This is a genomic window from Moorena bouillonii PNG, assembly GCF_001942495.1.
GTDB classification, from domain to species: Bacteria; Cyanobacteriota; Cyanobacteriia; order Cyanobacteriales; family Coleofasciculaceae; genus Moorena; species Moorena bouillonii.
Window position 1 is genome coordinate 7,487,821 of record NZ_MKZS01000001.1, and the last position, 57,671, is coordinate 7,545,491.

43 protein-coding genes and 2 pseudogenes (1 of these 45 running past the window's edge) are annotated in these 57,671 nt (G+C 43.0%); 19 read left to right on the forward strand and 26 right to left on the reverse strand.

The features are described from left to right. The 6 genes from BJP37_RS30530 to BJP37_RS30555 form a co-directional block, all read right to left on the reverse strand. A partial coding sequence (locus BJP37_RS30530) for a transposase (RefSeq protein WP_143728039.1) occupies positions 1 to 379 on the reverse strand: 379 nt, incomplete at its 3' end. A gap of 380 nt (positions 380 to 759) precedes the next feature. Next, entirely contained in the window at positions 760 to 2,463 is a 1,704-nt protein-coding gene (locus BJP37_RS30535) for an iron uptake porin (protein ID WP_075904560.1), read from the reverse strand. Positions 2,464 to 2,934: 471 nt separating this feature from the next. Then, positions 2,935 to 4,629, reverse strand: coding sequence for an iron uptake porin (locus tag BJP37_RS30540; protein ID WP_075904562.1), 1,695 nt, complete (start codon positions 4,627 to 4,629; stop codon positions 2,935 to 2,937). A 451-nt stretch (positions 4,630 to 5,080) separates the two neighbouring features. Continuing rightward, on the reverse strand, positions 5,081 to 5,743 hold the full coding sequence (phoU, locus tag BJP37_RS30545) for a phosphate signaling complex protein PhoU (protein WP_198954347.1): 663 nt from the start codon (positions 5,741 to 5,743) through the stop codon (positions 5,081 to 5,083). Between the two features lie 564 nt (positions 5,744 to 6,307). After that, the gene (locus BJP37_RS30550) at positions 6,308 to 7,615 is read right to left on the reverse strand and encodes a sensor histidine kinase (protein WP_075904567.1); all 1,308 of its coding nucleotides are present in this window, start codon (positions 7,613 to 7,615) and stop codon (positions 6,308 to 6,310) included. Positions 7,616 to 7,758: 143 nt separating this feature from the next. Then, a complete protein-coding gene (locus BJP37_RS30555; protein WP_075904569.1) occupies positions 7,759 to 8,505 on the reverse strand; it encodes a response regulator transcription factor in 747 nt (248 codons plus the stop codon). 287 nt (positions 8,506 to 8,792) lie between these two features. On the opposite strand from BJP37_RS30555, the gene BJP37_RS30565 reads away from it, so the two are divergent. Continuing rightward, positions 8,793 to 9,539 carry a creatininase family protein gene (locus BJP37_RS30565; RefSeq protein WP_075904574.1) on the forward strand — a complete coding sequence of 249 codons (747 nt, stop codon included), beginning with the start codon at positions 8,793 to 8,795 and terminating at the stop codon, positions 9,537 to 9,539. Here the strand turns inward: BJP37_RS30565 and BJP37_RS44450 are convergent. The 3 genes from BJP37_RS44450 to radA all read right to left on the reverse strand — a co-directional run bounded on the left by BJP37_RS44450 (position 9,512) and on the right by radA (position 13,366). Then, positions 9,512 to 10,066 (reverse strand): zinc ribbon domain-containing protein, encoded by a 555-nt coding sequence (locus BJP37_RS44450; protein ID WP_330359476.1) that lies wholly within the window; start codon positions 10,064 to 10,066, stop codon positions 9,512 to 9,514. The two genes, BJP37_RS30565 and BJP37_RS44450, sit on opposite strands and share 28 nt — an antisense overlap. Before the next feature lie 887 nt (positions 10,067 to 10,953). After that, positions 10,954 to 11,598: an IS607 family transposase gene (locus BJP37_RS30580; RefSeq protein ID WP_229415500.1), complete on the reverse strand. Its 645-nt coding sequence runs from the start codon at positions 11,596 to 11,598 to the stop codon at positions 10,954 to 10,956. Between the two features lie 169 nt (positions 11,599 to 11,767). Continuing rightward, positions 11,768 to 13,366, reverse strand: coding sequence for a DNA repair protein RadA (gene radA, locus BJP37_RS30585; protein WP_075904576.1), 1,599 nt, complete (start codon positions 13,364 to 13,366; stop codon positions 11,768 to 11,770). A gap of 204 nt (positions 13,367 to 13,570) precedes the next feature. Between radA and rpaB the strand changes: the two genes are divergently transcribed. From rpaB to BJP37_RS30600, 3 genes are read left to right on the forward strand one after another with little or no spacing between them, the layout of a single operon-like run. Then, complete coding sequence (gene rpaB / locus BJP37_RS30590) at positions 13,571 to 14,299, forward strand: response regulator transcription factor RpaB (RefSeq protein ID WP_070395767.1); 729 nt, start codon at positions 13,571 to 13,573, stop codon at positions 14,297 to 14,299. A gap of 60 nt (positions 14,300 to 14,359) precedes the next feature. Beyond that, the gene (locus BJP37_RS30595; RefSeq protein ID WP_075904579.1) at positions 14,360 to 15,004 is read left to right on the forward strand and encodes a cofactor assembly of complex C subunit B; all 645 of its coding nucleotides are present in this window, start codon (positions 14,360 to 14,362) and stop codon (positions 15,002 to 15,004) included. A 28-nt stretch (positions 15,005 to 15,032) separates the two neighbouring features. Continuing rightward, a complete protein-coding gene (locus BJP37_RS30600) occupies positions 15,033 to 15,572 on the forward strand; it encodes a DUF456 domain-containing protein (protein WP_075904581.1) in 540 nt (179 codons plus the stop codon). A gap of 67 nt (positions 15,573 to 15,639) precedes the next feature. On the opposite strand, the gene BJP37_RS30605 is transcribed toward BJP37_RS30600, so the two are convergent. Together BJP37_RS30605 and glyA are read right to left on the reverse strand one after the other, a co-directional pair. Next, positions 15,640 to 16,890 (reverse strand): competence/damage-inducible protein A, encoded by a 1,251-nt coding sequence (locus BJP37_RS30605; protein ID WP_075904584.1) that lies wholly within the window; start codon positions 16,888 to 16,890, stop codon positions 15,640 to 15,642. Between the two features lie 626 nt (positions 16,891 to 17,516). Continuing rightward, complete coding sequence (gene glyA, locus BJP37_RS30610) at positions 17,517 to 18,800, reverse strand: serine hydroxymethyltransferase (RefSeq protein ID WP_075904586.1); 1,284 nt, start codon at positions 18,798 to 18,800, stop codon at positions 17,517 to 17,519. Positions 18,801 to 19,564: 764 nt separating this feature from the next. Between glyA and BJP37_RS30615 the strand changes: the two genes are divergently transcribed. Then, positions 19,565 to 19,762, forward strand: coding sequence for a hypothetical protein (locus BJP37_RS30615; protein ID WP_075904588.1), 198 nt, complete (start codon positions 19,565 to 19,567; stop codon positions 19,760 to 19,762). Positions 19,763 to 19,903: 141 nt separating this feature from the next. Beyond that, positions 19,904 to 20,380 carry a Tic20 family protein gene (locus BJP37_RS30620; RefSeq protein WP_075904591.1) on the forward strand — a complete coding sequence of 159 codons (477 nt, stop codon included), beginning with the start codon at positions 19,904 to 19,906 and terminating at the stop codon, positions 20,378 to 20,380. Here the strand turns inward: BJP37_RS30620 and BJP37_RS30625 are convergent. Continuing rightward, positions 20,377 to 21,177: a fumarylacetoacetate hydrolase family protein gene (locus BJP37_RS30625; protein WP_075904593.1), complete on the reverse strand. Its 801-nt coding sequence runs from the start codon at positions 21,175 to 21,177 to the stop codon at positions 20,377 to 20,379. The genes BJP37_RS30620 and BJP37_RS30625 overlap by 4 nt on opposite strands. Before the next feature lie 560 nt (positions 21,178 to 21,737). Here BJP37_RS30625 and rpsF point away from each other — a divergent pair. After that, complete coding sequence (gene rpsF / locus BJP37_RS30630) at positions 21,738 to 22,046, forward strand: 30S ribosomal protein S6 (protein ID WP_214607797.1); 309 nt, start codon at positions 21,738 to 21,740, stop codon at positions 22,044 to 22,046. A 139-nt stretch (positions 22,047 to 22,185) separates the two neighbouring features. Here rpsF and BJP37_RS30635 read toward each other — a convergent pair whose 3' ends face one another. Beyond that, positions 22,186 to 24,855: a carboxypeptidase-like regulatory domain-containing protein gene (locus tag BJP37_RS30635; protein ID WP_075904598.1), complete on the reverse strand. Its 2,670-nt coding sequence runs from the start codon at positions 24,853 to 24,855 to the stop codon at positions 22,186 to 22,188. A gap of 345 nt (positions 24,856 to 25,200) precedes the next feature. On the opposite strand from BJP37_RS30635, the gene BJP37_RS30640 reads away from it, so the two are divergent. Then, positions 25,201 to 25,737: a hypothetical protein gene (locus tag BJP37_RS30640; RefSeq protein ID WP_075904600.1), complete on the forward strand. Its 537-nt coding sequence runs from the start codon at positions 25,201 to 25,203 to the stop codon at positions 25,735 to 25,737. 453 nt (positions 25,738 to 26,190) lie between these two features. Continuing rightward, a complete protein-coding gene (locus tag BJP37_RS30645) occupies positions 26,191 to 26,733 on the forward strand; it encodes a hypothetical protein (RefSeq protein WP_075904603.1) in 543 nt (180 codons plus the stop codon). On the opposite strand, the gene BJP37_RS30650 is transcribed toward BJP37_RS30645, so the two are convergent. From BJP37_RS30650 to BJP37_RS40325, 4 genes are all read right to left on the reverse strand, one after another. Next, a complete protein-coding gene (locus BJP37_RS30650; RefSeq protein WP_075904605.1) occupies positions 26,730 to 29,057 on the reverse strand; it encodes a GTPase in 2,328 nt (775 codons plus the stop codon). The two genes, BJP37_RS30645 and BJP37_RS30650, sit on opposite strands and share 4 nt — an antisense overlap. A gap of 94 nt (positions 29,058 to 29,151) precedes the next feature. Continuing rightward, positions 29,152 to 31,074: a hypothetical protein gene (locus BJP37_RS30655; protein ID WP_075904607.1), complete on the reverse strand. Its 1,923-nt coding sequence runs from the start codon at positions 31,072 to 31,074 to the stop codon at positions 29,152 to 29,154. 94 nt (positions 31,075 to 31,168) lie between these two features. Then, positions 31,169 to 31,381 carry a hypothetical protein gene (locus BJP37_RS30660; RefSeq protein ID WP_143727873.1) on the reverse strand — a complete coding sequence of 71 codons (213 nt, stop codon included), beginning with the start codon at positions 31,379 to 31,381 and terminating at the stop codon, positions 31,169 to 31,171. An 8-nt stretch (positions 31,382 to 31,389) separates the two neighbouring features. Continuing rightward, positions 31,390 to 31,554, reverse strand: a complete 165-nt coding sequence (locus BJP37_RS40325) for a hypothetical protein (protein ID WP_158069832.1) — start codon at positions 31,552 to 31,554, stop codon at positions 31,390 to 31,392. 234 nt (positions 31,555 to 31,788) lie between these two features. Between BJP37_RS40325 and BJP37_RS41725 the strand changes: the two genes are divergently transcribed. Then, complete coding sequence (locus tag BJP37_RS41725; RefSeq protein ID WP_081431384.1) at positions 31,789 to 31,911, forward strand: HNH endonuclease; 123 nt, start codon at positions 31,789 to 31,791, stop codon at positions 31,909 to 31,911. Between the two features lie 57 nt (positions 31,912 to 31,968). Here the strand turns inward: BJP37_RS41725 and BJP37_RS30670 are convergent. Together BJP37_RS30670 and BJP37_RS30675 are read right to left on the reverse strand one after the other, a co-directional pair. Continuing rightward, a pseudogene (locus BJP37_RS30670) lies at positions 31,969 to 33,237 on the reverse strand (RNA-guided endonuclease InsQ/TnpB family protein). Positions 33,238 to 33,608: 371 nt separating this feature from the next. Further along, positions 33,609 to 34,433 carry a fimbrial biogenesis chaperone gene (locus BJP37_RS30675; protein ID WP_075904611.1) on the reverse strand — a complete coding sequence of 275 codons (825 nt, stop codon included), beginning with the start codon at positions 34,431 to 34,433 and terminating at the stop codon, positions 33,609 to 33,611. A 704-nt stretch (positions 34,434 to 35,137) separates the two neighbouring features. Here BJP37_RS30675 and BJP37_RS30680 point away from each other — a divergent pair. Continuing rightward, positions 35,138 to 37,189, forward strand: coding sequence for a tetratricopeptide repeat protein (locus BJP37_RS30680; protein ID WP_075904614.1), 2,052 nt, complete (start codon positions 35,138 to 35,140; stop codon positions 37,187 to 37,189). A 149-nt stretch (positions 37,190 to 37,338) separates the two neighbouring features. On the opposite strand, the gene BJP37_RS35060 is transcribed toward BJP37_RS30680, so the two are convergent. Continuing rightward, a complete protein-coding gene (locus tag BJP37_RS35060) occupies positions 37,339 to 39,711 on the reverse strand; it encodes a DNA polymerase III subunit gamma/tau (protein WP_081431385.1) in 2,373 nt (790 codons plus the stop codon). Between the two features lie 257 nt (positions 39,712 to 39,968). Here BJP37_RS35060 and BJP37_RS30690 point away from each other — a divergent pair, with 257 nt between their 5' ends. Next, positions 39,969 to 40,271 (forward strand): hypothetical protein, encoded by a 303-nt coding sequence (locus BJP37_RS30690; RefSeq protein ID WP_008188499.1) that lies wholly within the window; start codon positions 39,969 to 39,971, stop codon positions 40,269 to 40,271. Positions 40,272 to 40,364: 93 nt separating this feature from the next. On the opposite strand, the gene BJP37_RS42035 is transcribed toward BJP37_RS30690, so the two are convergent. Then, a complete protein-coding gene (locus BJP37_RS42035; RefSeq protein ID WP_075904616.1) occupies positions 40,365 to 40,571 on the reverse strand; it encodes a hypothetical protein in 207 nt (68 codons plus the stop codon). A gap of 193 nt (positions 40,572 to 40,764) precedes the next feature. On the opposite strand from BJP37_RS42035, the gene BJP37_RS30700 reads away from it, so the two are divergent. From BJP37_RS30700 to aroF, 5 genes are all read left to right on the forward strand, one after another. Beyond that, a complete protein-coding gene (locus BJP37_RS30700; protein WP_075906625.1) occupies positions 40,765 to 42,003 on the forward strand; it encodes a GNAT family N-acetyltransferase in 1,239 nt (412 codons plus the stop codon). A gap of 109 nt (positions 42,004 to 42,112) precedes the next feature. Next, a complete protein-coding gene (gene ruvX / locus BJP37_RS30705) occupies positions 42,113 to 42,541 on the forward strand; it encodes a Holliday junction resolvase RuvX (RefSeq protein ID WP_075904618.1) in 429 nt (142 codons plus the stop codon). 60 nt (positions 42,542 to 42,601) lie between these two features. Continuing rightward, a complete protein-coding gene (gene rpsO, locus BJP37_RS30710; RefSeq protein ID WP_070395791.1) occupies positions 42,602 to 42,871 on the forward strand; it encodes a 30S ribosomal protein S15 in 270 nt (89 codons plus the stop codon). A 35-nt stretch (positions 42,872 to 42,906) separates the two neighbouring features. Further along, positions 42,907 to 43,416: a PAM68 family protein gene (locus tag BJP37_RS30715; protein WP_075904620.1), complete on the forward strand. Its 510-nt coding sequence runs from the start codon at positions 42,907 to 42,909 to the stop codon at positions 43,414 to 43,416. A gap of 527 nt (positions 43,417 to 43,943) precedes the next feature. Beyond that, positions 43,944 to 45,008, forward strand: coding sequence for a 3-deoxy-7-phosphoheptulonate synthase (gene aroF, locus BJP37_RS30720; RefSeq protein ID WP_075904622.1), 1,065 nt, complete (start codon positions 43,944 to 43,946; stop codon positions 45,006 to 45,008). Between the two features lie 79 nt (positions 45,009 to 45,087). Here the strand turns inward: aroF and BJP37_RS30725 are convergent, their stop codons facing one another. Both BJP37_RS30725 and BJP37_RS30730 read right to left on the reverse strand, forming a co-directional pair. Continuing rightward, complete coding sequence (locus BJP37_RS30725) at positions 45,088 to 45,900, reverse strand: carbon-nitrogen hydrolase family protein (RefSeq protein WP_075904624.1); 813 nt, start codon at positions 45,898 to 45,900, stop codon at positions 45,088 to 45,090. Positions 45,901 to 46,007: 107 nt separating this feature from the next. Next, the gene (locus BJP37_RS30730; RefSeq protein WP_075904626.1) at positions 46,008 to 46,436 is read right to left on the reverse strand and encodes a universal stress protein; all 429 of its coding nucleotides are present in this window, start codon (positions 46,434 to 46,436) and stop codon (positions 46,008 to 46,010) included. Between the two features lie 765 nt (positions 46,437 to 47,201). On the opposite strand from BJP37_RS30730, the pseudogene BJP37_RS30735 reads away from it, so the two are divergent. Then, a pseudogene (locus BJP37_RS30735) lies at positions 47,202 to 48,519 on the forward strand (RNA-guided endonuclease InsQ/TnpB family protein). 215 nt (positions 48,520 to 48,734) lie between these two features. Here the strand turns inward: BJP37_RS30735 and BJP37_RS30745 are convergent. From BJP37_RS30745 to BJP37_RS30755, 3 genes are all read right to left on the reverse strand, one after another. Further along, positions 48,735 to 49,652, reverse strand: a complete 918-nt coding sequence (locus BJP37_RS30745) for a DMT family transporter (protein WP_081431387.1) — start codon at positions 49,650 to 49,652, stop codon at positions 48,735 to 48,737. A 237-nt stretch (positions 49,653 to 49,889) separates the two neighbouring features. Beyond that, complete coding sequence (locus tag BJP37_RS30750; protein ID WP_143727874.1) at positions 49,890 to 51,503, reverse strand: hypothetical protein; 1,614 nt, start codon at positions 51,501 to 51,503, stop codon at positions 49,890 to 49,892. 89 nt (positions 51,504 to 51,592) lie between these two features. Continuing rightward, the gene (locus tag BJP37_RS30755) at positions 51,593 to 53,137 is read right to left on the reverse strand and encodes an asparagine synthetase B family protein (RefSeq protein ID WP_075904632.1); all 1,545 of its coding nucleotides are present in this window, start codon (positions 53,135 to 53,137) and stop codon (positions 51,593 to 51,595) included. A gap of 2,254 nt (positions 53,138 to 55,391) precedes the next feature. Between BJP37_RS30755 and urtA the strand changes: the two genes are divergently transcribed. Continuing rightward, positions 55,392 to 57,671, forward strand: partial view of an urea ABC transporter substrate-binding protein gene (urtA, locus tag BJP37_RS35065; protein ID WP_081431388.1) — the 5' portion only. It continues 1,980 nt past the right edge of the window; 2,280 of the gene's 4,260 nt are visible here — the first part of the coding sequence; it begins with the start codon at positions 55,392 to 55,394; its stop codon lies off the right edge, out of view.

A 57,671-nucleotide genomic window follows, 5' to 3' on the forward strand; every position in this document is an offset into this window, starting at 1 on the left:
AGCGCGAAAACCACTCTACCGGAACTTTTTCCTGAAGCCATTGCGGTACTGCTACAGCCAGACTATTGAGTGCTGCTCGTAAGGTCTCACCAACCACTTCTAGACGATGCATCACCCGAATTGCTGCTAACACATGAGTTGAGTCGCTGCGTTGCACCCCGCCCCCACTCAGCCATCCCCGCTCTTGACATCGTTCCAAAAGTCGATCTAACAGCAACTCTTCGGCTTTGGCTTTCACTAATCGACCTCGAAACTCACTCAATACTGAACTATCGATACCAGGGTCTGCTAAAGGCAAACTTAACGCATATTTCCAATCGATTCGTCCTCGCACTGCTTGGGCTGCTTGAGCATCCGTTAAGTCCTCTATGTACTGCATGACTGTAATCAGCGCTAACCTCCAAGCATCCCGATGCCGGTTGCCCTTGCTTTGATGGAAACAAGGCTCTCAACTGCTCATCCTGATATAGAATTCCCAATTCATCCCTGATACTCATTACTATACTCCCTTTGGGAAAAGCTGAGCGAGCAATGGTTGCTGTCTGTGGTGGTATCGGTGCTATTTTCTCAATTCTAAAGCACATTGGGGCAACTCCTCAGTTTGACAACTAATACAATTGTTTCAACTTATAGTTCCACACCAACGACAAACAAAGGATATTTTCCACATCTGCTCACTATTTTGTAAACAAATATTAAGTTCGCCAGCGGTATCAGAATTGGGGGATTTAGGGGGCATTTGCGTAAGTCCTGTTTTACCTAGAATCTAAAGGTGGTACGGATCGCTCCAACCCAAATCGTATCATTGTCATCATCGTGATTAGGATTAAAAATCACGTAGGCTCCTGGAGTAATCGTGATGTTCTGGGTGATGGGGAATTTGTACTGTGCTTCAATCAGGTAAGAAGTATCATCTTCTGCATCAGTACCATCAATTTCCGTAGCCTTAGGTGGCACACCTCCAGCAAAACTCAGCACAGCTCCCTCTTTGCCAAAATCCACGAAAGACAGGTTAGCTGACCAAGTGAAGATGTCAGCATTGTCACCTTCAGACACCGCACCATTATCATCTTCTGCGATCGCATCAACATAACCAAACCAACCGCCTAGGTGAATTTGTGAGCTCAGGCGAAGACTAGCTTGTGCTCCAAAGCGATTAGCAGAGGTAGCCGTCTCCCCAAAGGGTTGCTTGGCCAAGTCACTACCAGTGCTACCGGAAAGATTCACATCCTCTCCTGGCTGGTAGCTACGGACGTAGGTCAAAGATATCTCCAAGTTATCAATGGGGGAAATCCCCAATTGAGCGCCAGCGCTATAGGCACCATTGAACAATCCATCTCCCTCAGCAGGACTAGGCGCATCGCCATCATCAGCTAGATAAAGTAGTGATAGATTCAAGGCATCACTAAATTCATAGGTTAAACCGGCACCAGCCCCCTCTGGTCCGCGAAGGGTTACGGGGTTACGGCGGACAAACCGCGATAAGCCACCAGTGCCACTGCTTTCCAGGAAGGGGTTGTTGGGGTCAAAAGGGTCATCTATAGCAAGTCCAGATGTTCCCACATAAGCCGTGGTTTTTGTACCAATGGGGAAACGGTAGAACACGTCAGGAATTTCAACATCGTTGCCACTATCCGCATCATGACCCAAGCGAGCCATGTCGGTACCGGTCACATCACTGAGTTGAGTAAAGTTTCCTGCCTCCAAACGAATTCTCAACCGGTCTTTCCCGGTGAAGCTGGTATTTAAGTTCAAACGTACCCGGTTGCTTAAGGTAATGTTTTCATCAATGTCATCCCCACTACCATCAGCTTGTTCTTCCCCAAAGGCACCAGCGAAGGTAAAGATCACCTCCCCTTTGAGTTTGGTGGTAGTAGAGAACTGATGGTCTTCTAGGAAAGCTACTCGACCTTCTAAGTTATCCACCCGTGCCCCTAGGGTAGCCAGTTCCGCTTCAAATTCCTGAATCAGCCGTTGCAGGGTTTCCAAGTCTTCCCGGGTAATAAAATCAGCGGTGCTCGCCGCAATTAATCGCTCAATTTGGTTCAAGCAAGCATTCAAACCAGCCGCAAATTCATAACGAGTAGTTGCCCGGTTTCCACGGAATGTGCGGTTAGGATAACCAGCAATACAACCATACCGTTCTACCAGAGAGCGCAGAGCTTCATAGGCCCAGTCACCAGGAGATACATCCCGCAGTTGGGAAACACTGGTCACCTGGTCTATCGAATCTACATCAGTACTGTTGTTGTTGTAGAGATTGATTTGTTTCAAAATTTCCGAGTTAGACTCACCCTTAGACTCACCCTTAGCCTGGGCAACCGATAGCTGTTGTAGAGCCGGAAGGGTTTCAGTAGAAGATGCGTCAAGCTTGGGAGCACCATAGGCGTTGTTAGCCACCAGTAATGAAGCCCCTAGCAAAGCGGGACTATATTTGATCGTATTCCAAAAACTTGTTGACATGATTTCTCAATCAACCTCAACCCTAATAGATTATACTCTTGGACTCGAATTAGTCCGCAACCCTTAATCATAACCACTAAAATTAGTTATGTCTAGGACAACTCTGGATTAGTATATCATTGTTTGTGATTATTCGAGAAAGATACTCATCCTCGATTCTAGTCACTTAAGATACCAGTCTCGATAACCAACACAGGACTTACGCATTTGCCCCCTAAATCCCCCAATTCTGGGGGACTTTGACATCATTACCCCCCAGAATTGGGGGGCTAGGGGGGCGAAATCAAGTTAACCGCGTAAGTCCTGCAACAGAGCAATGAATTTCTATGGGAAGTGCGATTATACCGGTTGAAGTTGAAGGGGAGGTAAGGCTTTATCTTACAAAAGTCAGCTATCTGCTGATAACTGACAGCAGATAGCTGATAGCAAAACCTAGAATTTTTAACTAGAATTTTTAACTAGAATGTTTCCCTAGAACCTAAAAGTTGTACGGATGGCTCCAACCCAAATCGTATCATTGTCATCATCGTGATTAGGATTGAAAATCACGTAGGCTCCTGGAGTAATCAGGATGTTCTTGGTAATGGGGAATTTGTACTGTGCCTCAATCAGGTAGGAAGTATCCTCATCTTCGTCACCCCCATCAACTTCGGTAGCCTTAGGTGGCATACCCCCGGCAATACTGAACACAGCTCCCTCTTTGCCAACATCGACGAAAGACAGGTTGGCTGCCCAAGTGACAATGTCAGCATTGTCACCCTCTTCCACCGTACCATTATCATCTTCCGCTTCAGCATCAATATAACCAAACCAACCGCCGAGATGAATTTGTTCAGTCAAGCGAAAACTAGCTTGTGCTCCTAAGCGATTAGCCGAGGTAGGCACGCCGTTGCCGAAGGGGCGCTTAGCTAAGGGACTACCAGTGCTACCGGAAAGATTGATATCCCCTTCTCGCTGGTAGCTACGGACGTAGATCAAAGATAGATCCAAGTTATCAATCGGTGAAATAGCCAGTTCAGCACCAGCACTATAAGAACCATTGAACAATCCTAAGCCCTCACCGGGATTAGGCGCATCACCATCATCAGCTAGATAAAGTACTGATAGTTTCAAGGCATCACTAAATTTATAGCTGAAACCGGCACCAGCTCCCTCTGCTCCGCGAAGGGTTAGGGGGTTACGGCGGTTAAACCGGGATAAGGCACCACTGCCACTGCTTGCCAGGAAGGGGTTGGTCGGGTTGAAAATGTTATCCAAGTCCAGGCCAGTGGTTCCCACATAACCCCTGAATTTCTTACCAATGGGGAAACGGTAGTACAAGTCATTAATGCCAACATCGTTTCCACCACCAGCATCATGACCCAAGCGAGCCATGTCCGTACCAGTCACACCAGCGAGACTAGTAAAGTTTCCTGCCTGCAAACGAGTTCTCAACCGGTCTTTACCGGTGAAGCTGGTATCGAAGTTCAGACGTACCCGGTTACTTAAGGTAATGTTTTCATCAATGTCATCCCCACTACCATCAGCTTGTTCTTCCCCAAAGGCACCAGCGAAGGTAAACAGAACCTCCCCTTTTAGTTTGGTGGTGGTGGAGAACTGATGGTCTTCTAGGAAAGCCACCCGACCTTCTAGGTTATCCACCCGTGCCCCTAGGGTAGCCAATTCGGATTCAAATTCTTGAATCAGCCGTTGCAGGGTTTCCAGGTCTTCCCGGGTAATAAAGTCAGCGGTGCTAGCTGCAATTAACCGCTCAATCTGGTTCAAGCAAGCATTCAAACCAGCCGCAAATTCATAACGAGTAGTTGCCCGGTTTCCACGGAATGTGCGGTTAGGATAACCAGCAATACAGCCATACCGTTCTACCAGAGAGCGCAAAGCTTCATAGGCCCAGTCACCAGGAGATACGTCCCGCAGTTGGGAAACACTGGTGACCTGGTCGATCGAATCTACATCCCTGCCCTCGTTGTTGTAGATATTGATTTGTTTTAAAATTTCCGAGTTAGACTCACCAGTAGCCTGGGCAACCGTTAGCTCTTGTGGAGCCACTTGAGCTTCAGTAGAAGATTCCTCAAGGCTGGGAGCACCATAGGCGCTGTTAGCCACCAGCAGTGAAGCCCCTAGCAAAGCGGGACTATATTTGATCGTATTCCAAAAACTTGTTGACATGATTTCTCAATCAACCTCACACCTAGTAGACAACACTCTTGGACTCAACTGAGTCCGCCACTTTTTCCTACAACCACTAAAATTCGTTAGTTATAGGACTACTCTGGATTAGCATATCATTTTTTGTGTGATCAGGGGAGCTAGCTTTTCGAGAAAAATACTCGATTGTAGTGACGTAGGATACCAATGTTTTTAAGCAACAGAGCAATAGCTGTCTGTGCGCTCTAGATTTTACCGGTTGAGGTTGAAGAGGAGGTAAGGCTTTGGTAATACTCAGGTTAAGAAGGACGCTTTTATGTTTACGGCTAGCATATTATCTGGCTAGAATATGGTATAGCAATCCTAATTGCAACGTCAACAAGCCAGCGGTTCAGATTCTTACCCATCTTTGCCCTGTTGGCTTGTTCTGGTATTTAAAAACTCAGATCGGATTGCTATGTAATTCGTGAACTTAACGGCTAGGAATAACTCCTGAACGGTGACCAGTGACAATATAAGAGACTCGTTGACCGATATTGGTAGCATGGTCAGCCATTCGTTCTAAATGGCGAATCACTAGTCCTAGTAAAAGAATTGGTTCAACAACACCCTTGATATCCCGCTGACTGGCCAAGGTTTGATACACTTGGTCATAGGCATCGTCTACGGTGTCGTCCAGCTTTTTGACCGTTTGCCCAGCAATGGCATCTAAATCCGCTAGGGCTTTCAAACTTGTTGCCAGCATAGCTTGGGCATGATGAGACATCAGTTCAACCTCTGGCATACAGGCATGGGGTGGATAAGGAAACAGCTTTATTGATAGTTCTGCCAGGTCTTCAGCATAATCACCAATGCGCTCTAAATCTCGTACTAGTTGCATAAAGGCACTCAGAAGCCGTAAATCTTGGGCAACGGGAGATTGCAGAGCCATTAGCGTCACACATTCCATCTCAATTTGGTGATAGTAGCCATCAATGCGCTTATCAAGAGAGGCAAGATGTTGGGCAGTCTCGAGATTGCGCTCAAAGAGGGCTTGATGGCTCAGTCGAAAAGATTGCTCTACCAGAGCCCCCATACGCAAAACATCTTGTGCCAAACGCTTCAGGGAGCGCTGGAAGTGAGAACGCTCAGACATGTTGCTCACAGAACTAGTATGAGAAAATAAACTCACCATAAAATCAGATTGGTAAGGGAAGACTGGAAGCTCCTGTCCTTTACATTTATGCATGGGGAGCAAAGCTTTCCGGTAACATAAATAACTGGCCAACAGCACATCAAGATTAGATGCGATCGCGTAGCGTGGCCTACGGCCAATCGCCCTTAGCCATCCTTCCGGTGAACAAATTAACAGGCAGTAGTTCAATGAAAGTTTTAGGGGTTACAGGTTAGCTGGTTACAGGTTAGCTGGTTACAGGTTAGCTGGTTATAGGTTAGCTGGTTATAGGTTAGCTAGTTACAGGTTAGCTGGTTACAGGTTAGCTGGTTATTAAACCTTGGCCTATGGGCCACGCTACGGAACCTACCCTACGGGAACGCCAAGGGCCAACAACCTTGGCCTATTGGCCACGCTACGGTAACAACCAAACAACTTTTAACCTTTAACCTTAAACCTTTAACTTTCAACCTTTAACCTTTAACCAAACAACCTACCAGGGCGAGCAGGATAAGACACTATAACACTTAGTAATAGCAAATTGAATCAACCTTTGGTAGTATCTGGAAGTGCAATTTCTATACAGGCACCACCTGTTTCCCAGTGATTGGTGGCTAGGATAGAGCCACCGTGAGCTTCAATAATTTGCTGCACAATGGATAGTCCTAGACCACTGCCACCACGAACAGGTAAGGGGTTTCCATTACTATAATTAGTCTGCTCTCTAGCCCTTGACTGATCTCCCCGGTAAAGTCGCTCAAAGACACGGGGTAAATCTGACTCGGCAAAACCATCTCCTGCGTCGATCACCTTAATTTGAATCCAAGTATCGCAAACAGCCGCCTTCTGGGAAGAGATAGCATTAACCTCAACTCGAATGGCAGCCTGAGATGGACTGTGTTTAATACTGTTGTCAAATAAATTCAGAAACACCTGAGTCAGGCGAGAGGGATCCGCTTGCAGATACACTTGATTGGGTCCATGATAGGCAAGGGTTAAGTCTTTCTGTTGAGCTAGGAGTTCTAGGGTTTGCCAGACCCTAAAAATTAAACTCTTTAGTTCTATGGATTGACAGTTAAGATGTAGAGTCGGGTCTTGCTTGAGTTTACTAATTTCCAGCCAATCTTCCACAAGCTGAATCAGGCGTTTGACTTCTGCCAGCATTTTCTGTACCCAGCGGCTTTCCTGAGGCTCCAGACGGCTCTGTAACGTTTCCGCCACTAAACTAATGGAGGTTAAGGGGGTTCTTAGTTCGTGGGCTAAATCCCCAAACCACTGGTTGCGAGACTCAGCCAGTTCTACCAAAGGTTGTTGATTTTCCAGAAACACACCAACTTGTTTCTGGGGTAAGGGCCAACTGGAAGCTCTTAGATAAAGCGATCGCATTTCACCCATGGCCTCCCCATTTAAGCAACTGGGGTGAAATACCCATTCACAGATCCCAGCTTGCTGCTGCTGACGGGTAGTTTGAATCAGCTGATCTAATTCGTAGGAACGCACCCACTCCAGGAATAACCGGATTTCTCCTGACTCCCAGTCATGAATATGTAATAACTGACGTGCTTGCTGGTTGCACCAGAGTAACTGGTTTTCTTCATCCACCAGAAAATAACCTAAGGGTGCTACCTGAAGTAATTCTTGCCAGGTTTGCAGTTCGTGCTCCATCACTTCTCGTTGGTGATTGGCTCTTGCGATCGCTTGCCGCAAACGAGAAACTGCCGACAATGAGTTGCTGGTAGCATCCGCCTGTAGTGTTCCCAACATTTGCTGTAGCCGTCGTTTGAGTTGGTGCTGCTGCCACAGCCACAGCCCAATTCCCAAAGCCAGACCTAGTAAAAATGCTAGGAGGATCATAATTAAAAAAATATGAAGTATTAAGGACTTCGTACTTTATACTACTTTATCCTTTATCTCTCCTTCATATTCCATTCATTATTTATCCTTGATTCTTGATATTTTCTCTATCCTTTCTCTATCCTTTCTCTATCCTTGATTATTTATCCAAACCGATAACCAAAACCGCGTACAGTGATCAGGTATTCTGGTTTACTAGGGTCTTCCTCTAATTTTTCCCGTAACCAGCGAATATGAACATCGACGGTTTTAGTATCTCCCACAAAATCCATTCCCCATACTTGATCAATTAATTGCTCCCGAGACCAAACTCGGCGGGGATTATTAATAAATAACTCCAAAAGTCGAAACTCCTTGGGAGATAAATTAACGTCTTCTCCCCGAACCGTCACCCGACACTCTTGGGGGTACAGCTTGATCTCTCGGAATTGCTGCACTGGTGTTGGAGTCATACCATTCAAGTGTTGGCGACGAATTAAGGCTCGGCAACGAGCAATCAACTCCCGCATACTGAACGGTTTAGTGAGGTAGTCGTCTGCACCAACTTCCAAACCTAAAACCCGATCTGTTTCACTAGCTTTGGCACTGAGAATCATGATCGGAATGGGATTTCCTCGATAACGTAGCAACCGACACAGATCTAAACCATTAACCTGAGGTAACATTAGGTCTAATATGAGCAAATCCACAGAGTAACCAGTTTGATCGCTATCCTGAAGCATACTCAAAGCTGTAGCGCCGTCCGAAGCAGTTAAAACCTCGTAACCTTCTTCTTCCAGGGCTAGGACGATCATTTCTCGGATTAGTTCTTCGTCTTCCACCACTAAGACATGTTTAGCCTTGGTCAGTTCTGAACCGGAAGGACTGTGGGGTATGTCGAGAGCAAGCATAAAGTAAGAAAAGTTGGTAACTGAGGTTACAAGTCAAGATATACAAGCAGTGCCACGCATCTGTCAATCAGAATATTGACTTAATCATCAATTAACCGGATTTTTACCAAAATCTTATCTGGCTGCGGATAGATTATGGAGCCATTTTGCCTAATTAAGAGAAAATCCCCCTTAATAAGGGGGGTTAGGGGGGATCCATAGGCATTAAAGCCAAACAAAACCTCTGCACCTAATTGAAATGAGCAGTTGGGCAGATGACACAAGAACTAACACTCTAAAAATTAACCATGCTGTTACATTTGAGTACTTGGACAGAAATTGAAGCTTACCTAAAGCAATCACAAGGGATTATTCTGCCCATTGGTTCAACCGAACAACATGGACCAACTGGGTTGATTGGCACCGACGCAATATGTGCAGAAGCGATCGCAAAAGGTGTGTCTGAGGCAACCCTAGCCCTAGTTGCTCCCACCATTAATGTCGGGATGGCGCTACACCACACGGCTTTTCCCGGTAGCATCAGTTTGAAACCGAGTACATTAATTCAGGTGATCAAAGACTACCTAACTTGCTTGACTAGAGCTGGGTTTACCAAGTTTTTCTTTATCAATGGTCATGGGGGTAATATCGCTACCCTTAAAGCAGCGTTTTCTGAAAGTTACGCCCACTTGAGCGATTTACAGATTCCTAATAGTGAAGCGGTTCAGTGTCGGGTAGCTAATTGGTTTATGTGCCGTTCTGTCTATCAGTTAGCTAAAGAATTGTATGGGGATCAAGAAGGTTCCCATGCTACTCCTTCTGAGGTAGCACTTACCCAATATGTCTATCCCGAAGCAATTAAACAAGCACCCCTATCAGAAACCGTTGCGTCTGGACACAAAATTTATGGAGCCGCAGATTTTCGTCGCCGTTATCCCGATGGTCGTATGGGGTCTAATCCAGCCCTAGCAACACCGCAACATGGTAAGCAGTTTTATGAGTTGGCAGTCAAGGAGTTGAGTGGTAGTTATTTGGAGTTTATGGCCGCAGAGTGAATCGGGAATCGGGAATCGGGAATCGGGAATCGGGAATCGGGAACATTATCAAAGAGATAGGATATGATATACCGATAATTCCTCCCCACCCGTCGCAGGGATGGGGATTCCCAGGCACAGCCGTGGGCGACTGTTATCGACCTGGGCGTGACTTTCCCGCGCACCGAACGCGCCCCGCGTGGCCTATGGCCAGGGTAGCTGAGTAGGGTCTTTTGCCCTGTTTTTTTGAGACCCTTACTTTTTATATTAACACTATTTGAGACGGAATATTCATCCCCGACCTTTGAGGACGGGGTATTCTTTTCCCTCTCAAACTCTCCCACTCTGATAATGCGACTTCCGCCTATATTTAGCAATTCACCTGTCCAACTAACAGTCTTACTAGTATAGGCTTCACAGACATCCACCACCGTCTTCCCGGTCTCTTGAGCTTTGTGCTTCAAGAATTCCTTAAAGCGATAGTGGGCGAATGTCAGCATATTGCGGACAGTCTTAGATCTGATTTTTCTATTACCTTTTTTCGACATCTGAGAAGTCTCGAAGGTGGGAAGTAAGATTAAAAATTGTCAACTAAGAACCTAGCTGTCTTATGATGAAGCTCGTTGATTAGGTTTTGAATCTTGATTACCATCCTCCGAGCGGCCTTTATCATCCGACGTTTTTGACCACCACAAGCTTGGCTTATTTTAGATAGCAAATTATCTAGATGTTGGCACAATCGTTGAATACGATAAAAGTCTCCATTCCCAATCTTTCCTACAGATGTCTCACTAAAAAAGGTAATAAAAGTTCTGACCCCAGGGTAAGCAAGCGACTACTCTACCTTGGTTTTCGGTTTTATTTTTAGTCTCTTGATAGGGGACGACCAAATAGTAATCCCCATTCCTGCTGCTCAGTCTACTGTCGCAAATATTGTCAGGAATGGTCTCGGAATAAGCTATCTTGCCCAGTTTAGTCTGATATACCCCCATAGGTGAAACTGCCGATTTAGGGATATAACAAGACTGGGTAGGATTTTTCCTCGATCTAAACCTTACCCTTTGAATTTGCGAAGTCTTTTTGTACTTCTTTTTGGCCTCCGGAGACGAAACCTTAGGATAGTGGAGCCTTAATCAATAAGTTTTAACCCTTATCTGCATAGCCTGCCAACTATAAAGGCTCCACTATCCTTGCGGTAACTTCTGACCCTGACAGCGGTGCAAGCATCCTTAATCGCTATCGATTTTATCTGATAAGGTACTGCTTTACACCACTCGGGGAGGTCGTTTAATATGTCAGTTTTGATAGCTTTCCAGTTGGCTTTTACTTCACCATCCTGGAGGATTTTGACGGTCTTGTTGAAAACGTAACGGGACACTCCAAACCATTTACGGATAACCGAACGCGCCCCGCGTGGCCTACGGCCAATCCCTGCTCATGGTTTAGGAACAGACGAATCTTCTTTGATTTTTTTACCGTATTTTCTGAGTCCGTGAACCCTACAGGAGAAGAGGTGAATGATGGAAAGAAGATCTGCGGTAAGTTCTGATTCCGGGCAGCTTTCAGGCTGGTCGAGAACCAGGATTTTTCCACCGTTGAGACCGACCAAGTACTCAATGAGTTCAAACCCGAATCGGGTAAGTCTGTCTCTACAGGTAACAACAACCGTGAGCTTATCTCCAGACACGACTCGTTCCAATATGGCTCTAAGTCCTTTCCTGTTGTAGTTAAGCCCCGAGCCGATGTCTTTGATGATTTCTGCTTCTGGGAAGAGGGAGTGAAGGTAGGCGACTTGGCGGGCAAGATCATCTCGCTGTTTTGTACTGCTAACTCGGCAGTAGCAGATTGTAGAGTGGAGTGATCTCTCAGACTTTGGAGCTTTTCCAAAACGGAGAAGATCTCTTGAGTCAAAGAGTCTAGTTCCCCCTGGTGTCCTTTCACATCTGATAGTTCCGTCATCGGCATATTTTCTTAATGTATTTTTGGAGAGTCCCGTAAGTTCGACCGCCTTACGGAGTGGTATTAATGCCATCCTCTTAATGTACCATATTTTTGTAGCTAGTGGTAGATTAATAGACATTTTTGTTAACTGTCACATGCCCTTTCCTAAAAATCTCCCCATCTTCCCACACCTCCCACACTTCCCACACTTCCCATCTCCCCATCTCCCCATCTCCCCATCTCCCTATCTCCCCATCTCCCCACCCTCCTGGTTATGATCGGTATTCAACGGAACTTGATCTTAGATATTAGATCTGATCCTCGATATCTTCAGGGAAGTCCTGGCGTAATCCCCCAGGCAAGGCAGCAATAATGGCATCTAGTACTCTGGATACTTGAATAATTTCAATACCAAGATCAGATAAGGTTTGACCTTTGGGTATGATGGCTCGCTTGAACCCTAACTTGGCAGCTTCTTTGAGTCGGAGTTCCATCTGAGAGACTAGTCGCACTTGCCCCCCTAAGCTGATTTCACCAATCATAACGGTGCGAGGATCTACAACGCGATCGCGAAAACTGGCTACTACGGCAATAGCCATTCCTAAATCAGCTGCTGGTTCTTCTACTCCTAGCCCTCCTGCTGTTGCTACATAAGCATCTAATTTGGATAGGGGAATCCCGACTCGCTTTTCCAACACTGCCAGAATTTGTTGTAAGCGGTTGTAATCAACTCCAGTGGTTGAGCGACGGGGTGCACCATAACTAGCAGGACTTACTAGGGCTTGCAATTCTACGAGAATCGGACGAGTACCTTCACAAGCCACTACAGTAGCAGTACCAGGACTCATTTCATCTCGGTTACCCAAAAACAGATCAGAAGGGTTCAAGACTTCCTGCAAACCGTTGCTGACCATTTCAAAAATACCGATTTCATGAGTAGCCCCAAAGCGGTTTTTCACAGAACGCAGTAGTCGATGGGAAGCAAAGCGATCGCCTTCAAAGTACAATACAGTATCGACTAAGTGTTCCAGTACCCTTGGTCCTGCGATCGCGCCTTCTTTGGTCACATGACCCACAATTAATAGAGTAATGTTTGACCGCTTTGCTACCTGCATCAGGGCAGAGGTACATTCCCGCACTTGAGCAACAGAACCAGGAGCAGAGGTCAAGGCCGGAAAATAAAGAGTTTGAATACTATCAATCACTGCTACCTGAGGTTTGAGGGACTCTAACTCTCGCAGAATTTCCTCTAAATCGGTTTCTGGTAGGACATAAAGATCAGCGTCTTGAGACTCAGAGTCTTGAGAGTCAGAGTCTTGAGCGGCTATGGGGGTTTTAGAAGACTTAGACTTAGAAGACTTAGACTTAGAAGACTTAGACTTAGAAGACTTAGGCTCCTTGTTCACCCTACCGTTATTAGAGTCGGGATCAGAGGTTTCTGCTGATACCACACCCAGGCGAGATGCTCGCAGTTTTACCTGCTGTCCTGATTCTTCTGCACAAACGTATAGAATGCGATGCAACTTGGCAAGTTGATTGGCAACTTGCAGCATTAAGGTTGATTTGCCAATTCCTGGATCGCCACCAATTAATACTAAAGACCCAGGCACAACACCACCTCCGAGGACTCGGTCGAGTTCTCCATAGCCTGAGGGGAAGCGGATCTGGACAGTATCAACAATTTCTGAGAAGGTAAGGGATGATCTCGGTTGAGCCGGTCCAGCGTTAGGGTCGTGGTTATCGGAATACGTATTGGATTGCCAACCCCCGCGACTGATTTTGATCGGGGATGGGGGAGCTACCTCATCCAAGGAATTGTAAGTACCACAGGCAGGACATTTGCCGAACCATTGGGAGGACTCAGCACCACAGGCATTACACACATAGAGCGTTTTAGGCTTCGGCATCCTACTTTAAAAGTCTTAAAAACTCTTAAAAAAACTCAATAATTAAATTAACATTAATGAAAGTCAAGAAAGACTTCACCACCAAGGAAAATATTATTTTCAACGATAAAACCAACTTTGTAAAGCGTTAGATTAAAGAGATAAACTACTGATAAATTAATAAATCATTAATTTTACTTCACCATTTCAGGAGTATAACGTCAATTGGAAACTCATAAAGAAAAAATTCTTGTTGTCGATGACGAGGCCAGTATCCGTCGCATATTAGAAACTCGGTTGTCCATGATTGGCTACGAGGTAGTCACAGCCGCCGATGGAGAAGAAGCCCTAAACACATTTCGTGATCAAGAGCCTGACCTAGTGGTGTTAGATGTGATGATGCCAAAGCTAGACGGTTATGGTGTCTGTCAAGAATTACGCAAGGAATCAGACATTCCCATTATTATGCTAACTGCTTTAGGGGATGTTGCTGACCGGATTACCGGTCTAGAGTTAGGAGCAGATGACTATGTGGTCAAGCCCTTTTCTCCAAAAGAATTAGAAGCCCGTATTCGTTCAGTACTGCGGCGGTTTGATAAAGTGGGAGCTGCCGGTATTCCTAGTTCTGGCGTGATTCATGTCGGGAGTATCAAAATTGACACCAACAAGCGGCAGGTCTACAAAGGGGATGAGCGGATTCGGTTGACTGGAATGGAGTTCAGTCTTCTGGAATTATTAGTTAGACGTTCCGGAGAACCATTCTCCCGTTCTGAAATTTTGCAGGAAGTGTGGGGCTATACCCCCGAACGCCATGTGGATACCCGTGTAGTAGATGTCCACATCTCCCGGTTACGAGCCAAGTTAGAGGATGACCCGAGTAATCCTGAGCTAATTCTCACCGCACGAGGTACAGGTTATTTGTTCCAACGGATAATTGAACCAGATGAAAAATAGTACACCTTGATGTTTCCTTTGAGCTGCGTAAGTCCTGAACTAACAACCAACAGGTGAATGATGGCTAAACCCGACCAAAATGATGTACTGCGGCTGCTGCCATTTGCGGTTGGAGGATTGGCAGGGGGCCTGTTGCTGATCAACCGTTTATTAACCTCCCAGCTTACCAATTCTCAAGCTCGTTCTGATGCTGTCGGGGTAATTGTTTGTGCTGTATTGATTTTGACAGGTTTACTGTGGCAGCAGGTACAGCCCAAACCTCCTGATGCCGTTAAACTGATTGGCGAAGAGGGTTTCGACCTCGCGACCGAGCTGCCAGATCAGGTAAAAACTGAATTAGCCTGGGCATCCCATCTATTACTGACTAATACAGTAACGCGATCGCTTGTAGTGGTATACCAAGGCAAAGTCTTGCTGCGGCGAGGGATATTGGGCAAAAATCCCCAAGTCGAGCCTGGAGCAATTCTCAAGCGGGTCCTGGAAACTCAAAAAGCCGTCTATCTCGTTAACCTGAAGCTCTATCCAGGGCGACTTGAATTTGACTACTTGCCTAATAACACACAAGGTGTCATATGTCAACCGATTGGCAACCAAGGAGCGCTAATTTTGGCAGCCAATGCTCCCCGAAGTTACACTAAACAAGATGAAAATTGGATTGAGGGGATTGCTGATAAACTCGCCAATACTCTCTCTGGTCATTTCTAAGATGTGGGTACCGCTTCGAATTTAAATAATGTGGTTAATCATTTTGTACTGGTTCCTGATTCTGCTGATGCTAGTAGGCATTATTGGTTCGGTTGTTCCTGGCATTCCCGGTGCCATGTTGATTTTAGCTGCCACCCTAATTTGGGGTATTGCTGAGGGCTTTAGTAGCGTCACCTGGGCATTGGGCGTAGCAATCTTTGTGTTGCTACTCGGTATGGGGGTCGATTTTTTAGCCGCTTACTGGGGAGCAAAAAAAGCTGGTGCGAGTAATTGGGGACAAATTGGTTCCATAATCGGCTTGTTCATGGGGGTGTTTGGTCTTTTACCCGCCTTGCCCTTCGGCGGACCGTTACTAGGGATTTTGCTTGGACCGTTGTTAGGGGCGTTTTTAGGTGAGTTTCTCTATCAACGGAAGTTAAAGTTACAGCCTAGAATTAAGCAATCGTTTAAAGCTGGCTTGGGGATTGTGGTCGGTTCATTGGTAGGAAATTTGATTCAGGGAATGCTTGCGATCGCTACTGTGGTGGTGTTTATTTTCACCACCTGGCCCCCAAGTGCAGGGATTTAGCTTGAAATTAGATTGAAAAGGGTGATCGGGTGCACTACTGCCTGCTAACTAACCCTAACTAACAAGTTCACCGATTTAGCAATTTGCACCGTAGGCGATCAAGGGCATAGCAGGCGCTGATGTGACGTAGGTCAGACCGACTCCGATGTTGACCCAAGGTGTACTTGTAGCATTCTAAAATGCCATCTGGTCCGGCTAGACCAATGTAAACTAGACCCACAGGCTTGGTATCGGTATTGCCTCCAGGTCCAGCTATGCCTGTAATACTCAGTGACCAGGTTGAAGAAAGAAGCGATCGCACTCCCGTTGCCATTTGCTCTGCTACAACCTTACTTACCGCCCCCATCGCCTTCAAATCTGAGGAATTCACTCCCAGTACACCAGTTTTCACAGCGTTATCATAAGCAATGATACCCCCGAGAAAATAATTAGAACTCCCCGGGACACTGGTTATCATACTCCCAATACCGCCACCAGTGCAGGATTCCGCTACGCTCAACGTTTCTGAGCCAGCCGTTAATAGTTGACCCACTACTGAGGCTAGGGTATCGGTGTCAGTACCGAAATAGTTAATTCCCCCAATCTCCTGTAATTTTTGCGCTACTGGTTCAATTAACTGTTGCGCTTCAGTTTCTGAACCCGCACGGGCCGAAACTCTTAACCTCACTTGTCCCTTACTAGCATAGGGAGCAACCGTGGGGTTGGTAAGGTCAAAAAAGGGAGCAACTTTCTCAGCCAAAGCCGATTCTCCAATCCCCCAAAACCGCAACATCCGGCTATAAACGATTTCTTTACCCCAACCTTGGCTTTTGAGATAGGGAACAGCCGTGTCTCGCCACATCTGGTGCATTTCCCTAGGAACACCAGGAAACGTGAGAATGGTTAAATCAGCACGGGGTTTCCAGATGATACCAGGAGCTGTTCCATTCAAGTTGGGTAATACTTGTGCCCCTTCTGGAATTAGGGCTTGCTTGCGGTTATTGGTAGTTAATTGACGTCCCCGCCGGGCAAACTTCTGAGTGATGTCCTCAATAACATCCGGTTCTTCAATCAGAGTAGCGCCAAAAAATTTAGCGATCGCTTCCGTGGTCAAGTCATCGGGCGTCGGACCAAGACCACCAGTAAATACTAGGATAGTGGAGCGCTCACTACCAATTTCCAAGACTTGCTGTAAACGCCCGATATTATCTCCCACTACTGTTTGATAGTAGTGAGGAATCCCCAATGCCGCTAGCTCCTGGGCTAAAAACTGAGAATTGCTGTTGAGAATATCCCCCAGCAGCAGTTCAGTACCTACACAAATAATTTCTGCACTCATTTATTATGCCTCAGGGGCAAGATCTCATTTATTTTTTTCGGCTATTCTATTATTGTCCCACACTTATAGTACTTTTTAAACTGTTGCGTTTTCAGATTTTATTTTGAAATGCTATATATAGTGTTTCTCAATCAATAATGAATGGCTCTACATAACTGGCTGCTATGTCAAATTTTTCTAATCCTTATTGTTCGATAGTTTGATATTCTTTATAAGATTTTTTTTAAACTACCAAACTCTCCAATCCTACTTATTTTTAATTAAGCAATACTTTTCACTCTTTTTATGAAAGCTAAGCTCGGTATTACATGATTTTTACAAAATAAAATAAATACCTGTTTTTATTACTCTTACTTATCTTCTAAGCTAAATCAGGCTTTCTAATCTTAGAAACTTTTTTTAACCAATATTTTTTTAGTTATTTTAAATTTTAAATAATCCAATCAATTGATAGGTACTTTCTGATTAATTTTAACTAACAGTTTGGCATAGTAAGTCCACAATAGCCTTTGTACTTTAACACATACTGAGGAACAGGACTTACCTAGTAAGTCTACAGTAGGGTCGATTATTAGGTCACCCTACTGTAGGTGTTATGCTGAGGCTTAACTGTCAAACATCAAGCCTTAGACCAAAGTTGGTACAAGACTGGCCAGATGGGGATACAGAGGAAAGCGATCGCATAATTGTCCCACACGCTGACGACATTCAGTTGCCACTTGCTCATCCTCTGGATTCAGTAAGCGATCGGCAATAATATTACCAATCTCAGTAAATTCTGCCACTCCCATGCCTCGGGTAGTCATGGCTGGGGAACCTAGGCGCAAGCCACTGGTGACAAAGGGCGACTCTGGGTCAAACGGAACAGTGTTTTTGTTAGCCGTAATCTTGACACCGCTCACCAGTTGGTCAGCTCGCTTACCTGTCATACCAATAGAGCGCAAATCTACCAGTAATACATGGTTATCTGTACCACCAGAAACAATCTTTAACTCCCGGTTTTGCAGTGCCCTTGCCAAAGCCTTAGCATTTTCAATCACGTGGGCAGAATAGGTTTTGAATGCTGGGGTCAAGGCTTCCCCAAACGCAACAGCTTTACCAGCAATCACATGTTCCAACGGACCTCCCTGAGTTCCGGGAAACACTGCCTTATCGAACTTTTTACCCAAATCCGATTGATTAGTCAGAATCAAGCCACCTCGTGGACCACGCAGGGTCTTGTGAGTGGTAGTAGTGACCACATGGCAGTGAGGAACAGGATTAGGGTGATGACCAGTGGCAACTAAACCAGCAATATGAGCTATATCCGCCATCAGGTAGGCACCCACTTCATCAGCAATGGCCCGGAATTTTTCAAAGTCAATGATTCGGGGATAGGCGGAATAGCCACAAATAATCAGTTTGGGACGCTCTTTCAGAGCAAGTTCCCGAATCTGACCATAGTCCAATTGCTCAGTTTCCTGGCTGACACCGTACTGACACACCTCAAACCATTTACCGGAAACATTCACTGGTGACCCATGGGTGAGGTGTCCGCCATGGGACAAATCCATCCCCATAATCTTGTCACCAGGTTTTAGTAAGGTTAGAAATACCGCAAAGTTTGCTTGAGCGCCAGAATGGGGCTGAACATTGGCATGAGCAGCACCAAAGAGTTCTTTAGCACGGTCAATCGCTACTTGTTCGACTTTGTCAATGAACTCACAGCCGCCATAGTAGCGCTTTCCGGGCAATCCCTCAGCATATTTGTTAGTTAGCACTGAGCCTTGTGCTGCCATCACCGCTGGGGAGGTGAAGTTCTCACTAGCAATAAGTTCGAGATGCTCCCGTTGACGTTGGAGTTCTTCTCCCAGATAGGTGGCTATCGTGGGATCGGTTTCGGCGAGAAAATCTAAGTTAGTTTGAGTCACTTTCTTTACTTCTAGGATCGATCACGTTTGCTAATTGACACAAAAACCTTAAAGGTGTATATGCTTACAAAAAATCCTCTGAGGCAATCAAGCCCTGTCTAGGCAGGAGCGGGAATCAAAAACTGAGGTAGCGCTTTGATGCACGGGTTTATCCCATCAGCGACTACCGGTAGCTAAATAGCAGCTTTAGTCGCCCTGAAGATTTCTTCACAGGTGGTTTGTTTGGACACGACCCTTAAACAGGACTTACCCAGTAACTCTACCTACTACAGGGTGGGTTATTAACGCACCCTATTACTTATCCCTACTACTTATCCCTACTACTTATTCCTACTACATATGGGAGTTGGATGCCCAGTTTTTTACCAGTTTTTCATAAGTCCTGTCAAACAATTCATCGGTAACGATGAGCTTAAAGCTTGATTCTGAAACGATTCCGACTCAGATTAGACAAATTTTTAGCAAAACTTAAAGTTTTGATTATATTAAAATTTATAGTATAATTTATATAGTAAAACAATACCTAGCATCCAGACTATCGAATAAGATAGGAATAGCATTGAGAAACAGTTCTAATCAACAGCACTAATAAACAAAACTTAAGCACTAAGCTGATTAGTTAATATTTTCAGGATGAGTATGGGTGGTATAGTGAGCAAATAAACGCCAATAAACACTGTTTACTATCCTTCAGTCTGCTGTTGAGAAGAAATTAAAGTATCATGATTCGGCATCAGCCCTGATAGCGTAATGGGATTAGTGCTATGTTAGTCATTTTAACGGATAACCAAGTAATTTCCCCCGACCTTGTCTGTCAATGTTGTTTACTGGCTGACCCAAGTGGTCAACCTCGCTGGCATCAAGGAAAATTGCTTTGTGCCCATGTGCTCAAGAAGCTAAGTGAGAAGCAAGCTCAACAGTATGAGTGTGAAATGGGATTCCGTCTGGTAAATATGGATTGACTTTTCTAGTAGGCGAACGCGCCCCGCGTGACATGCAGGTCAATTGCATTTCAGGTCGCTCAGGGGTAAAGTGTTGTGCTGCGCTATGCTGAATAGTAGTTAGTGTACCCCTTATCTGAACATCTTCAAGGAGAAAGCACCATGACTTGGCGCGGGTCAACAGATGTTAAAGACCGGATTTTTGCAGCCCTTGCATATCTACTCCCTCTAATTGTGGTTTTGCCCTTTGGTCAATTTCTGCTAAGACAGTTTCCCATTCTCGGCATTATTTACCTGCCACTACAACCGTTAATTTTCATTTACAGGAGTTTCCCGTTGGCGGGGTTAATTATTTTCTTTGTTTTATTCTTAGCCGTAGTCAGAAACCCACAAATCAGCCATTTCGTTCGCTTTAACACCATGCAAGCGATTCTTTTAGACATTCTTTTAGTTTTGGGTTTTCTATTGTTGCCAATTTTAGTCCAAGCACTAGGGGTTAACTTGCTAACAGAAACCTTATATAATATAGTATTTTTAGGCGTCCTTGCCGCCTGCGGCTATTCTATGATTCAATCATTGATGGGTCGTTATGCAGAAATACCAAGCCTTAGTCAAGCCGTTTACAGCCAAGTCCCCTAGTCTTCCTTAGTCTTAGCCTGTGAAGGGCGTGAGATAACCGTGTTTTCCAAGTGACCAATTCCCTCAATTTCCACCCGGACGCGATCGCCAATTTCCATTGGTCCTACTCCTTTGGGTGTCCCCGTAAGGATCACATCCCCTGGTACTAGGGTCATCACCTGGGAAATGTAAGATACCAGAACATCTGGCGGAAATACCATTTGACTAATTAAAGCTGATTGTACTGGCTCAGGGTTGTCATTCAGAAAGGTCTGCAATTTTGCCCCAGCACTCAACTCCCGGACTATCCAGGGTCCGAGGGGACAAAAGCTATTAAATCCCTTAGCCCTGGTCCACTGGGCATCCCGCTTTTGTAAATCCCGAGCCGTTACATCATTAGCGATCGTATAACCCCAAATTTTGGATTGAGCTTCGTCTGGTGTGCAGTCTAAGCAATAGTCACCGATTACCACTGCTAACTCTCCCTCATAGTCTACTCGCTGAGACTGAGGCGGATACTGGATAGCTTGAGAGTCAGGAATTATAGTGGTAGGGGGTTTAAGAAACAGTAAGGGTTCCTCAGGAACTGATGTTCCCAATTCCGCTGCGTGTTCAGTATAGTTTTTGCCTACAGCCACGATTTTAGTTGGTGCACACGGAGCCAGCAATTGATAGCTTTCTGGTTCCAACTCTAAATCTATGGGTTGTCCCTGTAACCAAGGTGGTGCATCCAGCACCTGAATAGTGCGGGTCACCTGTAACAAACCGTAGTAGGTCTGTCCTTTAGAAGATTTAACTCGAACGTAACGCTGTGTCATAACAATAGATGTTCCTTGATAATATTACGAAAATTCTCTACTTTATCTAAAGTAGTATTGAGTTGGTAGTACGTCAGTACTGAGTACCGATAACAGATTGTCCTTAACAGTAGAATAGATAATAAGCTGCATTTAGACATAGCATCTTCTGGTAGTCTCTGGTTGTGTCTAGTGGTATTCCCCTTTGACGAATGTACTATCTTTGAGCACAATTTAATTGAAATTTAATTGAAATTGGTTGCACAAGGGGTTATAATGTGAAATCGGTAATCCTTGTCAAGGATTGAGATAAAGGATTCAGATAAAAGTATTCAGATAAGTCTGACCACTCCAAACACTTACCGATCCGGTAAGTGTCCGCTTAAGTAGCGATAGATCAATTCCTTGCTTCTTTAACTATCCAGTAGCAAGCAAGTCAATTACCCAACCTTGACTATGACCTAAGGTGTGGTTCAAGGAAAGCTGATTGTTAGTGCTGATTGTTAGTGCTGTCTATCGGATAAAAAGAAGCCAAATTGTCCATAAGGAGATTAATACCAGTGCAAAACACTTACGAAATGATGTACATCCTCCGTCCTGATTTGGGCGAGGAACAAGTAGATCAAGCTATCGGCAAATACCGAGACCTATTGCAGGAACTCGGTGGAGAGCAAATCGAGATTCAGCATCGTGGCAAGCGTCGTTTAGCCTATCCCATAGATAGGTACCGGGAAGGGATTTATATCCAAATGAACTATAATGCACCAGGTACCCATGTCGCCAAGATTGAGCGAGCAATGCGTCTAAGTCAAGATGTGATTCGCTACCTCACCATCAGAGAGGAATCATCCCCAGCCCCTACACCAGAACCAGCAGAAGTTGAAGCGTGAACTCTTCGTATTCCAGGGGGTAATCGGTAATAGGTAATGGGTAATGGGTAACAGGTAATAGGTAATGGGTAATGGGTAGTTGAGGATTACCTATTACCTATAAACTCTTTTATGGATAAAAAACACTAACGAATAAAGACTAAGGACGAAGGAGTATCGATAAATTCAGTTCTTGGAAAGGTTCGGAATCTGGCTTAATCTCAATTTGATTCGGTTGAGCCGATTCACCATTAATCAGTAAATTATACTTACCCTGCTGCAAGCCTTCTAAATAAAAGACCCCAGCACCGTTGGTAATCGAAAAAATCGATTTTCCTGAATCAACTGGTACTGCTTCTACCTTCGCCCCCTGCACCGCTTCTCCCGCAGCATCAGTTACTACACCTGCAAAGGTGTAGGATAGTACCATTGGCACAGTAACCGGAGTATAGCTACCCGGCACCACCTCCACTGCATAAGCGGATTCCTCGGGTTTCCAGTCGATGGGATATCCGGCAGGGTCAAGGTCGAGGCGATAGGTGTCAGGGTCGAGTTTGACAAAAATCCCATTGTTGCGAATATCTGGTCGAAACGAGGTTATCGATTTATTATTCAGCAGTAACAGTAAATCAGGCTCTTCGACGTAAATCTCTTCCCCTTTATCTCGCTTACCATTGCCATTGTTGTCAAAGAATGGCTGAATTAACAATCCTCCTCGGCTGCGTAAGCGGTCAAAGCGGGTGTCGGCACCGCTAATCCCTGATTGGACATTGATATTGGGAGAAAGCTCAATCCTGAAAGTGCTGCCATCAGAGCTAGTAGATATTTCTTGGTAACGTAACCGCAATACTAATCCGGGAATCACGGCACTGGAAGCTGAGGCAATCAATCCATTACCCCGAGAACCGAAGCCATAGCCGAAATCCAAGTCCCAGAGATATCGACCATCACTAGACTGTTGTGGAGAACGATAGCGCCAAGCTAAGCGAGCCAGGTGATCATCACGGTTATTGGAATCCCGGGTTTCGTAACCCAGTAGCAGAGAATGTCCTCTAGAGGCACTGCTATTGGACAAATAATAGATTAGTTCGGAATTGGTGGTGATTTCATTGCCTCGATGGGACAGTCTCAGACTTCCCAGGTTAGACCTCAAACTCCAGCGCAAGTTATTATTGGTGTCGATGTCAGCACTGGCAAAGAGTGAGAAATTTTGGCTAGTGTGGGAAATGCTCATACCAGCAGCTAAGGCTTCCTCCCGAGTGTTACCACTGGCTCTTAAGGTTAAACCACGAAAGGCTTGCCAGTTGACCCGAAACCGCTGAGCTAGACTATCACTGTTGAAGTTAAAGCTTAGCTTAGGGGAGGGTTGGAAGGTAATACTGGCATCATAGTCTATCCCCTCATCCTCTGTACCCAAAAGAGCAGACACTTTTACCTTTAAGGGAAAGCCAGCAGGTTGATAGAATAGTTCCCCTAACCCCAATACTGACTCGTCGTAAACCACCCCCATCCCCAAAGTCAGGTCTTCTGTGACTCCTAAGCGATAGGCAATTCCTCCCCGTACGTCTGTAAACTCACCAAATAAATTCCCATTCTGGCTCGATTCCCGACTCAAGCCAGTGGAAACAACTAAAGCAGAGGCTCCCTTGGTCAATTGACCGGGTAGAGTAGAGAATTTGGCCTCTCGAATTTCCGGGTCCGCAGTAAGCTGTCCATCAGGATATAGAAAGACGCGATAAGTATTGCTACCGCCTCGTCCAGTTATGACATTTTCAAAGCGGTAAACCCCAGAGGAGTCCACTAGGATTTCATCCACTACCACATCATTAAAACCTTGGGTCAACTGGACTAAGGTACCCGGTTCAGCTTCCCCAGTAATGCTGCGTCCAATGTCATTAGCTTGCAACCGTTGGCTAGGACTAAATCCACCCCTTGATAAGGGTGGGGTAAATCCCCACCGCTGGATAGTGGTCGCACCCCAATATTGACCTGTCCCTTGACTTTGCCAAAAGGTGGGCTGGGAACCTAGGACAAAATCCGCTGCATCGGTTTGCCGAAAATACTGGGCTTCCTGTAACCGAAACGTCCCAGTATTGGTTAAATCCGGTTGGCTAGTCCTCAGAAACCAGCTACCTCCTAATAAGGTGCCGACGCTGGTAAATTCTCCACTATAGTTTGTGGAATTAGAAAAGGAACTGCTACCACCCCCTCTGCCACTAATATTCACCCGTTGTCTGATCGCGGATATGCTAAAGGCAGGGGCATCAATCTCAGATAATCCTTCCAGTACAACTGGGATTTCTGGAGTGCGCCGACCTTTGCGCCGCACATTTAACCAGGGGGGATTAAACGTAATGGCGTATTCAATCATGTCAAACTCCGTCGGGACTCCTAGAAGAGTTTGGATGGTTTTGACAGGAATGACTACTCCTAATTCTGGGTCAGTTGGTAATTCTTCTGGATTGATGCGGGTAACTAAACCAGGCGATCGCACTTCTAATAGACCGTCTTCTAAGGGTTTGACATCTAATTTCAAGCCCTGAATCACATCATCTAAGGGAATCAGCCATGTTTCAAAATTAATTGCCTGGGAACCATCTTCAAATCCCCGCACTAAGGTACTAGGAATCACATTCTGTTTTCCCAGATTGACGCCTACAGGAAGAATAATCAATTGATCACTATCGTTTCGCCTTGGGCTAGAGGTAGTGGCGGCGACTTCCGGTTTTGATACCTCAGGTGCTAGGGTTTGGGCAAAAACGGAAGTTATGGTAATCAAAGAACACAATAGAGTTGTTACAGCTAGATAAGCTAGTGAAATAATTTTCATCCAACACCTATGAGCTGACTAAATGCTGACTAATTTTTTTAAGGGAAACTACATACAGACTTCCCAACTTGGTCAGCTGAAGTAACAGTAACAACTAAGGGGTTTGATACTTCAGTGTTGCTGCACTAGCAGTACTGAAGTAGTCAGTCTACCTGTCGATTGGGTTCTTTTCGCACTTTATTACTAGAAAAACGATCACCCCATCACCCCATCACCGGTAATTTCATCCACCGTAATCAAGTTCACTGAATTTTAAACTTCGGTATCTTTCCGGATGTATCCAGTTAGCAAATTAGGAAACAATAGAAGTATAAACAAACAGTTGATTTCCACCAGATAAAGGACATGAAAAACCAATTCGGTAAATTCTTAGTTATTTCCGCCTTGACTGCTGTAGGTGTTGCTGCTGGTGCTACCAGTGCTTTGGCTCAGGTACCTCCTGCTTCTGCTACGATAGAGCAGGATTTTGAATTTGAGGGCACAGTAGAGGGCACCTGTTCTTTTGTAGATGTTCAAGCTGGTACTTTAACAAACCCTGTAGACGAAGTATTAACTGTTGTTAACCCAGGTGATTATGCTACAGGTTTAATGCTTTGTAATAGTCCAGCAACTATCTCTCTTGGAGACTTGATGGCGACGAATGAGGTATCTGAAAGACTTTTAGAAACCGCAGAGACCTACACCTATGGCGTTTCTTTTACTGAGATTGATGGTCCAACAACTGATGAAATCGAACGTACTATGGGAGAACCTGCAGCAGAAACACTAAATTTACCTCCTAGCGAATTCGAGGTTGAAGCTGACATGGAAATCGTGGGACTTTTACCCCTTGAAGGTGGTGATTACGCCTTTAAGTTTACCGTGACAGCTACAGCTAACTAAGGTCAAATTTTGGCTGGAAGCCAGCGACGTATCCCGCTGGAAGATTGATGTAAATGCAATTAACCTCTATATCTTTTTGTTGTCTCCGTGGGAATCGGCTTGACCTGATTTTTCCTACGGAGATTTTACCAATAAATGGTTGATTTATAGTAATCTAACATTTTTTTTAGGGAGTAGGGAGTAGGCAAGAGGCAACAGGCAATAGGCAACAGGCAACAGGCAATAGGCAATAGGCAATAGGCAATAGGCAAGAGGTAAAAAATATTGTCTACCTCATGACTTATGATAACTGGTAGATAAGCATTCAGCTATATGTGAGCCATCAGGCACTAATAACTAGTAATTAATAAAAAGTAATATTTCTATAAATTTTCTATATCTTTGGGAATAATCAGGATGGTAATAGGGGAATAATACGGATATAAAACCGTAACGTTATCCCAGGAAATTACCATGTCAAAAAAACTGATAAAATCCCTAGTCATTACTACGATAACTGCCTTGGGCATAGCCGTTAGTGCTATAGGTGCTGGTGCCCAGTTAGCCACATCCGACCAGGAGTTTATGTTTTTTGGAACCGTGGAGGGAGTCGGTTCATTTGTTAACGTAGAAATCGGCAGCCTAGAAATTTCTGCCAATCGATTGACCTCTACGGTTGAGCAACCCGCTAGAAGTAACCTAATATTTAATTCTAACGTCACCGTCAGTATTGGGGAATTGATTCCCTTAAATGAGCGGTCTCGGAAACTTTTAGAGCAAGCAATTCAGGTAGAGTATGGCATCTTAGGTCGTCCGATGAGTGGCAGTCCAGATGCGGAAATTATTGAGATACTTTCAAAAAATGGTCAAGTAGTTGATAATCGAGACCAATCCACAGTAGAAACTAATGAGTCTGTTAACTACGATCTTGTGGCTTCTCTATCCATTGAATCTTTGACACCACTGGTGGCTGGTGAATATCTCTATAAGTTTAAGATTACTGTTTCTCCTAATTAGTTTGTCATCACAGCTTGTTTGATTTTGTTATCAAAAGCAGGTTCAAATAATAAACTATAATTACAAGACAATAAGTTATATATTTGAGCTTCTGTTGGATTTTCCGGAAAACTTCCCAAGTTTTCTACTTTTTGGAGTAAATCACTATAAAAAAAATCATAGTCTTGATCGATATCAAAAAATATCATTGTTGTCAATGCTAATAAAACAGTAATTCCATGTTTACCAAAATAATGGTAATGACTAAATCTATATTCAAATTGTCCCGTTTCATCAAAATAATGTTCTGTCGTTTTTTGTAAAACTTGGGTTACTCTTTTATTGATATTGACCTTGAAAATACAATAATTTAGCTCTTGATTAAAAGTAAAAATTTGGTTTTCAAAGACAGCCATTTCATCAAGACAACGGTTAATTAATTTCTGCAACTCATCAATCGCATCTTCTATTGTAGTAAATTTTTCAAGATAGTCTTTGGAGAGAGGATTTCTAATTTCTTGAATATGAAGGTTAATTTCTTCAATTCTTTGCTCAATTTGGTCATCAATAGCACTTAATTCGTCGTTAAAATATTTAATCAATTCAAACCAAAACTTACTGTCATCCTGAGCATTTTTCTTTAAAAGATTATATTCTTTTAATTTGTTTAAAAGTAATTTTTTTTGGCGTCCATATTCTTCTTTTTTAGCATCACGCTGGTCAATTTTAGTTTGAATTGTAGCTTTTTCTTCTTTAAGACATTCAACATTTTTTTGATATTCTGTCTCTAGAGATTCAATATAACTATCTTCTGATTTAATAGAACTTCTTTCTTGCTCAAGATAATCACTTTCTCTATCAAGAGACCGTTTAGATTCATAAGTTAATCTAGACGAACTACGGTTAATCCTGTCAATATTAGCATTATACTTATCAAGTCTATCTTTCCAACGATCAAAACGAGAGTTGAAATTATGACGACGTGATGAAATGTCAAGGTAACGAGAATTATTAGCATCAATACGGGGATTATACTCATCAATAAGTTCCTCAATTTCTTGATTAAGGGATTCAAGTAAAGTATTTAATTTATCTAGTTTTTGAATTATTGCTAAGATACTATCCCAGTCTTCATCTAATTTTTGCTTAACAGATTCTTTTTCTATTTCCCATTCTTCAAATTCTTGATTTCTGAGGTCATAGGCTTGTTTTTGTATATCAAAAACAGAAGTCTTAATTAATTGATTAAAATACTCAATTCTTTCTGTAAAGATATATTCTTTGGTTCTAATTAAATACTCAAACTTATCTTCCAGTGACTCAGACCTTTTTTCAAAAATTGGATTATCAAAAACATCGCTTACTATATTATTAACCTGTTCAGCAATAGAATTATCGTCTTGGTCTGACTGAATGGGAAGACTGGCAAGAAAATCAAAGAGACTATAAGATAGTAGATGTAAAGGTTGATCGCAAGTATCACTTCCTGTTGCTCTTTGACAAGCAGCATGAGCATATAATCGTATTAATTCTTGTTTAACTTGATTAACATATTCATCAGGAGTTTTTTGCTGTTGATATTGAATTAATTCTTTAAAAAGTTTACCTTTATTTCCTTTTAACATTATGTAAGACTGATGTAGTAAGTCTGAAATACCTTCTCCTGTAAAACAATTAACTCCAATAATAACAGGCTGAGAATGTTGTCCTAAAACTTTATGATGAACTTTTGAAATTTGGGTAGCTGTGTCTTGAATATTTGCGTCTTTTGCAAAATAGCTCATCCCTGTTTGCTTGTTAACAAACATATTAAAAACGTAAATAACATTTTGGTGAACTTTTAGTAAATCTCTTAAATATTGGCGGTCGCCTCTCGTAAATAGTTTTTCTGGTGCTATGAGATAATAAATTAAATCTGGCTGAAATTGTAGATTTACAAATTCTGATATACTAAGATTTTCTTCTTGAGGAGCAGAACAATTTTCTTGATATCTTGCTAAAGTAAGGTCTTCTACAATGGGACAATCCTCAATTTGATTAATTCCTAAAGCAACTCGATTATAATTTTCTAATAGTTCATCACTACAAACACCAGGAGTATCAAAACATTTTAAACCAATAGGAAAATCAATTAGATTAATTTCCTTAGTACAATCTTGATGACCTGTAGACAAGAAGTAATCACTACCAAGCAAACGATTACTTAATGTCGTTTTACCTGCTCCTGTTCTACCTGTAAAAAATAAGTTAATATTATCAATATTTCTAGGATAATTGCCGAGCTTTTCAATGATAAACTTGGCACGAATTTTAGCAATGGATGGAGGCTTAAGTTGGAAATACATAGTTTTTTGTTCCTAACATGTGCTTAAAGAATAGTTTTTAAATCTAGAGCAGGGAATAGTTATGATTTCCCCACTCTGTTACAAGGTTCTAGAGTTAGAATAAAATCCTTTCTAAAATTTTGCTAATTTCTTCTTCATTCTCGCTAACAGCAAAGGAGTTAATCGCTTCCTTATATGGCAATAATATTGCTTGAGTTTCTCGACGACCTACTTCTACTATTTCCTGAAAATCAGTTTGCAAATTTTGCTTTCCATTAGCACTTTCAATGCCTAAGCCAATAGCTAACAAGTTTTCAACAACAGGATAACCACCTTGTAAATATTTTTTGCCTATCTCTTGTTCTTGTTGTATTACTTCTGGCACTTTTTCTAAAACTTTTTTCTTAACTTCTTTCATGCCCATAAATTTATTCTCAGTAGTTGTGATAGTTTTAACTACGGGTTTAATCACATCCTCACTAACAGTAACTTGTTTTTTCTTTTTCTTTCCACCCATTCCAGAAGCACCAAATATACTAGCACCAAGAACAGGTAGAAATGCTAATCCGCCGGTTGCTAAACCAGCTCCTATTGCCGCCATTGTACCACTCGCCATTTCACCAAAGGCAGCAGCACTTGCACCTGCTAATTGACCAAGATCAACCCCACCAGCCATACCAGCAAGATCAGCCCCACCAGCCATACCACCAGGAGAACCTTCTCCATCAACAGGTTTTTTTATTGATTCTTGAGATTGTTCATATTCTATAACTTGCTTTTCAACTTCTACGTCTTGAAAATCAGGTACATACTCACTTTTTTCGACTTCCTGGTCGTTATAAACAATCCGATCTACTAAGATTGTTTGCGCTTCTTCTCGTGAAATTTTGGCCTCTTGAGCTAACTGAACAATTGTATCATTCAATTCTTTTGCAGCTTCCAAGGTAGCATCTTCCTCCTGAAAAACTCGAATACCATAATCAGCAACTGCCATATAGGCTTCATTGAGTAAGTCTTGATTACCTTGTTTTTCATCTACTTTACGAGTAGCTAAACGACTTGCAATCTGAATTAATGCTTTGCGATAACGGCAACTACGTTCTTGTATAGCAAATTCCTTCAGTTGATCGGGTAAAACTTGTTTAAAGTTACCAATTTTATTATCTGGTAACATTGTAAGCATTAGTTTGGTAATTTGATTAATGCCTGTCCCTTGTTTACAGTCAATTTCAACAATAGGAACAGATTCATCAGGGTAAAATTCTTTAAAAATTTTAGTTATTTGTTGCCTTGCATCTTCTACACTTGCTTCAGTGGTTATTCTTGTTCCATCATCTGTAAAATGAATATTAAGGGCAAAAATTACTTTATTTTTATCAGTTTGTTTTTTCTGTTTTCTCAGTAAAGCTTTTAAATATTTACGATCTGGTTTCACAAATTGAGTATGAGGAGCAACCACATAAAGAATAATATCAGGTTTACAATTTTCCTGATTTTCGGGGGATTGCCATTGCTCTACTTCTATATCTTCTTTTAAAACTTTTTTAGTAGTAGGATAATCTGAGCAATTCCATAACTCAAATTTATCAACAGGTATTAATTCCTCATCTTCATCATCAATCTGGGGAAGCATCAAAGCAGCTCGATTAATATTTTCGTATGTGTCGCTACAACCTCCAGCACCAGGAAGATCAAAATACCATAAGTTACTACGCATTTTAAAGAAAACTACCATCCAAGTGCAATCTGTTTTACCTGAACTTTCAAAAACCTCATCATTATTAACATCATTAATAGTATTTGCTAATTTTTTATCAGGATCTATCAAAGTAACTGCTAGTGTAGTTTTACCTGCACCTGTACGTCCAGTAGCATAAAAATTAACAGGTTTTGGAAATAACTCTTTTTCAGATTGTTTTTTTAACCATTCTTCATCTACACGACCACTTAAATCTACTTCTCTGAAATCAAATAGTCGTAAAACCTCAGGACGATCTTGAAAGATAAATTGTAGAGTTTGCAATGCTTTGTTAGACATGATAGACGTCTCCTTATTTGGTTTTGATTATTTTTTATGGTAAACAAACCAATCAATATGGTTGAAATTTAGATGTTTTGATGGTTTGAATGATTTATTGAAGCTTAATAGCTTCTTCTTGGCAATTAGCTAGTTGATAGACATTTAGCAAGTTGGTTAAAAATTTAATATCATCTTTTTGGGCGACCTCCATTACTAAGTTAAAATCAGGTAAAAAGTTGTTAACTTTATTATTACCCCAATCAACTAATGCTTGTTCAGCTTGTTGATTAGCTTCTTTGACTAAAGCACACTCCCCTAACATCATCGCCTGAGCTAACCGATAAAGACGCTCTTTTTTACCTGTTTCTCTAATGCTTGATTTTGCTCCGCCAACAACCCTATTATTGCTTGCTGCTGTTGCACAAACAAGCGCAGAAATTCATCCTCTGGGAGGTCGGTTGTGTCGTCGAGAGTAGCCAGCACAGTTATTTCAGTCATATCTGAGTTATAACAGATTCACATACTTTTGGCAAAGGGACTGCCAACATATATCCTAAACAGGGGGTGCAGGGGTAATTGAGAAGTTACATTTACTGGAGTATCAGAATGGGAAAACATCCTGAAATGACCAGCTCAATTGGCAAGGCTGTTGAAAAGGCAAAAAGAGAAGTGCTCCCACTTTGATCTTACCTTCGGCGTAGCCGATACTTCGCGAACAGAAATGGAGATTTATTGCATACAAATTATATCATACCGCGCTCACAAGGTGGAAGTAATTGGGATAAAAATCTAGAATTACTTCATCTACACTGCCACGATGGAAAAAAAACAGAGAGTAAACAAAGCGAGAGTTAGCCGCCCAATTAATTGGGTGGGGGTGGAGCGTTCCGGGATTTATCAAGGGCTTTCGTGTTAAAATGGACTAGCGATTGACACTCCCCGCCCGCTTATGAGCGGGGATTCTTCACTCAACGACTCAACTTGCTCAATCAGGCCGGAACCAGAAAGAGTAGAGGCTAAATCTCCTGAAGCGTTTCGGGGAACCCGACGCTACGCGAACGGGTTTATAACCCAAGTTCCAACGTGCCCCGTTGTACTTATGGCTCTATTTCGGATATTGATGGCGGCGTTATGATCCCTGTCTAGCTCACAACCACATTTACAGGTATGAGTTCTAGTAGATAGGGACTTTTTGACGACTTCACCACAATTAGAGCAGTTTTGGCTAGTGTAGGCAGGATTAACAGCAACAGTTATCCGACCGAATTTAGCTCCAAAATGCTCCAACCATTTCCTGAATTGATACCAACCAGCGTCATTGATAGATTTAGCAAGGCAATGATTTTTTACTAGGTTTTTAACTCTTAAATCTTCGTAGGCGACCAAATCGTTAGATCGGATTACGCAACGTGCAAGTCTCTTTGCATGTTCTTCACGCTGCCTACTTATTTTAAGGTGTTGCCTGCCTAATCTATTAACCGCTTTTCTACGGTTGGATGAGCCTTTATTTTTCCGGGAGACCCGGCGTTGATAAAACTTTAATCGTTTTTCATTTTTCCTGTAAAACCTAGGGTTAGGTTCAGAATGACCATCAGAATCTGTATAAAACTCCTTAAGTCCTACATCCAGGCCAATGGTTTTACCTGTTGAGTCTATCTCCTCTTTTGCGTTAACTGCAACGCAGAATTGAACATAGTACCCGTCAGCTCGTTTAACTATCCGAACCCGGTTGATTTGTTTTTTGTCAAAACGCCACAAGTCCCAGGTACCTTTAAGTTTGAGCTTTCCGATTCCTTTCTTGTCCGTGAACGTTATCGATTTTTTGTCAGGGGATAATTTCCACCCTGATTTCTTGTACTCGACAGAACGAGCACGTTTCTGAAACTTAGGAAAACCTTTTTTGCCTGGGACTTTTTTCTTGCAGTTATCGTAGAATCGGACGATCGATGACCATGCCCTCTCAGACGCAGCCTGACGGGCAGTAGAGTTAAGTTCATTAGCAAAAGGGAACTCCTTAGCAAGGATTTTGGAATATCTACTAAGGTCGCTTTTCCCTGTTCCCTTGTTATCTAACCACAAACGGATGCAGCTATTCCGAATAAATTGGACTGCCCGGATCGCTTCGTCTATCGCTGAATATTGGGACTCTTTGCCTTTGGCTTTAAACTCTAAAATAATCACCGAATTCGACCTCCTTCGGCGTTAGCCTTTGGCGTGGCCTACGGCCAAGCTGACGCTACGCAAACGATACATTTTTATACTAGCAACTTTATATAAAGCTGTCAAGTTAGAGCCAAAAAAAAAGCCGTCCTAGAAGGACGGGGCTTTAAACCCAATATTTTTGGTAAGAACAAGGTTGGTTGCGTTGATTTTTTGCGCTTTACGGTGAGATACCAGCCAGTAAGAGACGGGGTTAATTCTACCTACTCCTCAAGGAACAGGCAAGCAATGCAGCAAAAAGGAGATGCACCCGAACACAGACCAGGGAACAGGCAAGATGCCTGTTCCACAAAACTCTTAAAATCATTCCATTATTAAGCAACGCCCTCAGGTTAATTACTCTGAGCAGTGGTGCTGGTGGGAACAGTCAGATTAATACTAAAAGGCACACTTTGTCGATTCTCTTCTTCGCCCCAAAGCAAGGTTCCAGTCAATTGGTATTGTCCAGCTGTCAGTTGCTTGGCATCACTAGGATATCCTATAGAAATTTTCCGTTCTCCCCCAGCAATAACTGTCCATTCGTTTTGTTTGCCAGTGGTGACCGTCGTGCTTCCCTGTTTCAGGGTCCACTCCACCTTGGGACGTGCAGAGGCATTGCCACTGTTGCTAACCTGTAACAGAATCTGCTTACTCTTGTGATCAAAGCTTGCTTCCTCTACGGTCAACTTGGGAGAAATATCTCCATGACGTACATAGACAGTTACACCAACGCGAGGTACGATGCCCATACTGACACCACCACGGTTATTCTGGGAATGTGCCAGATTTTCGGTAAAAATCACTGCCCGATATTCCCCTTTATCCATACTAGGAGGAAAGCGGGAAATCATTCGGATGCGGCGAGTTACTCCTGGTTCTACTACCAACTCACGAGGGGAAAATTGTAGATAAGGGGTTAAATCATTAGAGCTAGATTCCAATGCTTCAAACCCATTTTCATCGTAGGTGAAAGGTGTCGCATAGACACGGGCTCGAAACGCCTTATTACTGCGATTGGTGACGTTGATGATACCTTTGGCTTGACCTCGTTCTGCTTCTTCTTCAATAACTAAAGGAGAAACTTGAACCTGAGCTTTAGCTAATCCTGGAAACAGCACCAGTGCAGATAAGGCGCAGCTACCTAAATAGGATATTAAATGTTGATTGAGTTTAATCATTTCTAGGCAACAGGGAATCGGGAATCGGGAATTGGGAATCGGGAATCGGGAAGTTAGAATTTAGAATTTAGAATTTAGAATTTAGAAGTTAGAATTTAGAAGTTAGAAGTTAGAAGTTAGAATTGGGAATCGGGAATCGGGAATCGGAAATCGGGAATAGTAAATAGGTAAAAATATGTGTAACTAATTAATATAAAAGTAAGCATTTAGCTTATGGGCTACTTGAGGTGCTACTTGAGGTGCCAAAGGCCAACGGCTGACCGCTGAAGGCTGACGGCTGATTGCTGATTGCTGATTGCTGATTGCTTACGATAATTTAGTAACCAGCGATATACTTTAATCTATTGTTGACTAAAATTTTAGGAATAGCTATAGTTAAAATTACTGATTTTTATAGAGTATTTTTTTCAAAAATCGTTATAAATACGGATATAGCAATCCTAAGTAATTTGTAATTATTCACACAAAAATAATTACCGGTTTTACAAAATCAAAATCCTGATTTTGTAAGCATTATCGAGAATAGGAGGAGGTAATTTATTTTGTAATGATACTTAAACAATACTTCCCTTAAAATCATCCTGAGTGCTAAGTAGTGATAAATTAAGCCATGATCACAGAATATTCAAGTTCAATCCTGACTTAGGTAACAAAAGCAGGAAAAGGTTGATATGTAATCCCTTTGCTCTGACACCTATGCCAGCATGATAGTAACGGACATTGCCTCAAATCAAGAAATTTCCAGTTGGAATCGGCAAACCTATCAACGTTTGAAACTCGCTTTGAGCATTGGTCTGCGCCGCCAGCTTTTTTTGGCAGTGTGTGATGACCTGAATCTGCGCAACCACCTAGCAGATCAACTATACCGAGAGTTAGGCTTATCTGCAGCAAACGGGTCAAGGAACCACCAAGGTTACCCAAAGTTGGTCAGCTTGAATTTAAATCTGAGCGAACCCAATCCCGTAGCTCAGATTAGTCAATGGTTAACCGACCATGAGGAATCTTACACTTCTGAGAGTATACCGGGATTTCAGATTCTGGGTATAGAAAACTTAACACGGCAACCGGCAACACTGCAACGATTGTTTCTCAGGCATTTACAGTCAATTGGGAATAATCTCAGCTACTGGGAACTGACTTTCTTGCTCTGGTTGCCACGACCTTGGTTTTATTCCATTCAGCAGTCGGTACCAGAATTTTGGCAACAGCACACTGGTTTCTTTGAGTTTGAAGGAGAACCAACACCCCTATCCCAACGGGTGACTGATACACCAGAGGCTTCCTACACATTACCCCCTTCAACAACAGTAATCGATCCTGGTCAGGAAGATGTGGATAAATTACCAGGGCAAGAGGATGTGTTGACAGTTGAAAGTTTTAATGTTGAAGCTTCAAACGATAACTTTCAATCAAAGAATGTGCGACTTGAAAATCACAGTGAAGCACCACAAGATAACTTAAAACTAAATAACCTGCCACCGACAACTGAAACTGAAACACCACAAGATAACTCTGAACCAAATAACTTGCAACCTGGAACTCAAAAACCATCTACAGGCCAAACCTATCTTGAATTGGGCAATCATTATCGCTACCTGATTGAACAGGGAGATGCCTCTGAGGAAAACTTAGTGATCGCAATCCAGGCTTATGAGCAGGCGCTGCAATGGTCAAAATTCACACCTATCGAAGAATCCGCTATCCTTAATGATGTGGGAAATTTCTACTGGATGCTATCTCGTTGTCCGAACAATGACAACCTGATGGTCTCTTATTTAGAGCAAGCCATTAAATGCTATCAAGTAGCAGTAACTGACTTTTTAGCGGAACAATCTCCGGAAATTTTTAGCATGATACAGAATAATTTGGGAACAGCTTATGGAGAATTAGCCCAGTACCAAGATTTAGCTAAAAATCTGGAAAATTCTATTTGCGCCTATGAAGAAGCTTTGGGCTATGGCGGTGCTGACCATGACTTGGTTAAATATGCTTCAACCCAAAATAACTTAGGAACGGCTTACTGGAATCTAGCCCAACATCAATCACCAGTGCCTAATTTAAAGAAAGCGATCGCAGCCTACCAAGAAGCAATCTCTCATCATGACACCACAGCCAATCCTCAGAATTGGGCAATGATTCAAAATAACCTGGGTACGACTTACTGGAGTCTTGCCCAGCACGAACAACCAACAGTCTGGTTGAAGCTAGCCATATATGCCTATCAAGATGCTCTCAAATACCGGAAATCGGAGGTTGACCCAGCTGGCTGTGCTGCGACACAGAATAACCTAGGTACCGCCTACTGGCACTTAGGCGACCAGTTCAAGGAGGAATATGGGGCAAGAGCAGAATACCTTAAGAAGTGTATGAGAGCTTATGAAAATGCTCTTGCGATCGCAGGACATCAACCACACCCCTCTGACCAAGTCCGTAACCAGAACAGATCACCTGTACCAGTTAACTTTGATATTATAGCTACCTACAACAACTTGGGGCTAGTGAATTTCCAGCTAGCCACACAGCCACAATTTTCGTTAACCAAAGGGTCTAAGTTAACTCATTTAGAAGCTGCCCTACACCAACATGTGCAAGCTTCTATGGGTACAGTTGATCAACCCGAAACCTACCAAATTTCTCTGAACTACCTGATCCACACCATTCGGGCATTCTCTCGGGAAAATGGTCCTGCGGGACAAAGCTTTGCCCTTTCTAAAGTTCCAGGTCAGCTATTACCAGAAATTTTGCCTCGCCTATAGGATTTTTCTCTGGGTTGTAAACACAGGAATTGGGGCAATAGGCAATAGGCAATAGGCAATAGGCAATAGGCAATAGGGGAAAGATATCCTCAGTTTTATTGTCCAATAAAAAAAGACCATACAGGTTTACATCTCAAAAATTTCTTCTTTTAAAAAGATAGTTCACCATCTTCATCATATTTTAACTGTTGGGGCTTGTTCTGAATCTTTCTAGAAAAGGGTCTTGGATCAGGTTGATTTTCGGCTACTGGTGATTCGGGTTGCTCTTGGTCAAAGGTACCCTGAGTATCCTTGACAAACGACTCTACTAATGGCTCTTTGGGCATGACTTCATTATTACTCAGCTCATCATTTAAATCAATAATTTCTCCGCCAAAACAATCTTTAATTTTCCCTAAAGCTTGCTCTATTTGATCAGCATTCCAGTCTAAGTCAGGGAAATCATAGGCTGGGCTCGATAATGCTGGGCTCGATAATGCTGGGCTCGATAATGCTGGGCTCGATAATGCTGGACTCGATAATACTGGGCTCGATAATACAGTCTCCGCTGCTTCAGATGTTTCAGAATTGCTAGGAGGGGCAAGGTTTTCTGGCTGGGATGGTTGGGGGGATGGGTTTACCGCTGGCTTTGAAGAGTCACTGGTGCTAGGTGGCACAACTATTTTGGCCTCGATTGAATCCCCCTTTGAATCCCTCTTGCTGTTTAAAGATTCCTGTGGTGCTTCTGGGGTAGTGATTGGTGCAGGTAATTTCTGAGTTGGTACTGCTGGTAGGGTCACTCTGGATTGAGGAGCGGTCTGGGACGGGTTTGCTCCTACTAGTTGGAAATTAACTTTCACATGACCTGGATGGACTTTGGCAAATGCCTTTTGAATTTGGGGCAACATTCCTTGTATGAGCTTTTGTACACCCTTCTTTTTGATGCCAATAGATGCCTCTCGGCCATTGAAAGCTAATAAACAGCCGTTGCTACGCAGTATTTCTCTAGAGCCATCCAGTTCAATATTATGAATGACCTGTTGCCAAACCTGCTCGATTTGGTAGGGCTGGTTGCTAACCTCCCTATCTCGCTCAACCCTAGCGCTATGGTCAACCGCCTGATTCGGTGTTGAGGTTGAGACTAAATCAGGGGTTTTGGGTATGCCATTACTAGAGGTGTCTGGGTGTGGTTGAAACCCTAACCTTTCTGGAGGCTTAGGCTCGTCAGTTTGCTGCTGAGTCTTGGGTTTCTGAGCTTGTTTACTTGGATGCTCTGGTTTAGGAGTAGTCTGATCTCGGCCAGAGGTTGGTTGATTGTATTGCTCTTTTCTGGGCTGATGTCTCCCAACTGGTGCTAGGTTAGGCTGGTGCCTAGGTTTCACCGCAGGTGCTGAGGGTTTGACTGATGGATTTTTAGGGGATAACTGTGAGGTTTCTAGGGATTCAGAGGCAAGAGCCCCTGGCAATAACCCCATTAGAGTTACTTCTAACCACAGACGGGGCTGGGTAGTGTTTTTGATCTGAAGTTCACTGTCTTTTAGATGCTGTTGACCACGTAAAATACTCTCCAAATCCAACTGTATAGCTAACTCACACAGCTTCTGCCAGGTTGGGAGGGTGATGGCTGATAAATTATTACGAGCAGGAGCAGTTTTAGCAATTAACAAATCTCGGTAGAAGCTAGCCAGATTTTGTAGGATAACTAGGGGTTCTCGACCTCTATCGATCAGATAGCCACATTGTTCTAGTACTGCTACCGGTTCAGAAGATGCGATCGCGTTTAGCAATGCCAGTAAGTCTTGTTCAGGTACTGCCCCTACTAAATCCCAAACCTGCTCTACTGTGACCTGTTCATCTAACAAACTCAGTTGATCTAGCAAACTTTCTGCATCCCTGAGCCCCCCTTGAGCCACTTGTGCCACTACGGTTAAGGCATCTGGTGTAATAGCGATATTTTCCTTAACTGCAATAGCCTTCAAATGAGACACCATTGCCTCTAGGGGAATGCGGCGAAAATCAAAACGTTGGCAGCGGGAAATAATGGTGGGTAATACCCGTTGAGGGTCTGTGGTAGCCAAGATAAAGACTACCCGCTCCGGCGGTTCTTCCAGGGTTTTGAGAAGGGAGTTGAAGGCTGCGGTACTAAGCATATGGCATTCATCGATCACATACACTTTGTAGCGGCACTGGACTGGGGCAAATTGAGCCCGTTCAATGATTTCTCTGATATTATCTACACCGGTATGACTAGCTGCGTCCATCTCAGTCACATCCAAGGCTAAACCAGCAGCGATCTCACGGCAGACTTGACATTCCCCACAAGGCAATGGAGTTGGCAAATTAGTCTTGAGACAGTTGAGAGACTTAGCTAAAATCCGTGCCGAAGAGGTTTTGCCCGTACCTCTAGGGCCAGTAAACAAATAGGCAGGGGCAATGCGCTCACTCTCGATGGCATTGGTTAGGGTTTTTGCGATCGCATCTTGCCCCACTAAATCCGCAAATCTCTGGGGACGATATTTGTGATGTAGGGGTTCGTAGCTCACGACTTTGTGCTGTGGGGGGCTTACCGGATTGGTCTAGTAGTGTTTGACTAATAGTGTTTTAATTTTAGGCAAGACAGATGGGGGTCTTGTTAGGGATTGCTGGAGACAGGGGTTTGTTCAACCTTTATATTCGGTGGTAATCTTTCACCAAAGATAGTAACAGGGATATCAGACTCCTATACTACTGATGGGTTACTTTACCTAAACTATATAATCGAGCATTTCTACCTCATCGATATATATCTTCTGTTTTAATTATGGAATCAGCTATTTCTTCTTCTGTTAGTACAACTGACGAATTACCCCGTGAGGTGAGAGTTGCTCAACTGCGTAATCTGGTAGAAACTCTACACATCGCGGATGAAATTGCCAGCCAAGGCTACCTGATTAGTAGTTCTGAACTGGCGGATTTAATGGATGTGAACGCCAGCGCTGTCACTAGTCGGGGTAACCACTGGTCTTGGCGCAACTGGGTTGTGTCCAGGGTCAGGCGTGAAGGTAATCAAATTCTGTGGCAGTTAGAACGGGTAGACAAAGGGAATATAATGGATGAAGACTAAGCCTTACAAGACTAAGCGCTAGATAAGCACTAACTATACTACGTTGAGACTATGTTGGTAAGCATTCAGCAGTCAGTGGTCAGCGGTCAGCGGTCAGCTTATTTGATTCAAAAGCTGTTCGCACCTCAAGTATCGTGGCCACAGGCTGATGGCTGATAGCACCTCAAGTAGCATCTCAAGTAGCGCATAGGCTGATGGCTGATAGCTGATAGCTGATAGCTGATAGCTGATAGCTGATAGCTTACCTATGTTGAGACTATGTTGAGTGTTGACCCTTGACTGACTGTTAAGGATTAACAATCAACACTCAACAGTCCCACTGGTGCATTAAACCCCATGAAAACAACTTGATATTACTCATATGTCTTATCACAACTGGGATGATGGGAAAATAGCTAATATATTGGCAGTAACCCTAGTCTTGCAAATGTAGGTTACAGCGCAAGAACATGGGTCAAACAGAGCGAGCAGCTTCATGGCATCCGTACCCAAAATGACTTCACCTGTCTCGGAAAACCCGAAGAACTTGATCCGCCCATTTCAATACCATGATTTGGCAGCAATAGAGCAGCTAGTGCAACAGGCAACTGATGGCCAGAGTAAGATCTGCCCATCATTTGTCCCACAGCCACTTAAGCACGTTAGACGCTGGTATTGGTTGCTGAAGTTTTTGAGTTGGTTTCCCAACCCCTACCAGTACAGCTTTTGTATCTATGTGGCTGAGCAACTCCAAAAGCTGCGCGGACTGATCAAAATTTCCCCATTTAATCACACCCGTAGTACTTGGCGGGTGGAGCAGGTGTTAGTTGATGCCAACACTCTTAGAGTGAGTAACACCCTGACAACTAGAGACATTGGCTCGGCTCTGTTGCGCCATTGCTTTGAAAAAATTTGGCAAGCGCGAACTTGGTTATTGGAAGTCAATATCAATCATAAAAGTTCACTGGCTCTGTATCGGCAAAACGGATTCCAACCCCTAGCTCAGATGACCTACTGGGTGATTGAGCCAACACTGCTGGAAAAATTGGCGGTTCGTGAACCAGATTTGCCGAACCTGTTGCCTGTCAGTAACGCAGATGCTCAGTTGCTCTATCAGCTGGATACGGCATCAATGCCACCAATAGTGCGTAAGGTTTTTGACCGCCATATCCAGGATTTTCAAACCAGTATGTCACGGAAAATCATTGATTCACTGTGGCAGTGGCTAAATCATAATGAAGTGATCAGTGCCTATGTATTTGAACCACAGCGTAAAGTCGCTGTTGGCTATTTTCGGCTGCGACTGTGCCGTGATGGTAACCGTACCAACTCAGCTGAGTTAACAGTTCATCCAGCCTACAATTACCTATATCCAGAGTTACTGTCTCAAATAGCACGGATTGCCCAAAAACTTCCTTCCCAATCCCTACATCTGGTAACGGCTGACTATGAAGCGGAGCACGAAGAATATCTAGCTGAGCTCGGAGCAGAACGGATTGAGCACACTCTACTGATGTCCCGTTCCGTCTGGCATAAGTTGCGGGAAACCAAGTCTGTTACGTTTGAGTTATCGGATGTGCTTCAGGGGCTACAGCCAGCCCGAACCCCAATCCCCAGCCGCATATCCTGGTCACAATCCCCATCGAAGAAACACCGTGCTAAGGGTAAAAAGGTCTCTATTGGGGTTTCTCAGTCTAAAAGTGTAGTCTCTCAAGAGGAGAGGGTATCGGTTAAATCTTCACCACAGAAGTAGTTAGAGTACCCAAGTTGGGTTATAGCTAATGTAAGAAAGCTTCATACCTAATGTGCCATTTCCCAAATTAGCTCTGTGACTGTAAATTTATCGGATAGGAGCTTAAACGATGGAAAGAATTTCAGCACTGGGATTGGATTTGGGAAGCAAACGTATTGGTGTGGCGGGTTGTGATGGGACGGGTTTGATTGCTACGGGTTTAACTACCATTGAGCGTACCTCCTTTCAACGGGATGTTGACCAACTGCGAGAGTTAGTTGAAACCAGAGAAGTGCAGGTACTGGTGGTAGGTTTACCTTATTCGATGGATGGAACCCTGGGTTTCCAGGCACGAAAGGTGCAAAAATTGGCTAGGCGATTAGCCACAGCACTTCAGCTGCCGCTAGAGTATATCGATGAACGGCTTACCTCTTGGGAGGCTGAATCGCGACTCAAGGCGAGTAAGCGATCGCTTACCCACAATAAAGGACTGATTGACCGTCACGCTGCTGCTATCATCCTACAACAGTGGTTAGATAGGCGGCGCTCGGGGAATTGAATCCCTTCTTGATGGTGATAGAATAGAAAACTGTTGACTTATACTATTTAAACTTTATCGATGAGTCTAACTCAAGAACGTAAAACTGAAATTATTAATGGCTACCAGGTTCATGAAACTGACACTGGTTCGGCAGAGGTGCAAGTGGCTATCCTGACTGAGCGTATCAATACATTGAGTCTCCATCTACAAAGCCACAAAAAAGATTACTCGTCTAGACGGGGATTATTAAAGATGATCGGTCGCCGCAAGCGCTTACTTAGCTATATTCGTCAAGACGATCAACAACGGTATAAAAACTTGATTGAGCGCTTAGGTATTCGGGGTTAGACCCTAGTTGAACGGACCCTAGTGTAAAAGAGTGTATGTCTACTGAACCGTCACGGGAGCGATTGCCTTTTGAACCACGTCAAAAGCGCAAAAAGAACCCTAAAGCCCAAAATTCATCAACAAATCCCCAAGCTACTCCAAAGGAAAAACCCAGTCAAACTACTGTCAAGCAAGATAAGAAGCAAGATAAGAAGCAAGATAAGCCAACGGCTGCCTCAAATGACTCAATGGCAATCCCCGATGTGGTCAGTAAACGGATGGTGCGTCGGATGGCTCTAATGTGTGGTATTCCCAGTTTCTTAGGGATAGCTACATTTGTGGTTAGCTATTTATTGATCACACAGGTTGGGGTAGAGTTACCCCATGTGGCAGTGATTCTGGTGAGTATGGGATGCTTTGGTCTAGGTGTGTTCGGGTTGAGCTATGGTGTTCTTTCTGCTTCGTGGGAGGAAGATACACCAGGAACCTTTTTTGGTTGGCAAGAGTTCACCACTAACCTAGGCAGATTGACATCAGCATGGCGTGCTGCTAAGATAAAGAGTTAACCCTTTGGGGAGCTTATGGTCTCGGTTTGGGGATAAGGTCACCAGGTAGGAAGCACTTTTTCGCTTCCTAACTAACCTGGGCAAGGGATTTGTTATGTTAATTAACATATTGTTATATTGATTAGTTATATTTTTTCCGTTCTTCCGCCTAAATCCAAGATTATACAAGGGTAATTTGCTCAAAATTTTGGTTCAAGCAGACCAGAGCGATTATTGAAATATAAATATAAGTCAAAAAGGCATATATAGAGCCAGAAAGTGTTTTATAGAATAATAAAGCACTCTGTCAACAGCAAAGGGAGTAAAAGGGAGTAACTCGACCATCTACCACCCACATTCCCAGACTGGGGCTAAAGTCCCTAAGCTGTTAAGAATCTAGTTGTATGACACACTCTAAGGGAAATCTTGGGTTTCAGCCTTAGAATTATCTTTGTTTAGATCTACAACAAATTAATCGGCTCTTAGTCGGCTCGTTTTTCCTCCCCGGTCATTAGACACGGGGTTTATAAACTCACGAGGATTTTTTTATGATAGTAGTCATGAAGGTAGGCTCTCCAGAAGTCGAGGTTACTCGCCTTAGCCAGGAACTGAGCCAATGGGGGCTGACTCCAGAAAAAATTGTTGGTAAGCATAAAGTGGTGTTGGGTCTAGTCGGTGACACCGCTTCTTTAGACCCCCTACAAATTCAGGAAATTAGTCCCTGGATAGAACAGGTACTGCGGGTAGAGCAACCGTTTAAACGGGCTAGCCGTGAGTATCGTCATGGGGAAGCCAGTGAGGTATTAGTGCCAACGCCGGATGGGCCAGTGGTCTTCGGTGAACACCATCCCTTGGTGATTGTTGCGGGTCCGTGCTCCGTGGAAAACGAGGAGATGATCGTGGACACAGCACGCAGGGTTAAGGCATCAGGAGCCAAGTTCTTGCGGGGAGGTGCCTACAAACCCCGGACATCGCCCTATTCGTTCCAGGGTCATGGCGAAAGTGCCTTGGATTTGCTAGCCAAGGCACGGGAAGCAAGTGGCTTGGGCATCATTACCGAAGTGATGGACACGGCTGATGTGGATAAAATTGGTAGGGTAGCGGATGTTCTGCAAGTGGGTGCCCGTAATATGCAGAATTTCGCTCTACTGAAAAAAGTGGGGGCTCAAGATAAGCCAGTACTCCTGAAGCGGGGGATGTCAGCAACTATTGATGAGTGGTTGATGGCTGCTGAATATATCCTAGCAGCGGGCAATTCTAATGTGATTCTTTGTGAACGGGGAATTCGGACATTTGACCGTAAATACAGCCGGAATACCTTAGATCTTTCAATAGTGCCAGTCTTGCGCACCCTAACTCACTTGCCGATCATGATTGACCCCAGTCACGGCACAGGCAAGTCTGATTATGTTCCAGCTATGGCAAAAGCTGCGATCGCAGCTGGAACTGACTCGTTGATGATAGAAGTTCACCCCAACCCCGCTAAAGCCCTGTCTGATGGACCACAATCCTTGACACCGGAGCGGTTTGACGAGTTGGTGAAAGAAATGGCGGTCATTGGTGAAGCCGTAGGGCGTTGGCCTCAATCTGCTGTGGCTGTTGCCACTCATTAGTAGTTAGTTTTTAGTTATGACCTGAGTTCGACATAACCAACTTTATCGAGAACTCAGGTTAATTAAGACTGATAACTAATCAAGCAAAGACTCTGTGTTCTAGACAAGGCATCTGTTGGCGGACTTGTTGGAGACGGTTTGGATCAATTTCTGCGATCGCAACTCCTGGTGTGTCTCCTGCATCTGCCAAGATTACCCCCCAAGGGTCCACTATCATCGCATGACCATGGGTGTAGCGCATGGCATAGTGACGACCAGTTTGGGCTGGGGCAATCACATAGCAGGTGTTTTCTATGGCTCTAGCTTGGAGCAGAACTTGCCAATGGTCTTTGCCAGTGTAGGCGGTGAAGGCAGCAGGGACAAACAATACATCCGCTCCATTCTGGGATAAGTGTCGGTAGAGTTCCGAGAATCGAACATCATAACAGACAGAGAGTCCCAAATTGCCGAATTCTGGGGACGGGTAGACCTTGGGTAGTTCAGTTCCAGCCTTAACTGTCTCTGATTCTCGATAGGTATTGCCATCAGGGAGGTTAACATCAAATAGATGAGCTTTATGGTAGCGAGCTAGTTCATTGCCACTCGCACCAATGAGTAGGGCAGTATTGTAGACTTTACTAGTACCCACTGGTACCGGAAAGCCACCACCAAGGATCGTGACCTGGAACCGTTGCGCCATAGTTTTGAGGAATTGTTCACTTCGCTCTGCGATCGCATCAGCGTGGGTAATTTTGTCTTCCTCTGTACCAAGAAAAGAAAAGTTTTCTGGTAAGCTAATCAATTCAGCACCACGACCCACGGCTAGGTCGATCAGTTCTTCTGCCTGGACTAGGTTTTGTTCTAGGTCAGGGGAGCTAGTCATTTGAATGGCAGCTGCAAGATAGCACTTCATTATGATTCAAAGGTAGAGTTTTCAATATAGACAGATATTAAATCTATTTTCTATATTTTCCCCAGAATGCCCCAAAGCAAATTAAAAAAATTTAATCACTGTCAGACTTACCGTCGCAAGACAAGCACTGGACAATGGGCAAATCGAACGACTCGCTCAGCTACTGACCCCAAAACAAATCGTTTCAGACCCGTATAGCCATGAGATGGGATTACAATCAGGTCTATGGCTTGTTCCCTGCCGTAGTCGATGATGTTTGAGGCAGGATTTCCGATGGTGATGTGGACATGGATTCCTTCGTATTGAGGTTCCTTGAATCTGTCAGAAAGTACCTTTTCCACATGGGATTTACGAGTCTGGTTATCTACTGTACGCCACATCACTCCCGGTTCAGCAGGGTTGAGAGGAGGTAGGACATGGATAACGTATATATGAGATGCATCCTTGACAAATTCTATTGTTTTTTCTAAAGCCTCAAAGGAGGTTTCAGAAAAATCAATGGGTACAAGTACACGGTCGGTGGCGAATAAGCTCATAGATTGACTCCTATGGCTTCTTTAAAAATATTATAAATACTAATCTTCTAGGAAGATTGAGTGTAAGCTATCAGCTATTAGCTATTAGCTATCATGCGCTTTAAATGAACCGGGTCGGATGAGTAAAACGATCAGGAATTTTCAACTAGCTTTACCAGCCCGTAAGGTTGTTGACTACTTCCCGTTGATTAGCGTTAGGTTGACAGCTGTTCGCGAAGCGTGAGCCATTCGCGTACCGTGGCCTTTGCCCAAGGCTCACGGCTAAATACTTACGTTTTTGAGTTTAATAAACTTCATAAGTATGATGTTTTTGACATAAAAATATAGGGAATAAACGCTTAATTAAGCCAGAGTTCTTTTTACGAATCATTTAGGACTGCTATAGAGGAGATTAGGCGCACATAATGTCGAATGAGCGCCTAATCTCCTCTATACGATACTTTGCACGGCAACAACTTGCGTTTTCAACTGGGTGGGATTCAGCTAACTCTAGGGGAGTATTGAGTCGGCACATGTCAAGTATAAACAAGAGTTAGATTTATTACTGAGGTTTCAGGTTTTTGACCGAAAAATCGGGGAGTGTGAGGGGTAAGGCGCAAGCCTAAGCGTTTAGATATGGGGTTAGCCTTACCCCTCACATAAACGAACTGAGCAACGCGAATCCTTTTGGGAAAAACTTTCAATTCAATCAGGAACTTTGGATGGATTTAAAATTGTAGTCTACAATAGAAAGCAGATCGACAAAAAAAGGAGGTGATTAAAAGAGTGCTTGTAATGGAGTTCAAGGCCGTAACTAATAAAGCCCAAAAATTAGCGATAGACGAGGCGATCCGGACATCACGATTTGTCCGAAACAAAGTATTACGCTACTGGATGGACAATAAAGGAGTCGGCAAGAAAGAGCTTTACCGTTACAACACTGATTTAAGAGCTGAGTTCAAGTTTGTCGAGGATTTAAACAGTCATGCTTGTCAAGCGTCTGTTGAAAACGTAGAGCGAGCAATTCATAGCTTTTCTGATAACTGTAAAAAGAAAATCCCTGGGAAGAAAGGTTACCCTAGATTCAAGAAATCTTCTCGCTCGGTGGAATACAAGACTAGTGGATGGAAGTTATGTCCAGACAAAAAGTCAGTCAACTTTACCGACAAAAAAGGAATTGGGAAGCTCAAGCTCAAAGGAACATGGGACTTATGGCGTTTTGATGTAAAACTAATTAAAAGGGTTCGCATAGTAAGTCGGGCGGATGGATACTATGTTCAGTTCTGTGTAAAAGTAGATAATTCTGAAACTGTTGAGACAACAGGTAAGATTATTGGTCTAGACGTTGGACTAAAAGATTTCTATACTGATTCCAATGGATATCGGGAACCATCACCTCGGTTTTATCGAAAAGGCGAAAAGCGTCTAAAGTTCTATCAACGTCGGGTTTCTCGAAAAAAGAAAGGCTCTGCTAACCGAAAGAAAGCCATTAATAGGCTAGGCAGGACTCACCTTAAAGTAAGTAGGCAACGTCTTGAACATGCCAAGAGACTGGGAACGAAGTTACCGTAAGAAGAGTGCAGCCAAAGCAAGTTGGTAGGCTATGCATCAAAGGTGACAGATTTTGTTGTAAGGCTGCACTCTTCTAAGGTTTCGTCTCCGGCACGTTGCGTAATCCGGTCTAACGATCTGGTCGCCTATGTTCGCGAAGCGTGCCGTAAGGCAAGATTTGAGGGTTAAAAACTTAATTAAAAACCACTGTCTGGCCAAGTCTATTAATGATGCAGGTTGGTACCAGTTTCGTGAATGGTTGGAATATTTTGGTCAAAAGTTTGGCAGGATAACTGTTGCAGTGAATCCTGCCTACACAAGCCAAAACTGTTCCAACTGTGGTGAAGTAGTCAAAAAGTCATTATCAACTCGAACACACTCCTGCAAATGTGGGTGTCAGTTAGACCGCGACCACAACGCCGCCAAAAATATTCTCACAAAAGCCTTAAGTACGGTGGGGTTTGAAGTTACCGTAAGTAGAGGGTCGCCTTTACAGGGGACTGGCTATGAGAAAAAGGGTCAAAACTTATTAACTAAGGCGACCCTCTACTAAGGTTTCGTTTCCGGCACACCGGAACTATTTTAAACGCTTGGGGAGAGGATACCTCTACTCTTCTTGGTTCCGGCCTGGAAGAGCAAGTAACCAAGGCCGTAGGCCACGCTACGCGAACGTTGAACCAAGAATCCCCCGATTTCTAATCGTGGGGAGTGTCAAAAACCTCAGATTATGACCGTTTAAAGTATATGCCGATTGCGGTGAGCATTTACTTAATCTGAAACTTGCTTACTTCGATTAATAAGCGTAATACCACAGAAGACTATCGCACCGCCAAGTAAGGATAATGCTGTGGGGACTTCGTGTAACCACAACCAAGCAATAAACGTCGCGGCTACAGGAATCAAAGCTAAATAACTGCCTGCTTGTGAGGCTGGAAGCTTAGACAATACATAAGACCATGCAACGTAAGCCAAAATACCTGGGAATAGAGCCAGATAAACGATTGCTAAAGTTGAATTCAACGGTGCATTAGTAACTGACAACACGGCACGAGGTGCCAAGAAGAATAAACAGATTGCTCCTGCCCAAATTGCATAGGTTATAAATTGAATTACAGTGTATTTCTGTAGCAGTGGTTTTTGTAGCACTGAATACAAGCTGGTTGAGACGGTCGAAATAAAAACGAATAATACTCCTATCGATAGGTGAAAAACATCGCCTTCAGTGAAGGACATATTGCCTTCAGTGAAGGACATAATACCAACACCCACAATACACAACGCAATACCAATCCAACCTATTTTTTTAAGTTGTTCGTTTAAGAATAGTACTGCCAAAATTGCGATAACGCCTACTTGCGTCGAGTTAATAAAGCTTGAGACACCAGCCGTAACAGTAAGCTCACCTGTATTGAGCATGAAATTGTAAAGCGCGATACCGATAAAACCACAAAAGGAAATTAGCGGCAAATCTTCTAGTTCGGGCATTGGCATTCGGCTGATTAGGGCATACACAAGCAGAACCAGAGATGCGACTAGATATCTTAGAAAACCGACTCCGGCAGGACTGTATCCAGCCAGGGAAACCCGAATGGCAGGAAATGCGGATCCCCACAACATAAGTTTTATTAAAATGGCACCAAAAACCAGTGCTTTAGCGCGATTTTCCTTACTAATCTCAATAAACATAGCTAAAAGTCATATTTTTATATTTAATTTGAGTAAAAAAGCACTCACCTAACTCTAACAAATTCTCCGAGATTGATCGCTTGCGATCGCTCTCGGAGTTATTCAAAGCATTGACTGAACCCCTAATTCTTTCCTTCTCAACTGGCCAAAATTTTCGATCTATTAAATTTCAGTAATTCTGAAATCTCTTTTTGGCTGGAGTTGAGATACCTGAATCCCTAAAAATTTAGCTAGTTATTAGAGAAACTTTTGCAATACAAAGTTTCGTGCCAGTACAGGTAGGTTAGTATATTCAGCTAGAGCTTCTATTGTGGTGATATCCCTTTCCTTCGCCAAAGTCAGCAAATCACTGGCACCTTGCTTTACTTGTCTGTACACAATTTCATGTCCTAGACGTTTATGATAAGTAGGTGTCTGTTCATTTTCCATTGCCTTGGTGATGCCTCCATTTTCTGTGGCTCTGAAAAATATTTCCACTTTAGAATTTCCTGCTCCACCGGGAGTTATTGCTTGACCTTGCAATGCCATAATACCCCTGTCTTTGAGAGCTTTCATGATTTCCAATCCTTCATCTCCAGGAGGAATTGCCCAATTTTCTGATAGAAGCACAGTGGAATTGTATGGAATAGCATCAAGATTGGAATGCTTTAGGGCTTTACCGAAAGTCATAGCAATAATTACCCTCGGTTCACCATTTTTACCCAATGCTTCATCAGTAAACTTTCCTGGCTCTGCTAAAGCCACACCCCAACTGGAGGGAATTCTTTGGAATGCTTCACCATTCATACGGTATCGTTCGCTTTCCAAGATGGGAACCAGTTTTTCTCCTGTGGTAGAATCTGTCTCTACAGGTTTGGTGTAGTCATAGGCTATATCTGAGACTAATACATTTTTAAAACCCTTTTCTGCCAGTCGTTTAGCTGTATCTGAACCCATTGCACCTGCTGCACCGATTAGTGAGATGGGAAGATTTTCATCGTCAGCATTAAATAATCCTTGCTCACTAGCTGCATCAAAGGCTCCAAAAAATCCACTGACTGTGTAGGCTGCTTTACCTCCACCTCCACCAACAGAGGCATCAACACCCAAAACTTGAGGTGTATGCTCATGAAGATAATCAGCTAACCTTTTATTCGGACCAAAATCAGGTGTAATGAATAGTGCACCGGCTGGAATGAAACTGTCTTCTTCTACAACATTCCCTTTAAAATCGATTTTTGTTGCTCCTGTTTGACCATTGAGGAATTTTCCTACCTCCTTGAAGATAGAAGAATACACTTCATAGGCTTTTGGATGGCTGGCATCGACAATAATCTCATGTATGTCTAAATTTTCTGATAGTATGATAGCCCGTCCACCTCGAAATTCAAGTTTTAGAAAATCCCGAGAAAAATCATATCCTTCAGGAATATCTTTTTGTGCTTCATTTTGTGCCTTCAAGTAATTTTTTATTTTACTTTCAGGTGAAATTAATTCATCTAAAGCACCCTTTTCATTTGTCTTACTAAGATATTTATGTTTAGTATGACTTTCATAAAATGAAAGCTTTAACAAAGACTCAAGGGCATTCAAACGGCTTTGCTCGTAGTCTCCCTCCACCGGAGGCTCTGCACGGGTACCGCCATAGGAGGAGTTACAATTTAATACTGCTTTTAAGTTTTTTGGATCACTAGTGCCGCTGTTATCTGGATGTACTAGTACCTCAGGACTATCAACGGATTCCCGATTGATTGCTAGAAATACAGTAGCGGTATTGGGAATTGGAATTTCATATATGTAGGTGTGTATGTTGACATACTCCTGTGCGGTTAGCTTGAGTACGTTAACTTCAGGTAAAGCTTGCATTGACATAAGTAAGTTTTATCCTTGTTGCAACTAAAAATGAGGTTTTAACGCTCTTAATCTTCTGTTTTTAGATTAAGCTTTTATCTGTCAACAACTCAACTAATTTTAGTTAGTTGTTTTGAGTCCGAACTCCATTCAAAATAACCATTAGATGAAAAATCTAAATTTGGCTTTTTGTATCGCTCATGGGGAATCGGAAATCCAGCTTTCAAATATTCCTCCAATAGGTATGCACCATCGGTAGAGTCTATTTTTAATCTGGATAATATTTTTTGTTCTACCGCTGAGGTCTGACTACGAACAAAATCTAATAATTGAGATAGGAGACCAGAACCTTCTGGTAATCGAACCTTCTTCCTGAGCCTAATATAATCTGGCAAATAATCTGCCATTGCCTCTCGTAATATCCACTTTTCAATACCATTACGTAGTTTAAGCTCAAACGGGACATTATACGCAAAACGCAGAAATTCTTTGTCCATGAATGGTGGACGTGCTTCAACGGAGTGAATCATACTGCATCGATCTGATCGTTGTAGATCTGTGCGGTACAAATTGCCCAGACGATAGGTCATTAAGTATTCAGGATCGGGAGAAGTTTTAAAGAAATCATAACCGGCTAAAACCTCATCACTTCCATCTCCGATGAGAATAATTTTGATGCCTGCATTTTTCGCCATTTTGTAAGCGAAATACATAAGGGAGGCATCCATAACATCGATGGTTTCAAATGTTTCGCAAATGGAAACAATATTAGTAACATTGCAAATCAAATCGTCAATATTAAGATATTGAACTTTATGGTCAATCTTATTTTCTTCACAGTATCGCTTAGCTATTTCTACATCAGGGGAACCTGGGAAACCAATGGTAAATGCTGTAATGTTATTGTGATATTGCCGAGCAATACTAAGCACTGCTGCACTGTCAATTCCACCACTAAAAATCATGCCAATTGGTAAATCTGTCTGCACCATTTTTTTGACAGAATTCACAAACAGCTCTTTGAAATGAGCAATTATTGAGGTTTCATCATTGTACTCTATAGATTCTTTTGATAATTTAAAATACTGTTTAGTCTTGCCATTAACAATGAAATGACCTGGTTGCAGTACTTGAATATCGTTACCTAATTGTATCAGGCACTTGATTTCAGATGCAAAATAATAAGCATCGCCTTTTTGTAAGTAATAAAGCGGCTTAATACCTATATGGTCTCTAGCAGCAAAAAACGTATTACTTACGCTATCGTAAACCACAAAGGCAAACATCCCATCCAGATGTTCTACTAATTTCTCTCCCCACTCCTGATAGCCATGCACCAGGACTTCTGTGTCACATTCTGTTATGAATTGGTACCCTTTAGCAGTTAATTGATCACGAAGCTCTAGATAATTGTATATTTCACCATTCTGGACAGCATATATACTTCCATTGTTCCCTATCAATGGCTGACGCCCATGTGCTCTATCTACGATAGCTAACCGATTACATCCAAGAGTAGAATGACCTACTGAACTCAATTCAGCAAAGTTAGTTTCATCGCCACGATGTCTGATTTTTGACAGCATTACACGAACTTGATCTTCATTTTGAAGCGATGTTGAATTTGAATCAACAATAGCGACGATTCCACACATAATTTACTTTATTTACCTCTGATCAAATGGTATTTTTTCAGTCCAAAAAGATTATAGACTAAACTGAAAAAATTACATAAATCTCTTATATATGCAACCATATTAGGAGACATATTAGGAGAATTAATTACGGACAAAACTTAATAACATGCATTAGCAAATGCTGGGTTATCTATAAAAAAACAGATAACTTATAGAAAGACTAGTAGGAGATTAATCTTTGTTTTCATTGATTTTTCTATCGTCAATTTATTTATCCTCAATTATTGAAACACAAAAAATAGATTTTGTCAAGTTTGATCCGGATTTTTTTTTCATTCTAAGGCAAAGCATCCAAAACCATGCTGCCTGCCATATCTAGGGAAAATTTTCGATAGGATTCAGGTAGGGAATCAGGGCAAACCCATCTATCTAAATTTAGTTGATAAGTTAGTTTACAAGTAAATCATTTTATGCTTTATCTCAGTTAGGGTAATTGACATTGGAATCGAGTGATAAAATCACTGTAAAATGATCCAAAACTTGAAAGCACAAGGCCAGTTATAAAGCGCACAAAGCCAGAGAAAATTGGGCTAAGTGCCACAGGGAGACGATTGGTGAGCTATTGGAGAATATTCATTACCCAGATCTAGTTTCGCCACTCGACTACGCCGCCCTATGACTCAGCCACGCTAGCAGCCAGAATTTTCATTACTGAGTTATTGTCGATCAAGCGTACTCTAACGCTTCATCTTCAAACTCTGTTTAGAGTTAAGGTGATCGTTAGTAGGACGCCGTCACCGCATTGAATAATCGCTTCCCAATCTGGGCAGTGTCCTGACTGCCCTTGGAGCGATTTGCTCTCAAATATTTCATTAATGCTCCACTTATATTGAAGTTTAAACTTTAGTGCTGCAAGTTTTATTCACGCTTGGCTTAGTATCTCACACTTTTTGCATCACAAAAAATTTTTTTTTATGGAATGTGATTAAAAATACCTTGAACAATGACCAGATGTGACCTGCCTAAATCACCTTAAATCTAGAGTGTGAAAGCACTTAGCTGAACTAGGTATTTGCGAAAATCCGGTAAAAATCTAGCGTTTATATTTGAGATAATTATATATTTTAAAAAAAAAATAATAAAAACTAATAACTCAATAGTAAATAAATATAGTATAATTAATGCCCTAGCCAAATAAACGTTAATAAATGTTATAAAATCGATGATTTTGGTCTAAATTTGATAGCATTATATTTTAACCAGTAAATCAGGTTAAAATTTATTAAAAAATTAACCTATTTGGGACTTAAACCGAGTATAATAGTAGCCCTTCGACAAAACCATTAAAAAATTTTAGGGAATCGGGAGCTTTGATCGAAATTTGATAGGATAGTAATTTAACCAGTAAACTAGTATACAATTTATTAATTATTTGGTATATTCGGTAATTGTTGTGCTAAAATTGTCTTTTTAAACTAAGCATTCAGGTATCAGCCATTGGCCGTTACGTCCCAGCGTCGTTCGCACAGCGTGGCCATTCGCGTAGCGTGGCCATTCGCGTAGCGTGGCCAAAGGCTTTGGCCAAAGCCTGTGCCACAAAGCACCTCAAGTAGCGTGAGCCTTTAGCTCACGGCTGACCGCTGACCTCTGTTGGCTGAATGCTTATCTCATAACTCTATATATCATCTACTTGAGTGGTGGGATGAGTTCACTTTTATCAGCAACGCCAAACAAAATTTTTTCAGTGATAGTATCCAAAGAGACATCAGAGATTTGTAAAGAATTGTATAGTCGTTATATTGAAATATAAGTTCACAGGAAATTTTAAGTTATTTATATTATTGTTGTACTAATTGGTTGAGGTGCAGTGTAATTGACTTAATCGGGAAGAGGTAAATGGTGGGAGGGAATAAAAGATGGAAATTAAAACTAAAATTTCGAAATTTTTCCTAAATTTTGCCACTTTTCTCTTGATTCTCTAAATTTTACTTCTATAACCACAACTGCCCCAGAAACTAAGTCATCTTCGATGGGTTGTGTAGGTAGTTAACAGGTTGACCCGAAAATATTTCCTTTACCCTCACGGAAATTCCTCCCCTAACACGGTTTTATCCTGACTTAATCAGGGTGCTCGCTACATTCGCACTTATATAACATTGATTATTTAATAGTAGGTCACGTCGCCTGGGGTTGCTAGATAAACCCAGAGTGAGAGGCTGATGGGTGATTAAAAGTTAAAGATTTGCAAATAAATATTGCAGGAATTTAAGCAATGCCAAGTTTCAACACTGATAACCCCTGTATACGAGTTGGTATATTGCATTCCTTAAGAGGTACTATGGCAATTAGCGAAGCCCCCCTGGTGGAAGCTGAGCTGATGGCGATCGCAGAAATTAACCAAACCGGAGGAGTTCTTGGTCAAACTATCGAAGCGATCGTTGAGGATGGCGCATCGAACTCAGCGGAATTTGAGAGCAAGGCCAGAAAACTGATTCAACAGGATCAGGTAGCCACAGTCTTTGGCTGCTGGACGTCTGCTTCTCGTAAGGCAGTTTTGCCTGTATTCGAGGTGTTAAATTCTCTGCTATGGTACCCCCTACAATATGAGGGTCTGGAATGTTCCCCCAATATTTTTTATACCGGGTCTTGTCCAAATCAACAAATTGAGCCAGCGGTGAACTGGCTGGTGAAAAATTACGGTAAGCGATTTTATCTGATCGGTAGCGACTATATTTTCCCCCTGACTGCCAACAAGATTATTAAAGCGCAACTGAAACAACTGGGGGGAACAGTGGTTGGGGAAGATTACATGGCTCTAGGCACTCAAGATATGGGAGAGGTGATCACCAAAATTAAACAGGTTCAACCAGATGTGGTCTTCAACACCCTCAATGGTGACAGTAATGTAGCCTTCTATCGCCAGTACAAATCCTCTGGAATTACAGCTGATGACATTCCGATTATGGCAGTGAGTGTGGCTGAGGCGGAACTCCAAAGGATAGGGGATACAGCGGCGGGACATTATGCCAGCTGGAGCTATTTCCAGAGTCTGAACACTCCTAATAATCAACGGTTTGTCCAGAATTTTCAGCGTCGTTACGGAGCTAACCGAGTGACTAGTGACCCCATTGAAGCCGCCTACGCCCAGGTTTACCTTTGGAAACAAGCCGTGGAATCCGCTCAATCATTTGAAGTAGACCGGGTACGGGTGGCAGCTTATGGTCAGAAATTTGATGCTCCCGGAGGATTAGTCCAAATCGAACCGAATCACCATATTGGTAAAACATGCCGGATTGGGCGGATTTTGCCTACTGGACAATTTGAAATTGTCTTTACCAGTGAACGTCCGATTAAACCCCTACCCTGGTTAGGGGTTGAAACCTATAACTGTGCCTGTGATACACAAACTCACCAATACAATCGGTCGTCTAGTGGGACACCATTGATCGAACCCTACAGCACAAATGTGGTGATTGAATTATTGGCTGAGGTGTCTCAATGGATTGAAAAAGCTAGGTATTTCGAGACCAATGCACAAGCATTAGAAATGGCAACGGAACAGTTGAAACATGAAATAGTTGAGCGGCGACGAATTGAAGCAGAACTCCAGAAAGCCTTCGATGAGCTAGAGCTAAAGGTTGAACAACGCACAGCTGACTTAAAAGCATCTAATGCTCAGCTAATGACGGAGGTGCGAGAGCGTGAGCAAGCTCAAGAAGAACTCAGGGCAGCTAAAGATCAGTTACAGGCGGTTTTGGAAGCAGTACCGGGGATTGTCTCTTGGATTAACTCGGATTTGCAATACCTAGGTGTGAATCGCCATTTAGCCAAAACCTTTAACTTGCCCTCAGAGGGGTTTGTGGGTCAAGACATTGGTTTTCTTCAGGCTAGCTCAGAGTTTAATGACTTTGTCAAGGAGTTTTTTGCCACTCCAGAACAAGATGCTTGCCGAGAAGTCTCGGCTATCGTCAATGACGAAAAGCGAAACTATGTAATTGTTGCCCAGAAGTACCATCAAGGCTCAGCTGCTTTCACCGTTGGGATTGATATTACCGAACGTCAGCAGGCCCTTGATGACCTGCGCAAGACCAAAGATCAGTTACAGGCCGTGTTGGAGGCAGTACCGGGGATTGTCTCTTGGATTAGCTCGGATTTGCGCTACTTGGGTGTGAATCACCATTTAGCCAAAACGTTTCACTTGCCCCCAGAGGCTTTTGTGGGTCAAGACATTGGGTTTCTTGAGGCTAGCTCAGAGTTTAATGACTTTGTCAAGGAGTTTTTTGCTAGCTCAGAGCAAGATGCTTGCCGAGAGGTGTCGGCTATCGTCAATAACGAAAAGCACAATTATGTGATTGTTGCCCAGAAGTACCATCAAGGCTCAGTTGCTTTCACTATTGGGATTGATATTACCGAGCGTCGGCAAGCTGAAGAAGCCCTGAGGCAAGCTGAAGCGAAATATCGCAATATCTTTGAAAATTCTGTAGAAGGTATCTTCCAAACCACCCCGTCAGGAGGTTACCTTAGTGCCAACCCAGCTTTAGCTCGCATCTAT

Coding starts and splice junctions, on each gene's coding strand:
- BJP37_RS30535 (WP_075904560.1), bottom strand. CDS start 2,463: ATGTCAACAAGTTTTTGGAATACGATCAAATATAGTCCCGCTTTGCTA.
- BJP37_RS30540 (WP_075904562.1), bottom strand. CDS start 4,629: ATGTCAACAAGTTTTTGGAATACGATCAAATATAGTCCCGCTTTGCTA.
- phoU (WP_198954347.1), bottom strand. CDS start 5,743: ATGTCTGAGCGTTCTCACTTCCAGCGCTCCCTGAAGCGTTTGGCACAA.
- BJP37_RS30550 (WP_075904567.1), bottom strand. CDS start 7,615: ATGATCCTCCTAGCATTTTTACTAGGTCTGGCTTTGGGAATTGGGCTG.
- BJP37_RS30555 (WP_075904569.1), bottom strand. CDS start 8,505: ATGCTTGCTCTCGACATACCCCACAGTCCTTCCGGTTCAGAACTGACC.
- BJP37_RS30565 (WP_075904574.1), top strand. CDS start 8,793: ATGCTGTTACATTTGAGTACTTGGACAGAAATTGAAGCTTACCTAAAG.
- BJP37_RS44450 (WP_330359476.1), bottom strand. CDS start 10,066: ATGTCGAAAAAAGGTAATAGAAAAATCAGATCTAAGACTGTCCGCAAT.
- BJP37_RS30580 (WP_229415500.1), bottom strand. CDS start 11,598: ATGTCTATTAATCTACCACTAGCTACAAAAATATGGTACATTAAGAGG.
- radA (WP_075904576.1), bottom strand. CDS start 13,366: ATGCCGAAGCCTAAAACGCTCTATGTGTGTAATGCCTGTGGTGCTGAG.
- BJP37_RS30595 (WP_075904579.1), top strand. CDS start 14,360: ATGGCTAAACCCGACCAAAATGATGTACTGCGGCTGCTGCCATTTGCG.
- BJP37_RS30600 (WP_075904581.1), top strand. CDS start 15,033: ATGTGGTTAATCATTTTGTACTGGTTCCTGATTCTGCTGATGCTAGTA.
- BJP37_RS30605 (WP_075904584.1), bottom strand. CDS start 16,890: ATGAGTGCAGAAATTATTTGTGTAGGTACTGAACTGCTGCTGGGGGAT.
- BJP37_RS30615 (WP_075904588.1), top strand. CDS start 19,565: ATGTTAGTCATTTTAACGGATAACCAAGTAATTTCCCCCGACCTTGTC.
- BJP37_RS30620 (WP_075904591.1), top strand. CDS start 19,904: ATGACTTGGCGCGGGTCAACAGATGTTAAAGACCGGATTTTTGCAGCC.
- BJP37_RS30625 (WP_075904593.1), bottom strand. CDS start 21,177: ATGACACAGCGTTACGTTCGAGTTAAATCTTCTAAAGGACAGACCTAC.
- rpsF (WP_214607797.1), top strand. CDS start 21,738: ATGTACATCCTCCGTCCTGATTTGGGCGAGGAACAAGTAGATCAAGCT.
- BJP37_RS30635 (WP_075904598.1), bottom strand. CDS start 24,855: ATGAAAATTATTTCACTAGCTTATCTAGCTGTAACAACTCTATTGTGT.
- BJP37_RS30640 (WP_075904600.1), top strand. CDS start 25,201: ATGAAAAACCAATTCGGTAAATTCTTAGTTATTTCCGCCTTGACTGCT.
- BJP37_RS30645 (WP_075904603.1), top strand. CDS start 26,191: ATGTCAAAAAAACTGATAAAATCCCTAGTCATTACTACGATAACTGCC.
- BJP37_RS30650 (WP_075904605.1), bottom strand. CDS start 29,057: ATGTATTTCCAACTTAAGCCTCCATCCATTGCTAAAATTCGTGCCAAG.
- BJP37_RS30655 (WP_075904607.1), bottom strand. CDS start 31,074: ATGTCTAACAAAGCATTGCAAACTCTACAATTTATCTTTCAAGATCGT.
- BJP37_RS30660 (WP_143727873.1), bottom strand. CDS start 31,381: ATGATGTTAGGGGAGTGTGCTTTAGTCAAAGAAGCTAATCAACAAGCT.
- BJP37_RS40325 (WP_158069832.1), bottom strand. CDS start 31,554: ATGACTGAAATAACTGTGCTGGCTACTCTCGACGACACAACCGACCTC.
- BJP37_RS30675 (WP_075904611.1), bottom strand. CDS start 34,433: ATGATTAAACTCAATCAACATTTAATATCCTATTTAGGTAGCTGCGCC.
- BJP37_RS30680 (WP_075904614.1), top strand. CDS start 35,138: ATGATAGTAACGGACATTGCCTCAAATCAAGAAATTTCCAGTTGGAAT.
- BJP37_RS30690 (WP_008188499.1), top strand. CDS start 39,969: ATGGAATCAGCTATTTCTTCTTCTGTTAGTACAACTGACGAATTACCC.
- BJP37_RS30700 (WP_075906625.1), top strand. CDS start 40,765: ATGACTTCACCTGTCTCGGAAAACCCGAAGAACTTGATCCGCCCATTT.
- ruvX (WP_075904618.1), top strand. CDS start 42,113: ATGGAAAGAATTTCAGCACTGGGATTGGATTTGGGAAGCAAACGTATT.
- rpsO (WP_070395791.1), top strand. CDS start 42,602: ATGAGTCTAACTCAAGAACGTAAAACTGAAATTATTAATGGCTACCAG.
- BJP37_RS30715 (WP_075904620.1), top strand. CDS start 42,907: ATGTCTACTGAACCGTCACGGGAGCGATTGCCTTTTGAACCACGTCAA.
- aroF (WP_075904622.1), top strand. CDS start 43,944: ATGATAGTAGTCATGAAGGTAGGCTCTCCAGAAGTCGAGGTTACTCGC.
- BJP37_RS30725 (WP_075904624.1), bottom strand. CDS start 45,900: ATGAAGTGCTATCTTGCAGCTGCCATTCAAATGACTAGCTCCCCTGAC.
- BJP37_RS30730 (WP_075904626.1), bottom strand. CDS start 46,436: ATGAGCTTATTCGCCACCGACCGTGTACTTGTACCCATTGATTTTTCT.
- BJP37_RS30745 (WP_081431387.1), bottom strand. CDS start 49,652: ATGTTTATTGAGATTAGTAAGGAAAATCGCGCTAAAGCACTGGTTTTT.
- BJP37_RS30750 (WP_143727874.1), bottom strand. CDS start 51,503: ATGTCAATGCAAGCTTTACCTGAAGTTAACGTACTCAAGCTAACCGCA.
- BJP37_RS30755 (WP_075904632.1), bottom strand. CDS start 53,137: ATGTGTGGAATCGTCGCTATTGTTGATTCAAATTCAACATCGCTTCAA.